The sequence below is a fragment of the Agromyces bracchium genome, assembly GCF_009709675.1.
GTDB lineage: Bacteria > Actinomycetota > Actinomycetes > Actinomycetales > Microbacteriaceae > Agromyces > Agromyces bracchium.
Window position 1 is genome coordinate 1 of sequence record NZ_WMLB01000023.1, and the last position, 55,446, is coordinate 55,446.

The 55,446-nt window shown below is 72.3% G+C and carries 56 protein-coding genes (1 of these 56 only partly in view); 23 read left to right on the top strand and 33 right to left on the bottom strand.

All coding sequences use genetic code 11. The features are described from left to right. Positions 1-152 precede the first annotated feature (152 nt). On the bottom strand, positions 153-680 hold the full coding sequence (locus GJ743_RS09510; protein ID WP_155051714.1) for a dihydrofolate reductase: 528 nt from the start codon (positions 678-680) through the stop codon (positions 153-155). Beyond that, positions 677-1,525 carry a thymidylate synthase gene (locus GJ743_RS09515; RefSeq protein WP_155051715.1) on the bottom strand — a complete coding sequence of 283 codons (849 nt, stop codon included), beginning with the start codon at positions 1,523-1,525 and terminating at the stop codon, positions 677-679. The genes GJ743_RS09510 and GJ743_RS09515 overlap by 4 nt, the downstream gene beginning before the upstream one ends. 94 nt (positions 1,526-1,619) lie before the next feature. Between GJ743_RS09515 and GJ743_RS09520 the strand changes: the two genes are divergently transcribed. The 4 genes from GJ743_RS09520 (at position 1,620) to GJ743_RS09535 (ending at position 4,012) form a co-directional block, all read left to right on the top strand. Continuing rightward, on the top strand, positions 1,620-2,123 hold the full coding sequence (locus GJ743_RS09520; RefSeq protein WP_155051716.1) for a thioredoxin family protein: 504 nt from the start codon (positions 1,620-1,622) through the stop codon (positions 2,121-2,123). After that, positions 2,113-2,589, top strand: coding sequence for a DUF4395 domain-containing protein (locus GJ743_RS09525; RefSeq protein ID WP_376861929.1), 477 nt, complete (start codon positions 2,113-2,115; stop codon positions 2,587-2,589). Before GJ743_RS09520 ends, GJ743_RS09525 begins: the two co-directional genes overlap by 11 nt. Before the next feature lie 89 nt (positions 2,590-2,678). Continuing rightward, positions 2,679-3,104 (top strand): OsmC family peroxiredoxin, encoded by a 426-nt coding sequence (locus GJ743_RS09530; protein ID WP_155051717.1) that lies wholly within the window; start codon positions 2,679-2,681, stop codon positions 3,102-3,104. Between the two features lie 2 nt (positions 3,105-3,106). After that, the gene (locus tag GJ743_RS09535) at positions 3,107-4,012 is read left to right on the top strand and encodes a TIGR01777 family oxidoreductase (RefSeq protein ID WP_328289015.1); all 906 of its coding nucleotides are present in this window, start codon (positions 3,107-3,109) and stop codon (positions 4,010-4,012) included. Here the strand turns inward: GJ743_RS09535 and GJ743_RS09540 are convergent. Beyond that, on the bottom strand, positions 3,984-4,427 hold the full coding sequence (locus GJ743_RS09540; RefSeq protein WP_155051719.1) for a tetratricopeptide repeat protein: 444 nt from the start codon (positions 4,425-4,427) through the stop codon (positions 3,984-3,986). The genes GJ743_RS09535 and GJ743_RS09540 overlap by 29 nt on opposite strands. Then, a complete protein-coding gene (gene dapB, locus GJ743_RS09545) occupies positions 4,424-5,173 on the bottom strand; it encodes a 4-hydroxy-tetrahydrodipicolinate reductase (RefSeq protein ID WP_328289016.1) in 750 nt (249 codons plus the stop codon). Before dapB ends, GJ743_RS09540 begins: the two co-directional genes overlap by 4 nt. Positions 5,174-5,272: 99 nt before the next feature. Between dapB and GJ743_RS09550 the strand changes: the two genes are divergently transcribed. Beyond that, a complete protein-coding gene (locus GJ743_RS09550; RefSeq protein WP_155051720.1) occupies positions 5,273-5,761 on the top strand; it encodes a GNAT family N-acetyltransferase in 489 nt (162 codons plus the stop codon). 34 nt (positions 5,762-5,795) lie between these two features. Here the strand turns inward: GJ743_RS09550 and GJ743_RS09555 are convergent, their stop codons facing one another. Genes GJ743_RS09555 through GJ743_RS09565 form a run of 3 tightly spaced genes read right to left on the bottom strand, consistent with a single transcriptional unit; the run spans position 5,796 to position 8,980 of the window. Next, entirely contained in the window at positions 5,796-6,401 is a 606-nt protein-coding gene (locus GJ743_RS09555; RefSeq protein ID WP_328289017.1) for a histidine phosphatase family protein, read from the bottom strand. Positions 6,402-6,425: 24 nt separating this feature from the next. Continuing rightward, a complete protein-coding gene (locus GJ743_RS09560; RefSeq protein WP_328289018.1) occupies positions 6,426-7,811 on the bottom strand; it encodes a M16 family metallopeptidase in 1,386 nt (461 codons plus the stop codon). A gap of 59 nt (positions 7,812-7,870) precedes the next feature. Then, positions 7,871-8,980 carry an aldo/keto reductase gene (locus GJ743_RS09565; protein ID WP_328289019.1) on the bottom strand — a complete coding sequence of 370 codons (1,110 nt, stop codon included), beginning with the start codon at positions 8,978-8,980 and terminating at the stop codon, positions 7,871-7,873. Between the two features lie 183 nt (positions 8,981-9,163). Here GJ743_RS09565 and GJ743_RS09570 point away from each other — a divergent pair, with 183 nt between their 5' ends. The 3 genes from GJ743_RS09570 to GJ743_RS09580 are packed head-to-tail and all read left to right on the top strand — an operon-like array spanning position 9,164 to position 11,726. Beyond that, on the top strand, positions 9,164-9,916 hold the full coding sequence (locus tag GJ743_RS09570; RefSeq protein ID WP_196216969.1) for a TetR family transcriptional regulator: 753 nt from the start codon (positions 9,164-9,166) through the stop codon (positions 9,914-9,916). A gap of 41 nt (positions 9,917-9,957) precedes the next feature. Beyond that, entirely contained in the window at positions 9,958-10,932 is a 975-nt protein-coding gene (locus GJ743_RS09575; protein ID WP_155051722.1) for an ABC transporter ATP-binding protein, read from the top strand. Beyond that, entirely contained in the window at positions 10,929-11,726 is a 798-nt protein-coding gene (locus GJ743_RS09580) for an ABC transporter permease subunit (RefSeq protein WP_155051723.1), read from the top strand. The genes GJ743_RS09575 and GJ743_RS09580 overlap by 4 nt, the downstream gene beginning before the upstream one ends. A 91-nt stretch (positions 11,727-11,817) precedes the next feature. Here the strand turns inward: GJ743_RS09580 and GJ743_RS19555 are convergent, their stop codons facing one another. The 9 genes from GJ743_RS19555 to GJ743_RS09625 form a co-directional block, all read right to left on the bottom strand. Then, positions 11,818-12,852 carry a cytochrome b/b6 domain-containing protein gene (locus GJ743_RS19555; RefSeq protein ID WP_328289020.1) on the bottom strand — a complete coding sequence of 345 codons (1,035 nt, stop codon included), beginning with the start codon at positions 12,850-12,852 and terminating at the stop codon, positions 11,818-11,820. A 684-nt stretch (positions 12,853-13,536) separates the two neighbouring features. Continuing rightward, complete coding sequence (locus tag GJ743_RS09590) at positions 13,537-14,523, bottom strand: electron transfer flavoprotein subunit alpha/FixB family protein (RefSeq protein WP_155051724.1); 987 nt, start codon at positions 14,521-14,523, stop codon at positions 13,537-13,539. Between the two features lie 10 nt (positions 14,524-14,533). Beyond that, complete coding sequence (locus GJ743_RS09595; RefSeq protein WP_155051725.1) at positions 14,534-15,310, bottom strand: electron transfer flavoprotein subunit beta/FixA family protein; 777 nt, start codon at positions 15,308-15,310, stop codon at positions 14,534-14,536. Continuing rightward, positions 15,307-16,161: an HpcH/HpaI aldolase/citrate lyase family protein gene (locus GJ743_RS09600; RefSeq protein ID WP_155051726.1), complete on the bottom strand. Its 855-nt coding sequence runs from the start codon at positions 16,159-16,161 to the stop codon at positions 15,307-15,309. Before GJ743_RS09600 ends, GJ743_RS09595 begins: the two co-directional genes overlap by 4 nt. Further along, on the bottom strand, positions 16,158-16,679 hold the full coding sequence (locus GJ743_RS09605) for a MaoC family dehydratase (protein ID WP_230386696.1): 522 nt from the start codon (positions 16,677-16,679) through the stop codon (positions 16,158-16,160). The genes GJ743_RS09600 and GJ743_RS09605 overlap by 4 nt, the downstream gene beginning before the upstream one ends. Before the next feature lie 34 nt (positions 16,680-16,713). Continuing rightward, positions 16,714-17,877, bottom strand: coding sequence for an acyl-CoA dehydrogenase family protein (locus GJ743_RS09610; RefSeq protein WP_155051727.1), 1,164 nt, complete (start codon positions 17,875-17,877; stop codon positions 16,714-16,716). An 8-nt stretch (positions 17,878-17,885) separates the two neighbouring features. After that, positions 17,886-19,931 (bottom strand): acetyl/propionyl/methylcrotonyl-CoA carboxylase subunit alpha, encoded by a 2,046-nt coding sequence (locus tag GJ743_RS09615; protein WP_155051728.1) that lies wholly within the window; start codon positions 19,929-19,931, stop codon positions 17,886-17,888. Further along, a complete protein-coding gene (locus GJ743_RS09620) occupies positions 19,931-21,538 on the bottom strand; it encodes a carboxyl transferase domain-containing protein (RefSeq protein WP_155051729.1) in 1,608 nt (535 codons plus the stop codon). Before GJ743_RS09620 ends, GJ743_RS09615 begins: the two co-directional genes overlap by 1 nt. A gap of 109 nt (positions 21,539-21,647) precedes the next feature. Beyond that, on the bottom strand, positions 21,648-22,214 hold the full coding sequence (locus GJ743_RS09625; RefSeq protein WP_155051730.1) for a TetR/AcrR family transcriptional regulator: 567 nt from the start codon (positions 22,212-22,214) through the stop codon (positions 21,648-21,650). A gap of 57 nt (positions 22,215-22,271) precedes the next feature. Here GJ743_RS09625 and GJ743_RS09630 point away from each other — a divergent pair, with 57 nt between their 5' ends. From GJ743_RS09630 to GJ743_RS09640, 3 genes are all read left to right on the top strand, one after another. Beyond that, positions 22,272-23,003 (top strand): MBL fold metallo-hydrolase, encoded by a 732-nt coding sequence (locus GJ743_RS09630; RefSeq protein WP_155051731.1) that lies wholly within the window; start codon positions 22,272-22,274, stop codon positions 23,001-23,003. A gap of 80 nt (positions 23,004-23,083) precedes the next feature. Beyond that, positions 23,084-23,680, top strand: coding sequence for an SACE_7040 family transcriptional regulator (locus GJ743_RS09635; protein ID WP_155051732.1), 597 nt, complete (start codon positions 23,084-23,086; stop codon positions 23,678-23,680). After that, complete coding sequence (locus GJ743_RS09640; protein ID WP_155051733.1) at positions 23,659-24,144, top strand: GNAT family N-acetyltransferase; 486 nt, start codon at positions 23,659-23,661, stop codon at positions 24,142-24,144. The genes GJ743_RS09635 and GJ743_RS09640 overlap by 22 nt, the downstream gene beginning before the upstream one ends. A 27-nt stretch (positions 24,145-24,171) precedes the next feature. Here the strand turns inward: GJ743_RS09640 and GJ743_RS09645 are convergent, their stop codons facing one another. From GJ743_RS09645 to pdhA, 5 genes are all read right to left on the bottom strand, one after another. Continuing rightward, positions 24,172-24,498, bottom strand: coding sequence for a histone-like nucleoid-structuring protein Lsr2 (locus tag GJ743_RS09645; protein WP_155051734.1), 327 nt, complete (start codon positions 24,496-24,498; stop codon positions 24,172-24,174). A gap of 239 nt (positions 24,499-24,737) precedes the next feature. Beyond that, positions 24,738-25,046: a 4a-hydroxytetrahydrobiopterin dehydratase gene (locus tag GJ743_RS09650; RefSeq protein ID WP_155051735.1), complete on the bottom strand. Its 309-nt coding sequence runs from the start codon at positions 25,044-25,046 to the stop codon at positions 24,738-24,740. Between the two features lie 180 nt (positions 25,047-25,226). After that, entirely contained in the window at positions 25,227-26,666 is a 1,440-nt protein-coding gene (locus GJ743_RS09655; protein WP_328289021.1) for a dihydrolipoamide acetyltransferase family protein, read from the bottom strand. Then, positions 26,663-27,673: an alpha-ketoacid dehydrogenase subunit beta gene (locus GJ743_RS09660; protein ID WP_155051736.1), complete on the bottom strand. Its 1,011-nt coding sequence runs from the start codon at positions 27,671-27,673 to the stop codon at positions 26,663-26,665. The genes GJ743_RS09655 and GJ743_RS09660 overlap by 4 nt, the downstream gene beginning before the upstream one ends. Then, positions 27,670-28,791 (bottom strand): pyruvate dehydrogenase (acetyl-transferring) E1 component subunit alpha, encoded by a 1,122-nt coding sequence (gene pdhA, locus GJ743_RS09665; RefSeq protein WP_155051737.1) that lies wholly within the window; start codon positions 28,789-28,791, stop codon positions 27,670-27,672. Before pdhA ends, GJ743_RS09660 begins: the two co-directional genes overlap by 4 nt. Before the next feature lie 166 nt (positions 28,792-28,957). Here pdhA and GJ743_RS09670 point away from each other — a divergent pair, with 166 nt between their 5' ends. The 5 genes from GJ743_RS09670 (at position 28,958) to GJ743_RS09690 (ending at position 32,235) form a co-directional block, all read left to right on the top strand. Next, the gene (locus GJ743_RS09670) at positions 28,958-29,422 is read left to right on the top strand and encodes an Lrp/AsnC family transcriptional regulator (protein ID WP_155051738.1); all 465 of its coding nucleotides are present in this window, start codon (positions 28,958-28,960) and stop codon (positions 29,420-29,422) included. A gap of 2 nt (positions 29,423-29,424) precedes the next feature. Then, on the top strand, positions 29,425-30,303 hold the full coding sequence (locus tag GJ743_RS09675; RefSeq protein WP_155051739.1) for an ATP-grasp domain-containing protein: 879 nt from the start codon (positions 29,425-29,427) through the stop codon (positions 30,301-30,303). A gap of 76 nt (positions 30,304-30,379) precedes the next feature. Further along, a complete protein-coding gene (locus GJ743_RS09680; protein WP_155051740.1) occupies positions 30,380-31,072 on the top strand; it encodes an ArsR/SmtB family transcription factor in 693 nt (230 codons plus the stop codon). Beyond that, positions 31,069-31,281: a hypothetical protein gene (locus GJ743_RS09685; RefSeq protein WP_155051741.1), complete on the top strand. Its 213-nt coding sequence runs from the start codon at positions 31,069-31,071 to the stop codon at positions 31,279-31,281. Before GJ743_RS09680 ends, GJ743_RS09685 begins: the two co-directional genes overlap by 4 nt. 105 nt (positions 31,282-31,386) lie before the next feature. Continuing rightward, entirely contained in the window at positions 31,387-32,235 is an 849-nt protein-coding gene (locus tag GJ743_RS09690) for an SDR family NAD(P)-dependent oxidoreductase (RefSeq protein ID WP_155051742.1), read from the top strand. Positions 32,236-32,313: 78 nt separating this feature from the next. On the opposite strand, the gene GJ743_RS09695 is transcribed toward GJ743_RS09690, so the two are convergent. Together GJ743_RS09695 and GJ743_RS09700 are read right to left on the bottom strand one after the other, a co-directional pair. Beyond that, entirely contained in the window at positions 32,314-34,596 is a 2,283-nt protein-coding gene (locus GJ743_RS09695) for a polyribonucleotide nucleotidyltransferase (RefSeq protein WP_155051743.1), read from the bottom strand. 322 nt (positions 34,597-34,918) lie between these two features. Continuing rightward, on the bottom strand, positions 34,919-37,018 hold the full coding sequence (locus tag GJ743_RS09700; protein WP_328289022.1) for a glycosyltransferase: 2,100 nt from the start codon (positions 37,016-37,018) through the stop codon (positions 34,919-34,921). 195 nt (positions 37,019-37,213) lie between these two features. Between GJ743_RS09700 and GJ743_RS09705 the strand changes: the two genes are divergently transcribed. Then, complete coding sequence (locus GJ743_RS09705) at positions 37,214-37,420, top strand: dodecin family protein (RefSeq protein ID WP_155051744.1); 207 nt, start codon at positions 37,214-37,216, stop codon at positions 37,418-37,420. Between the two features lie 72 nt (positions 37,421-37,492). On the opposite strand, the gene GJ743_RS09710 is transcribed toward GJ743_RS09705, so the two are convergent. Beyond that, positions 37,493-37,981, bottom strand: coding sequence for a hypothetical protein (locus GJ743_RS09710; protein ID WP_155051745.1), 489 nt, complete (start codon positions 37,979-37,981; stop codon positions 37,493-37,495). Positions 37,982-38,310: 329 nt separating this feature from the next. Here GJ743_RS09710 and GJ743_RS19560 point away from each other — a divergent pair, with 329 nt between their 5' ends. Beyond that, positions 38,311-39,522 carry an oxygenase MpaB family protein gene (locus GJ743_RS19560; protein WP_328289023.1) on the top strand — a complete coding sequence of 404 codons (1,212 nt, stop codon included), beginning with the start codon at positions 38,311-38,313 and terminating at the stop codon, positions 39,520-39,522. Positions 39,523-39,632: 110 nt separating this feature from the next. Here GJ743_RS19560 and GJ743_RS09720 read toward each other — a convergent pair whose 3' ends face one another. The 6 genes from GJ743_RS09720 to GJ743_RS09745 form a co-directional block, all read right to left on the bottom strand. Further along, the gene (locus tag GJ743_RS09720; protein ID WP_155051747.1) at positions 39,633-40,259 is read right to left on the bottom strand and encodes an FMN reductase; all 627 of its coding nucleotides are present in this window, start codon (positions 40,257-40,259) and stop codon (positions 39,633-39,635) included. Next, positions 40,256-41,485, bottom strand: coding sequence for an LLM class flavin-dependent oxidoreductase (locus GJ743_RS09725; RefSeq protein ID WP_155051748.1), 1,230 nt, complete (start codon positions 41,483-41,485; stop codon positions 40,256-40,258). Before GJ743_RS09725 ends, GJ743_RS09720 begins: the two co-directional genes overlap by 4 nt. A 180-nt stretch (positions 41,486-41,665) precedes the next feature. After that, positions 41,666-43,321 carry a M28 family metallopeptidase gene (locus GJ743_RS09730; RefSeq protein WP_155051749.1) on the bottom strand — a complete coding sequence of 552 codons (1,656 nt, stop codon included), beginning with the start codon at positions 43,319-43,321 and terminating at the stop codon, positions 41,666-41,668. A 121-nt stretch (positions 43,322-43,442) separates the two neighbouring features. After that, complete coding sequence (locus tag GJ743_RS09735; protein ID WP_155051750.1) at positions 43,443-44,078, bottom strand: hypothetical protein; 636 nt, start codon at positions 44,076-44,078, stop codon at positions 43,443-43,445. Positions 44,079-44,171: 93 nt separating this feature from the next. Further along, the gene (locus GJ743_RS09740; protein ID WP_155051751.1) at positions 44,172-45,062 is read right to left on the bottom strand and encodes an LLM class flavin-dependent oxidoreductase; all 891 of its coding nucleotides are present in this window, start codon (positions 45,060-45,062) and stop codon (positions 44,172-44,174) included. 9 nt (positions 45,063-45,071) lie between these two features. Then, positions 45,072-46,031: an EamA family transporter gene (locus tag GJ743_RS09745; protein WP_328289024.1), complete on the bottom strand. Its 960-nt coding sequence runs from the start codon at positions 46,029-46,031 to the stop codon at positions 45,072-45,074. 93 nt (positions 46,032-46,124) lie between these two features. On the opposite strand from GJ743_RS09745, the gene GJ743_RS09750 reads away from it, so the two are divergent. Next, positions 46,125-46,673 (top strand): CGNR zinc finger domain-containing protein, encoded by a 549-nt coding sequence (locus tag GJ743_RS09750; RefSeq protein WP_155051753.1) that lies wholly within the window; start codon positions 46,125-46,127, stop codon positions 46,671-46,673. A gap of 27 nt (positions 46,674-46,700) precedes the next feature. Here the strand turns inward: GJ743_RS09750 and GJ743_RS09755 are convergent, their stop codons facing one another. Then, a complete protein-coding gene (locus tag GJ743_RS09755; protein WP_155051754.1) occupies positions 46,701-47,825 on the bottom strand; it encodes an aminopeptidase P family protein in 1,125 nt (374 codons plus the stop codon). Positions 47,826-48,132: 307 nt separating this feature from the next. Then, positions 48,133-48,402, bottom strand: coding sequence for a 30S ribosomal protein S15 (gene rpsO / locus GJ743_RS09760; RefSeq protein ID WP_127793104.1), 270 nt, complete (start codon positions 48,400-48,402; stop codon positions 48,133-48,135). A 237-nt stretch (positions 48,403-48,639) separates the two neighbouring features. Here rpsO and GJ743_RS09765 point away from each other — a divergent pair, with 237 nt between their 5' ends. The 3 genes from GJ743_RS09765 (at position 48,640) to GJ743_RS09775 (ending at position 51,148) form a co-directional block, all read left to right on the top strand. Further along, positions 48,640-49,509 carry a hypothetical protein gene (locus GJ743_RS09765; RefSeq protein WP_155051755.1) on the top strand — a complete coding sequence of 290 codons (870 nt, stop codon included), beginning with the start codon at positions 48,640-48,642 and terminating at the stop codon, positions 49,507-49,509. 89 nt (positions 49,510-49,598) lie between these two features. Next, positions 49,599-50,696, top strand: coding sequence for an NAD(P)-binding domain-containing protein (locus tag GJ743_RS09770; RefSeq protein WP_328289025.1), 1,098 nt, complete (start codon positions 49,599-49,601; stop codon positions 50,694-50,696). Between the two features lie 83 nt (positions 50,697-50,779). Next, complete coding sequence (locus GJ743_RS09775; protein ID WP_155051757.1) at positions 50,780-51,148, top strand: DUF488 domain-containing protein; 369 nt, start codon at positions 50,780-50,782, stop codon at positions 51,146-51,148. 17 nt (positions 51,149-51,165) lie between these two features. Here GJ743_RS09775 and GJ743_RS20170 read toward each other — a convergent pair whose 3' ends face one another. Then, positions 51,166-54,597 (bottom strand): DEAD/DEAH box helicase family protein, encoded by a 3,432-nt coding sequence (locus tag GJ743_RS20170; RefSeq protein ID WP_328289026.1) that lies wholly within the window; start codon positions 54,595-54,597, stop codon positions 51,166-51,168. A 230-nt stretch (positions 54,598-54,827) separates the two neighbouring features. On the opposite strand from GJ743_RS20170, the gene GJ743_RS09785 reads away from it, so the two are divergent. Continuing rightward, positions 54,828-55,446, top strand: the 5' portion of a protein-coding gene (locus GJ743_RS09785; RefSeq protein WP_155051758.1) for an HNH endonuclease signature motif containing protein. It continues 764 nt past the right edge of the window; 619 of the gene's 1,383 nt are visible here — the first part of the coding sequence; the start codon lies at positions 54,828-54,830; the stop codon falls past the right edge of the window.

Genomic DNA, 55,446 nt, shown 5'->3' on the forward strand with positions numbered 1-55,446 from the left:
GGGCGTGCGGGCAGCGCGACCACACCGCAGCCAACTCAGGCGCCCTTCGATTCAGGAGCATCGGAAGACGCACAGTAGGCCCGAGCGGCACGACCACACCGCAGCCGCGCAGGCGCCCCTCGATTCAGGAGTCGCGCACAGTGGACCTCGGGTCAGCGGGCGAGGGTGAGGAAGCGGTGGCGGATGCCGGAGCGCGAGTCGTGCCATCCGTCGGCGGGATCGGCGGCGACGACGTGCCATGCCGATCGATCGGGCGCGAAGGTGTCACCGTCGACGTCGAGGTCGAGTTCGGTGACGACCAGGCGGTCGGCGAGGTCGATCGTCCGGGCGAAGAGCTCGGCGCCGCCGATCACCCAGATGCGATCGTCGGCGTCGGATGCCGCGAGCGCGAGCGCCTCGTCGACGGAGGCCGCGCGCACCGCGCCGTCGCCGTGCCAGTCGGCCTGCCGGGTGACGACGATGTTCGCCCGCCCCGGCAACGGGCGGAACCGCGGCGGCAACGAGTCCCAGGTCCGCCGGCCCATGACGACGGGCGCACCGTGGGTCGTGCGCTTGAAGTGCGCCAGGTCTTCGGGGACGTGCCACGGCATGCCGCCCGCGGCCCCGATCACTCCCCCGCGCGCCTCCGCCCAGATGAGGCCGATCCGCGGGACGTCATCGTCGTCGAACGCGTCGCTCATACGGCGACGGCCGCGCGGATCGCAGGGTGGTGCTCGTACCCGACGACCTCGAAGTCCTCGAAGCGGTAGTCGTCGATCGATGCGGGGCGGCGACCGATGCGGAGCGTCGGGTAGGCGAACGGCTCGCGCGTGAGCTGCTCGGTCACCTGCTCGACGTGGTTGTCGTAGATGTGGCAGTCGCCGCCGGTCCACACGAAGTCGCCGACCTCGAGGCCCGCCTGCTGCGCGATCATGTGGGTGAGCAGCGCGTACGAGGCGATGTTGAACGGCACCCCGAGGAAGAGGTCGGCGCTGCGCTGGTAGAGCTGGCACGACAGCCGACCGTCGGCCACATGGAACTGGAACAGCGCGTGGCACGGCGCGAGCGCCATGTCGGGGATGTCGGCCGGGTTCCACGCCGACACGATGAGCCGGCGCGAGTCGGGGTTCGTGCGGATCTGCTCGATCACCTGCGCGATCTGGTCGACCTGCTCCCCCGACGGCGTCGGCCAGCTGCGCCACTGCACGCCGTAGACGGGGCCGAGCTCGCCCGAGGCATCCGCCCATTCGTCCCAGATGGTGACGCCGTGCTCCTGCAGCCAGCGCACGTTCGACTCGCCGCGGAGGAACCAGAGCAGCTCGTAGGCGATCGACTTGAAGTGCACGCGCTTGGTCGTGACGAGCGGGAAGCCCTGCGAGAGGTCGAACCGGATCTGCCGGCCGAAGACGCTGCGCGTTCCGGTGCCGGTGCGGTCGGCCTTCGCGGTGCCGTGCTCGAGCACGTCGCGGAGGAGGTCTTCGTACGGGGTGGGGATCGCGCTGGCCACGGCGTCAAGGCTACGCCGACCCGGCGACAGCGCCGGCATGACAGGCGGGGCCGATGCCTGGAGGGCTCCGGAGCGCGTCACCCGACGTCACACGGCGTGACCGCACCGGCACGCCCGACGTAGCCTGCGGGACATGGACCTCGCGCCCGCCCTCGTCGTCGGCCTCGGGCTGCCCGCGGTCGCGCTCGTGGTCGGCCTCCTCTGGCGGGCCCGCGACGGGCGCGTGCGGCGTGTCGACCGGCGGGTCGGCGTCCCCGCGGCGGCGGCCTCGGCGATCCATCCCGGCGGGGCGGTACCCGCGACCGACGCCGCGCGGCTCGGGCTGGACGCCGCCGCACTCGGAACCGGGGCGACCATCGTGCAGTTCTCCACCGAGTTCTGCAGCCGCTGCCCCGGCACCGCGCGAGCGCTCGCCGAACTCGCCTCGGAGTACGACGACGTCCGCCACGTCGACGTCGACCTCACGCACCGACGCGACCTCGCCCAGGCGTTCCACGTCACGCAGACGCCGACCGTCCTCGTCCTCGGCGCCGACGGTCGCGCGACCGCCCGGGCGGCCGGCGTGCCCCGCCTCGACGACCTCCGCGCCGAACTCGACACCACCACCGGGAGGCCCCGTGTCCGCCATCACGCCTGAGTCCGGCGCCGCCCCGACGCAGCGCGCCGGCATCGACCCGCGCGGGCCACGCTTCTCGGCGGCGATCACCTCCGTGCTGCTGCTCGCCGTGGTCGTGCTCGCGGTCGGCGGGCTCGGCGTGGCGGCGCTCGTGCTCCTCGCGCTCCTCGCGGCCCTCTTCGCCTGGGGCGCGATCGCCGGGGTCGCGCGACACCCGTTCGGGCTGCTGTGCCGCGCCCTCGTCCGCCCGCGACTTGCGCCGCCCGCCGAGCTCGAGGATCCGCGCCCACCGACGTTCGCCCAGCTGGTCGGCCTCGTCGTGACCGGGATCGGCGTCGTGCTCGGCCTCGTGGGCATCGGCGTCGCAGTGCCGATCGCCGCCGCTGCGGCGTTCTTCGCCGCGTTCCTCAACGCCGCGTTCGGCTACTGCCTCGGATGCCAGTTGTACCTGCTGCTCGTCCGCGCCCGGGTCATCCGGACCGCGTGAGCAGTTCCGGGTGACGCGCCCGCGGCCGCGACTGCCGCACGCGGCATCCGCTCGGTAGGCTGGGAGCCCGGCTCGAGGAGGAGGACCCATTGGCACTGACGAGCGAAGCGACCACGGTCTGGACGGGAAGCCTCCTGGAGGGTTCCGGCACCACTCGGCTGGACTCGTCGAAGCTGGCCGAGTTCGCGATCGACTGGAAGGCCCGCGCCGAAGGCGAGGCGGGGGTGACCAACCCCGAGGAGCTGCTCGGCGCAGCGCACTCGGCGTGCTTCTCGATGGCCCTCTCGAACATCCTCGGCAAGGCGGGGCACACGCCCGAGAGCATCCAGACCACCGCCGCCGTCACGTTCCAGCCCGGTGAGGGCGTGACCGGGAGCCACCTGCTCGTGAGCGCGCGCGTGCCGGGGGTCACCGAGGCGGAGTTCGAGGCGTTCGCCGATGAGGCGAAGGCGAACTGCCCGATCTCGGTGGCACTCGGGGGCATCCCGATCACGATCGAGGCGGAGCTCGCGTAGCGGTGCGCATCCTCGTCGCCGGCGCTTCAGGTTTCATCGGCACGGCCGTGCGCGACCGGCTCGTGGCCGACGGCCACGAGGTGGTGCGGCTCGTCCGCCGGCGCGCCCAGTCGGCCGACGAGGTGAGCTGGTCCCCGTCGTCGGGCATCATCGACTTCACGGTCATGGACCGGGTCGACGCCGTCCTGAACCTCTCGGGCGCCTCGCTCGCCCGGCTTCCGTGGACCCGGCGATACCGCGACGAGATCCTGGAATCCCGCATCGCCGCGACGCGGACCCTCGCCGACGCGATGCGCAAGGCGCGAACCCCGCCGGCCACCTTCCTCAGCGCGTCGGCGGTCGGGTACTACGGCGATCGGCCGGGCGAGCTCCTCACCGAGCACTCCGCCGCAGGCACCGGGTTCCTCGCCGAGGTCGTCGCCCGTTGGGAGGCCGCCGCGCAGCTCGCCCCCTCGGAGACGCGGACCGTGGTCTTCCGCACGGGCATCGTCGTCGGCCGCGGCGGCGCGATGCAGCGGATCCGGGCGCTCACGACCCTCGGCGTCTCCGGTCGCCTCGGCACCGGCGGCCAGCACTGGCCGTGGATCGCGCTCGATGACGAGGTCGCCGCGATCGTGCACCTGCTCGACTCGCATCTCTCGGGCGCGGTGAACCTCGTCGGGCCGACGCCCGCGACCGCCGATCGCGTGATGGCGGCCCTCGCGGAGCGGATGCACCGCCCGTACGTGATCCCGGTGCCCGAGAAGCTGCTCGAGGCCGCGCTCGGCAAGGCCGCCGACGACCTGCTGCTCTCGAGCCAGAAGGTGCGACCGCAGCGCCTCATCGACGACGGCTACCGGTTCCGGCACCCGAGCATCGAGTCGGCCATCGACGCGATGCTCAGTCCCGAGCCCGCTCCAGTTCGATAGCCCGGCGCACCGCCCGGCGCGCGCGCCGCCGGTCCCCCGCCGCGTCGTACGCGAGCCCGAGTCGGAGCCAGGCGCGCCACGAGTCGGGCTCGGCCTCGACGGCGGCGCGGAACTCGGGGAACGCGGCATCCGCCTCGCCGCGCTCGGGGCGACCGCTCGGGCGCACGGGGATGCCCAGGTCGAGCGCGCCCTCGGAATCGAGTCGCTCGACGAGTCGCTGGGAGCGGACCCCGAAGGCGAGCTCGCGCCAGATCGCCCAGACCGCGACGATCGGCAGCACGATGAGCGCGACGCCCATGGCGATCGCGACGGGTTCGCCGGTGAGCACGAACTGCACCGCGCGCCATCCGACCAGCGCGACGTAGAGGACGAGCAGCACCGCCATGACGACGGCGCCGAGCTTGGCGCCGCTCATCGGCCGTCGGGCAGTTCGAGCCCGAGCAGGGCGTCGAGTCCGACGGTGACGCCCTCGGCCGTGGCGGCCCGGCGCAGCGCGAGCAGGATGCCGGCCTCGTACGCCGTCGGAGCGATCGTGGAGTGCGTGATCTGCAGGCTCTCCCCCGGCCCGCCGAGCACGACGCGCTGGTCGGCGAGGATGCCGTCCATGCGGAGGCTGTGGATCGGGACGCCCGAGACGAGCTGGCCCCGGGCGCGCTGGTCGGCGTGCGGCGCCGACACCGGCCCGAGTTCGCCGCGCGAGGCGGCGATGAGCTCCGCGGTGCGGACGGCGGTGCCCGACGGTGAGTCGACCTTGCCCGCGTGATGCGCCTCGACGATCTCGATCGAGTCGAAGTGACGTGCGGCGAAGGCGGCGAACGCCGAGCCGAGGACGCTGCCGATCGAGAAGTTCGGGACGAAGATCACGCCGGCGGTGGCATCGGCCTCGCGGAGGCGCGTCTCGACCTCGGCGATGCGCTCTCGCGACCAGCCGGAGGTGCCGACGACGACCGCGGCGCCCGCCTCGATCGCGGCCTCGACGATCGCCGCGCTGGCCGCGGGGTGCGTGACGTCGAGCACGACATCGGCCCCGGCGAGCTCGTCGAGGCTGGAGGTCGAGTCGAGCCCCGCGTGCAGGGCGAGGTCGTCGGCCTCGTCGATCAACCGGGTCGCGAGGCGCCCCATCTTCCCCGTCGCGCCAGCGACCGCCACCGTGATCGTCACGACGTTCACCCTAGCAAGCGGGTGCGGCCGGGCCGGGCGGGTGCCTCCCGGCGACGGCCGGGCGACGGATGCCGCGCACGCGCGCCCTAGGCTTGGCGCATGCTCCGCTTCCGCGACGCCGCCGTGACCGACCCCGACGCGAACCGGCTGATCGGCGACTACTTCGCCGAGCGCGCCGCGGGCTTCCCGCCCGAGCAGGGCGAGTACCGTCCGACCTGGCCGGATGCCGCGCAGTTCACTCCTCCTGCGGGCGTCTTCGTCATCGTCGAGGACGAGACCGGCGGAGCGGTCGGATGCGGCGGGGTGCGCCGCATCCGGTCGTCGGAGGACGGTCTCGTCCGCTACGAGGTGAAGCACCTGTGGCTCGCGCCCGCGGCCCGCGGTCGCGGCGGCGGCCGTGCCCTCCTGCAGGAGCTCGAGCGTCGCGCGGTCGCGTTCGGCGCCGAGGAGCTCGTGCTCGACACGAACGCGAGCCTCGCTGCAGCCGGCGGCCTCTACGCCGCGAGCGGGTACGTCGCCATCGAGCCGTACAACGAGAACCCCAACGCGACGAACTGGTACGGCAAGCGCGTCGCGCGCGCCGGCTGAGACGGGTTCGACGCGCGGATCGGCTCGGGCGCGCTCAGAGCGCGAACGGCTCGGGCAGGCCGGTCCGCATCTCGGGCGGCAGGTGCGCGAGGTCGTTGTGCACCACGAGGTTCCACGGCCGGCCGGGCGCACGCTGCGTGAGGACGGTGAGCCCGCAGTTGGCCTGGTTGATCGTCGCCCAGCGCCACTCGGGTGCGCCGAGCACCTCGCGCACGAACCAGCCGATCACGAAGTTGTGCGTGATGAGCAGGTCGTGGCGGTCCTCGCGGTGCGAGCGGAGGAACTCGGCGTTCGCATCGGCCATCTGCGCGCGCCCGGCCTCGAAGTCGAGCTCGGTGAACGAACCGAAGAACGGTGCGTAGGCGGCCGGCGTCTCGGGCGCCGGACCGGACGGCACGCAGTCGAACAGCAGCGGCGAGGGTTCGGGCTGCAGCGACGGCAGCTTCGAGGCGATGATGTCGGCCGTCTCGGTCGCCCGCTGGAGGGGCGAGTGGTAGGCCGCATCGAAGGGGATGCCGCCGACGCGTTCGGCGAGCAGTTCGGCCTGGCGCCGTCCGCGTGGGGACAGCGGGCCGTCGGGAAGGCCGTGCTCGGCGTCGAGCTGCTCGCCGTGGCGGACGAGGTAGAGGTGGTGGGGCACGTCGGGTCCTGTGGTCGGACGCCGCTAGGCGACGTCGGGTCGGGTGTCGGGCTGGTCGACGATCGAGCGGAACGCGTGCTCGTCGACGGGGCCGACCGCGACGAGTGAGAACGGCCGGTCGGCCAGCTCCCCGGCGAGCGCCCGGACGTCGTCGGCGGTGACGCGTCCGACGCGGCGCAGCGCCTCGTCGAGGTCGGCGAATTCCCCCAGCGCGAGCTCGGCGCGGCCGAGTCGCGACATCCGCGTGTCGGAGTCCTCGAGCGCGAGCGCCGAGGCGCCGCCGAGGTAGCCGATCGCGCGGCTGAGCTCGTCATCGGTCACGCCGTGGTGGGCGAGCCGCTCGAGCTCGGTGCGCATGAGCGCGGCGACGGTCGCGGCGTTCTTCGGCGCGCATCCGGCGTACATGCCGAACACCCCCGCGTCCGAGTACCCCGGTGCGAACGAGTACACGGCGTAGGCGAGCCCTCGCCGTTCCCGCACCTGCTGGAACAGGCGCGACGACATGCCGCCGCCGAAGACGGTGTTGAGCACGCTCAGCACCGCACGGCGCTCGTCCGTCGCGACGAGGCCGGGCACGCCGAGGACGAGGTTGACCTGCTCGCCCGGTCGTTCCACGACCGTGAGCGCTGAACGGCCGTCGACGAGGGCGAGCTCGGCGGGACGCCGATCGACCGGTGCCGCCGTCTCCGAGAGCTCCCAACCGGCCGTCTCGAGTGCGGCGGACAGGCCGGCCACGAGGGCGTCGTGGTCGACGGCACCGGCGGCCGTGACCACGAGGTCGCGCGGGCGGTAGCTCGCGCGGTAGTGCTCGAGGACCGCGTCGCGGGTCGCGACGCCGATCGTCTCGGGGTCGCCGCCGATCGGGCGGGCGAGGGGGTGGGTGCCGAGCACGGCCTCGAAGAAGCGCTCGTTCGCGACGTCCGCCGGGTCGTCACCCGCCATCGCGAGCTCCTCCAGGATGACCCGGCGCTCGCTCTCGAAGTCGTCGGGATCGAGGACGGACGAGGTGAACATGTCGGCGAGCACCTCGATCGCCATGGGCAGGTCGCGGTCCTGCACCTTGGCGTAGTAACAGGTGTACTCCTTCGCCGTGACGGCGTTGTGCTCGCCGCCGACGGCGTCGAAGGAGACCGCGATGTCGAGCGCGCTCCGGGTCTCGGTGCCCTTGAACAGCAGGTGCTCGAGGAAGTGCGTGGACCCGAAGGTCGCGGGGTTGCCGCTCTCCGCCGGATGCTCGTCTCGCGAGCCGACGGCGACCCAGAACCCGATCGTCGCGCTCCGGCTTCCGGGCACCTGCTCGCTGAGGACGCGGATGCCGGACGGGAGCACGGATCGACGAACGTGCGTGTCGCCTGCGGCGCGGAAGGCCAGTTCGGGCTCACCAAGCGGGAGTTCGACGGCGCCGTTCACGCCTCCCAGCCTATGCCACCGCCCGCGCTCGGCGAGCCCGTCCGCGCCCGCGCGGCGCCCTACGCCGAGGCTCGGTCGAGCTCGACGAGCTCGGACCGATGCAGCTCGAGCGAGGCCGCACCGAGCAGCGCATCGACCTGCTCGGGCCGGCTCACCCCGGTGACGGGGGCGACGACCGTGGGTCGCGCGAGCAGCCACGCGATCGCGACGGCAGCGGGAACCGTCCCGTGCGCGGCCGCGACCTCGTCGAGCGCGCGGAGGATCCGCAGTCCCCGCCGACCGAGGTGGCGCGCCTGGCGCTCCCCGCGCGCGTCGCGCCGGACGTCGGCCCGACGTCGGATCGCGCCGCCGAGGAATCCGTCGGCGAGCGCGAAGTCGGGCAGCACCGGCAGGCCCTGCGCGTGCGCGACGAGCTCCGTGGCCCCCTCGAACGCCCGGCGCTCCATGAGGTTGTACCTGGTGGTCAGGACCTGGAACCTGGGCAGGCCGTTCGCGGCGAGCACCCGCGCCTCGATGAGGCGCTCCGGCGAGAGGTCGGAGGCGCCCACTGCGAGCACCTTTCCGGCGGCGATGAGCGCGTCGATGGCGCCGAGGCTCTCCTCGAGGGGGACCTCGGGGTCGTCGCCGTGGAAGCAGAGCAGGTCGATCCGGTCGGTGCCGAGTCGTTCCAGCGACGCGTCGACGGCGCGGGTGATCGAGGCGGGAGCGAGTCCCGAGTGATCGGGGTGGCGACCGACCCTCGTCACGATCCGCACCCGGTCGCGCGTCGCGCGCGACGCCAGCCACCCGCCGATGATCGTCTCGCTCCGACCGGCGGCGTAGCTGTCGGCGGTGTCGATGAGGCTGCCGCCGAGAGCGACGAATCGGTCGAGGATGTCGCCGCTCGCCTCCGCGTCGAGGGTCCAGCCGAACGTGCTCGCCCCGAGCGCGAGCGGATGCACCTCGAACCCGGTCTCGCCGATGTGCACGCGCCGGGGCACGGTGATCGGCCCGGAATCGGCGTTCGTCTCGACCTGCTCCGTCGGTGGTGCGATGGCCCCCGTCATCCGCCCGTCGTGCTCGCGTCCGACCGCGGCGGCGCGCTCCGGAACCGACTCGTCGTGCTCGCCGATGGCGATCGACGGGCCTCCTGCGCGCCTGCCTCCTTGCAGTGCGTGTCGTCGTGCCACGCGATCCTCCTCCCCAGGATTGGAGACGAGCGTATGTCAGGAATGAACCGGGTGGTTGAACATGACAACGAAGCGTTACGAAACCGTTGGTGAACGGCGGGTGACGAGGAGTCGACGGCCGATCGATCGTCGGTCGCCTCGGAGGCCTTGCGGCGCATTGAACAAGTGTTTAGTATGCTGAACATGCGTTCAGTGCGTCCCGAGGATGCCACGACCGCCGCCCGCATCCGCGACGCCGCGATCGCCCGCTTCGGCGCGCACGGATACGCCGGCACGAGCCTGCGCGAGGTCGCCGCCGACGCCGGCGTGAGCGCGGCGCTCGTGATCCACCACTTCGGCTCGAAGGAGGGCCTGCGCCGCGCCTGCGACGACTGGCTCGTGCACGAGCTCATGGGCGAGAAGGACCGGCTGGGCGACACCTCCGTCGCCGCGACGATCCGCGAATGGCTCGACGACCCGGCCCGGTTCCGCACCTCGATCGCCTACTTCGCGGCGATGCTCTCCGACGAGTCCCCGGGCGCCGACCGCCTCTTCGACCTGCTGCTCGCCGAGACCAGCGCCATGCTCGAGCGCGGCGTCGCCGACGGCAGCATGAACGACTCGAGCGATCCCGACCTGCGCGCCGTGCTCATCACCGCCTACGGGCTCGCGCCCCTCCTCCTCCGCGGGCAGCTCGCGCGCGTGCTCGGCGCCCCGCTCGACTCCCCCGCCGTCGTGCGGCGGATGACGCTGCCGACCCTCGAGTTCTACACGCAGGGGCTCTACGCCGACACGCAGCTGCTCGACGCGGCGCGCGCGGCGATCGAGTCCGCGTCCGGCGCCCACGCGCCCGGAGCGCGCCGTGAGGACCCGGTGCCCCGGGTGCGCTCCGACAAGGGACCGGGCAACCCCGTCCAGGATCCGGACCCACCGGTCGGGGATACCGCGCGCGCCTGACGCGCCGCGGCATCCCACCCATCGACCACGAAAGGATCCACATGACCACCGACACCGGGGCCGCCGTCAGCACGCGCGGCCTGACCAAGCGCTACGGCGCGACCACGGCCCTCCACGGCCTCGACCTCGACATCCCTCGCGGCAGCGTGTTCGGGATGATCGGGCCGAACGGTGCAGGCAAGACGACCACGATGCGGCTGCTCCTCGACATCATCCGGCCCACGGCCGGCGAGCTCTCCGTGCTCGGGCGAACGCCGCGCGACGGCGGCGCCGAACTGCGGCGACGCATCGGCTACCTGCCCGGCGAACTGCACCTCGGCACGCGCGTGAAGGGCCGCGAGTTCCTCGCGCACTACGCGGAGATCTCCGGCCCCGTCCGGAAGGGCGCGGTCGACGACCTGGCCGACCGGCTCGGCGTCGACCTCGGCCGGCCCGTCCGCAGCCTGTCCAAGGGCAACAAGCAGAAGGTCGGCCTCATCCAGGCGTTCATGCACGAACCCGAGCTCCTCGTGCTCGACGAGCCGACGAGCGGCCTCGACCCGCTGGTGCAACAGGAGTTCCACGCCATGCTGCACGAGGCGAAGGCGAAGGGGCAGACCGTGTTCCTCAGCTCGCACGTGCTGAGCGAGGTGCAGCAGACCGCGCACGAGATCGCCATCCTCAAGGAGGGGCGCATCGTCGAGCGGTCGACCGTCGCGGACCTCCGCGAGAATGCCGTGCGGCACGTCAAGCTCGTGGTCGCCGAGGCGGATGCCGCGTCGGCGCGTTCGACGCTCGACGCGCTCCCCGGCGTCGCCGGCACGGCGTCCGTCGCCAACGGGCCGGGCACGGTCGCGCTCACCGCGACGCTCGACGCGCACGTCGACGCGTTCGTGAAGGCCGTCGCCCGCCTCGACGTCGTCGACCTGACGATGGAGGAACCCGACCTCGAGGAGATGGTGCTCGCCTACTACGGCACCGACCTCTCGTCGACCGCGGAACCCGTCGACACCGACCGGAAGGCGGCGAAGCGATGAACCGCTCCCTCCCGCTCTTCCGCCGTTCGATCCTCGACGGCTGGCGCGGCCTCGTCGGCTGGACGATCGGCATCCTCGTGGCGCTGTTCCTCTACCTGCCGCTGTACCCGTCGTTCGGCGGCAACGGCCAGATGCAGCAGATCGTCGACACGCTTCCACCCGAGCTGGTCAAGTCGCTGAACTACGACCAGATCGGTTCGGGACCGGGCTACGCGCAGGCGACGTTCTACGGCCTCATCGGCTTCGTGCTCCTGACGATCGCCGCCGTGGGATGGGGCACGGAAGCGATCGCGGAGGACGAGGAGAACGGCCAGCTCGAACTGACGCTCGCGCACGGCGTGCTCCGCGGCCAGATCCTCGCCGAGCGCACGGCCGCGGTGCTCGTCAAGCTCGCGTGGTTGGCGATCGTGAGCGTGGCGGTCGTGATGATCCTGAACGAGCCCGCCGAACTCGGCATCGAGTTCGGCAACCTCGTCGCGACCGCCGTCGCGTTCCTCGGGCTGGTGTCGCTGGCCGCGACGGCGGCGATCGGCGTCGGCGCCGCCACGGGACGCCGGACCTGGGCGGTCAGTGCCGGCTCGGGTGTCGCGGTGTTCGCCTACGCGCTGAACGCCCTCGGCAACCAGAGCGACGACCTGGCCTGGCTGCACGACTGGTCGCCGTACAGCTGGGCGTACGGCGACTCGCCGATCCTGAACGGCTGGAACGGCACGATCTGGCTGAACTACGCCGTCATCGCCGCACTGCTCGCGGTCGGCTGGTTCGTGTTCCGTCGCCGCGACATCGCGGTCTGAACGAGCGGATGCCACGGCGCGCGCCCGTCGTGGGGCGCCGCGCCGCGGCATCCGCCCGTCGTCATCGTCGTCGACCTCGCGCGGCGCACGGCTATCGACCGACCTTGCCGAACACCCCCGCGATCGGCGCGAGCACCGTCGGGCGGGCGGCGACCCACGCCGCCGCGATGACGACCAGCGAGGCGACGAAGATCCAGAAGCCCAGCCAGCCGTCGGCGTCCTGCGCGGCGTACATGTGGTTGAGGTTGCGCAGCGCCCCGGTCAGGAACACCAGCGCGACGTGCACCACGATGAACCCGACGAAGTACAGCATGACCGGGAAGTGTACGGCGCGGGCCCACTCGACCGGGTAGATCCGGTTGAGGGTCGCGGCGTTCTTCGGCCACAGCCCCGACATGCGGACGCCGGTGATCGCGGCGAGCGGCGCGGCGATGAAGATCGTCGCGAAGTAGGCGAGCACCTGGAGGCTGTTGTAGTTGACCCAGCCGTTCTCGAGCGGCCAGTCGAGCGACAGGTACTGCAGCAGTGCCGACACCGCGTTCGGGATGACCTCCCAGCTGGTCGGCACGACGCGCATCCACTGGCCCGTCGCGAACAGGAGCACCACGAAGACGAGGCCGTTCACGAACCACAGGATGTCGAGCGACTGGTGGAACCACAGCGTCAGGCTGATCCTCCCCTGCCCGCCCTTCGACCAGCGCGGCGTCCAGGACGCCGGTGGGCGCCGCTCGGTGCGCACCTGCAGTCCCGAGCGGATGATCAGCACGATGAGGAAGACGTTGAAGAAGTGCTGCCAGCCGAGCCAGGCCGGGAGCCCGACCGGCGCGCCCTCGGGCAGGTGCGTCTCGCCGGGGTAGGTCGCCATGAAGTCCTGCATGGACTCCAGCCCGATGAACCACCTCGTGAGCTGGACGACGATGGTCGCCGCACCGATGATCGCGAGGACGCCGACGACGGATGCCCCGACCCACTGCCGCACGGTGAAGGGGCCGTACCGCGTCGGGCCCGACTGCGCGGGGGCGCTCGGTGCGGGGGCGGGTGCGACGGAAGCCGCGGGCTCGGCGGGCGCTGCGGGCTCGGCGGGTCGCGCGGGCACGGGGGCGACGGATGCCGCGGCAGCCGTCACCGCTGGCGATGGAGGAGGCGGACTGGCGTGGACGGCCGCAGTGGGCACCGCCTCATCGGCCTCCACGGACGGTGCGGGTGCCGCCGCCGCTGATGCGGCTGAGGCGGAAACTGCGGAGACCGCCCTCTCCGCAGCCGGCGCGGCGGACTCGGCGACGGGTGCGACCGCGGGGACCGATACCGGCGGCCACGGATCCCCGCCGGCGACCCTCGGAAGCCCTCGGCGAAGCCCGGTTCCGGCCGCCGCCGATGGCGCGGAGGCCCCTGCGGATCGCGCCGCGGGTGCGGGTGCCGGCGCCGTGACCGGTTCGGCAGCGGGCTCGACGGTGGCGGCGGGCGGCGGCGCGGCCGCGGCATCCGTCGCCCCGACGTTCGCAACGCCGGCCGCCTCGGGCTCCGGCCACGGCCGACCGCCGCGCACGCGCGGAAGGCCGCTCCGGAGCCGACGAGCCGGCGCTGCAGCCGTCGGTGCGCCGACGGCGGTCACCGGGGTGGCGGCGGTCGGTTCCGCCGGCGCAGACGCAGTCGGTGCCGGGGCGATCGTCGCCACGGGCGCCGCCGCATCCGCCGGCGCCTCGACCGACTCGGCGACGGCGACGCCGGCCGCACTGCCGGCGGGAGGCCAGGGCTCACCGCCGCGGCGGCGAGGGAGCCCCCTGCGCAGGTTGCCTGCAGCGGCCACGGGTCACCGCTTCCGCTCGGCGAGGGCGCTGATCAACTGCGGGACAACCGCGAAGACGTCGCCGACCACGCCGAAGTCGGCGACCTCGAAGATCGGCGCGTCGGGGTCCTTGTTGACGGCGACGATGTTCTTGGCCGTCTGCATTCCCGCCTTGTGCTGGATGGCGCCCGAGATGCCGAGGGCGACGTACAGCTGCGGCGAGACCGACACGCCGGTCTGCCCGACCTGGTGGTTCGCCTGGATGTAGCCGGCGTCGACGGCCGCACGCGACGCGCCGACCGCGGCGCCGAGGGCGTCGGCGAGCTCCTCGACGAGCGCGAACTTCTCGGCCGAGCCGAGGCCGCGACCGCCGGAGACGACCCGCTTCGCCCCGCGCAGCTCGGGTCGGCTCGAGGTCTCGGTCACGGGCTCGACGGACTCGATCGTGGCCGATGCGGCGCCCGAAGCGGGAACCTCGAGCGACTCGGTCGCGACGGGACGCGCCTCGGCGCGCGCGTCGATGGCCCCCTGCCGCACGGTGACGACGAGCGGTCCGAAGGTCGCCGCGGACACGACGTTGTAGGCGCCGCCGTGGACCGAGTGGTGGGCGAGCACGCCCTCGTCGTCGCGCGAGACGCCGACCGCGTCCACCGCGATGGGAGCGCCCGTGCGGGCGGCGAACCGGCCCGCGATGTCGCGGCCGTCGATCGAGTTCGAGACGAGCACCGCCTCGGGCGCGATGAGCTTCGCCGCCGCGGCGAGCGCGTCGACGTGCGGAACCGTGAGCTCGGACTGCGCCGAGGTCGTCTCGGCGGCGAGCACCCGCTCGGCGCCGAGCGCGGCCGCCTGCTCGGCGAGCGACTGCGCCCGGCCGGGAGCGGCGACGACGAGCGCCACGGGCGCGCCGATCCCGGACGCGGCCGCGACGAGGCCCGCTGCGCTCGTCGCGAGCTCGCCGTCGGGCGTGGCCTCGAGCAGGACGAGGATGGGGGCTGCAGGGTGGTCGGTCATGTTCGTCCTCTCAGACCAGCCGGTTCTCGATCAGGAACTCCGCGATCCTCGTGCCGCCGTCGCCCTCGTCCGTGATCTTGGTCCCCGCGGTGCGCGGGGGCTTCTCGGCGATCGCGGTCATGATCGACCAGGCGGCCGAGAGATCCTCGGGCTCGATGCCCAGGTCGGCGGCGCTCACGGTCTCGAACGGCTTCTTCTTCGCGGCCATGATGCCCTTGAAGTTCGGGAACCGCGCGTCGGGCAGCGCCTCGGTGATCGACACCACCGCGGGCAGGGGCGCGCTCACGCGCATCGTGCCGCCGTCGACGTCGCGGGTCCCGGACACCGAACCGTCGGTGATCTCGACGGAGGTGAGGGCAGTCGCGTTCGGCACCTCGAGCAGCTCCGCGAGCATGGCGGGGATCACGCCACCGCTGCCGTCCGTCGAGAGGTTGCCCGTGATGACGAGGTCGAACCCGGTGCGTCGGATCGCCGCGGCGAGCGTGCGCGCGGTGAGGCCGAGGTCGGCGGCCGCGAGGCCCGGGTCGGCGATGTGCACGGCCGATCCGGCGCCCATCGCGAGGCCCTTCCGGATCGTCGTCGCCGCGCTCTCTGGTGCCATCGACATGACGACCACCTCGGTGTCGGCGTGCGCGTCGGCGTGGGCGAGCGCCACCTCGAGCGCCCGCTCGCCGATCTCGTCGAGCACGGGCTCGCTCGCCGCGCGGTCGGCGAGCCCGGTCTCGAGGTCGAGCTTCCGCTCCCCGTAGGTGTCGGGGACCTCCTTCACGAGGACGATGATCTTCATCGGGCGCCGTTCCTTCCGTCGTCTCCACCGTGCGAACTCGCGCGCCGCACGACCGCCTCGGCCTGGTGCAGGAGCGGCGCGTCGACCATCTGGCCCCGGAAGGCGAACACGCCGTCGCGCTCGCGCACGGCGGCCTCCGCGATGAGCGCCTGCGCCCACTCGAGACGCTCCGCGCTCGGCGCGTAGGCGGCCCTGACGACCTCCACCTGGGCCGGATGCACGCACGCCGTGGCGGCGAAGCCGAGCGCGGTCGCATCCTCGGCCTCCGCGCGGAGGCCGTCCGCGTCGGCGAGGTCGAGGTGCACCGCGTCGATCGCCGCCACGCCGTGCGCACCGGCCGCGAGCAGCACCTGGGACCTGGCGTGCCGCGCGACGTCACGGTACCGCCCGTCGGCGTGGCGGCTGGAGGCGCCGCCGAGCGAGGCGACGAGGTCCTCCGCGCCCCACATGAGCGCCGAGACGATGGGCACCGAGGCGATCTCGGGTGCGGCCAGCACGCCCCGCGCGGTCTCGCACAGCGCGATCACGTCGAAGTCCTCGAGGGCCACGAGGTCGGCCGTGCCCTCGCACTTGGCGAGCATGAGCGTGCGGTAGGCGGTGCGCCGCAGTGCGGCGAGGTCGTCGGCGAGGTGCGGTGTGGACGCCGGGTTCACCCGCACGATGACGCGTGCGGGATCGATCGGGTTCGCCACGAGCGACTCGCGTGCCGCCGACTTCGCGACCTCCGCCACCGCGTCCTCGAGGTCGAGGATCACCGCGTCGGCACGCTCCGCCGCCTTGGCGTAGCGGTCGGGCCGGTCGGCCGGGCAGAACAGCAGGGCGGGGCCGAAGGGGAACGCCGGATGCGTCATCCGCTCGCCTCTCCGTTCCCGATCGCGTGCCGTTCGCCCGCCTCGCGGGTCCAGACGAGCATCGTGCGCGATGCCGTGGCGACCACGGCACCGTCCTGGTTGCGCGCCGTGTGGCCGAGCACCACGATGCCCTCGCCGGGCCGGGACGAGGACAACCGCTTCGACTCCACGACGCTCTCGCCGTAGAGGGTGTCGCCCACGAACACCGGGTTCGGGAACGCGACCGCCCCGAACCCGAGGTTCGCGACGAGCGTGCCCTGCGTGAGCTGCCCCACCGACTGGCCGACGAGGGTCGACAGCGTGAAGAGCGAGTTCACGAGGATGCGGCCGAACGGCTGGCGCGCCGACCACGCGGCGTCGAGGTGCAACGGCTGCGGGTTCATCGTGAGCGTCGTGAACAGGACGTTGTCGGCCTCGGTCACCGTTCGACCGGGACGATGCAGGTAGCGCACGCCCTCCTCGAACTCCTCGAACCAGAGCCCGCGCTGCACGACCTCGCGCATCTCGGCATCCGCCATGACGCTCCCTCTCCTCCCCGACGGCCGGACCGCCCTACGCCGCCAGCCCGAGCTCGCGCGCGATGACCATGAGCTGCACCTCGTTCGTGCCCTCGCCGATCTCGAGGATCTTCGAGTCACGGTAGTGCCTGGCCACGGTCGTCTCGTTCATGAAGCCCATTCCGCCGAAGATCTGGGTCGCGTCACGGGCGTTCAGCATGGCGGCGTCGCTCGAGACGAGCTTCGCGATCGCGGCCTCCTTCTTGAACGGGAGCCCCGCGTCGGCCCGGCGCGCCGCGTCGTGCCAGGCGAGCCGCGCGGTGTGCACGCGGGCCTGCATGCCGGCGATGGTGAACGCGATGTACTGGTGGCTCGCGATGGGCACGCCGAACACGTTGCGGGTCTTCGCGTAGGCCATGGCCTCGTCGAGGCATCCCTGCGCCGCACCCGTCGCGAGGGCGGCGATCGCGATGCGGCCCTCGTCGAGCGCGCGGAGGAAGTTGGCGAAGCCGCGGCCGCGCTCGCCGAGCAGGTTGCCGGCCGGCACCCGGACGTCGTCGAAGGTCAGCGGGTGCGTGTCGGAGGCGCGCCATCCGGACTTGTCGTAGCCCGGCCCCACGGTGAACCCGGGGGTGCCGTTCGGCACGATGATCGTGGACAGCTCCTTCGAGACGGTGCCGTCGGGGCGCGTGCGCTCCCCCGTCACCGCGGTGACGGTGACGAACCGGGTGATCGGCGTGCCCGAGTTGGTGATGAACTGCTTGGAGCCGTTGACGACCCACTCGTCGCCGTCGAGCACGGCCGTCGTGCGGGTGGCGCCGGCGTCGGAGCCGGCCTCGGGCTCGGTGAGGCCGAAGCCGCCGAGCGCTCGCCCCGCGACGAGGTCGGGCAGGAACTCCGCCTTCTGCTCGTCGGTGCCGTGACGGTAGATCGGCATGGCGCCGAGGCCGACACCGGCCTCGAGGGTGATCGCGATCGACTGGTCGACGCGCGCGAGCGCCTCGATCGCGAGGCACAGCGCCATGTAGTCGCCGCCCTGGCCGCCGACCTCCTCGGGGAAGGGCAGGCCGAAGAGCCCGAGCTCGCCCATCTGGGCCACGACGTCCATCGAGAGCTCGTGCGTGCGGTCGGCCTCGTAGGCCTGCGGGGCGACGACGGTGTCGGCGAACTCGCAGACCATGTCGTAGAGCTGCTGTTCCTCGTCGGTCAGGTCGTGCATGGTGCTCCTCATTCCTGGTGGGATGCGTTCACGACGGCGCCCTCGTGCGGGCCGTCGACAGGTTGGGTTCCGGATGCCGCGGGGCTCGCCGCGTCGGCCTCCGTGACGTGGTCGATGAGCGCGACGACCTGGTCGCGCGACACCTGCTCGCCGACGGCGACCCGGAGGCGCGCGACACCGGCGACGGTCGCGGTCACGCGGTGCTCCATCTTCATGGCCTCGATCGCGAGCACGGCCTGCCCGACCTCGACGCGGTCGCCGTCGGCGACGAGCAGCGTCGTGACGCTGCCCGGCATGGGCGCGCGGAGGTCGGGGTCGGCGCTGCCGCCGCGCTCGAGCTGCGCGAGGCGCGCGTCGAGCGCGGCGCGGCGGTCGGGGCGCGCGAAGGCGGCGGTGCGGCCGTCGAGGTGCACCCACACGGTGCCGTCGGCGGCGGTCGCGACGTTCGCGTGGTCGAGGTCGGCGGTCCCGGCAGATGCCGCGGCGACGTCGCCCGCCCCGATGCGCCAGCCACGGGCGCTCCGCCAGGCGCGGTCGCCGTGAGCCGCGGCGAGGGCGTCGCGTTCGCGCGCGGCGCGGGCGACCACCTCGAGCGGGTCGGTCGAGGAGACCGCCGCGCTCGGGTCGGCGTCGGCCGGGACATCCGCCGCCGCGCCGGCCTCACCGACCGAGCCCGCCGCACCGACCGAGCCCGCCGAACCGGCCTCGGGCAACCGGTCGATGAGCCCGGTGTCGAGGTGACCGGCACGCACGTCGGGGTGGGCCAGAAGCGTGCGCAGGAAGGCGATGTTCGTCTCGACGCCGAGCAGCACCGTGTCGGCGAGCGCGGCGTCGAGCCGGTCGAGCGCTTCGGTGCGGTCGGCGCCGTGCGCGATGACCTTCGCGATCATCGGGTCGTAGTCCGCCGTGACCTGCTGGCCGGTGCGGACGCCGGCGTCGACGCGCACGCCCTCCCCCGTCGCGGGTCGCCATGCGAGCACGTCGCCCGTCGACGGCAGGAACCCACGCTCGGGGCTCTCGGCGTAGACGCGCGCCTCGATGGCGTGTCCGGCCATACGCACGTCGTCCTGCGCGATCGCGAGCGGCTCGCCCGCCGCGATGCGCAGCTGCTGCTCGACGAGGTCGATGCCCGTGACGAGCTCGGTGACGGGGTGCTCGACCTGGAGCCGGGTGTTCATCTCGATGAAGAAGAACTCGTCGGGCGCGGCATCCGACACCAGGAACTCGACGGTGCCGGCACCGAGGTACTCGACGCTGCGGGCCGCGTCGCAGGCCGCCGCGCCGATGCGCTCGCGGGTCGCGGCGTCGAGGAGCGGCGAGGGCGCCTCCTCGACGACCTTCTGGTGCCGGCGCTGCAGCGAGCACTCGCGTTCGCCCAGGTGGATGACGTTGCCGTGCGCGTCGGCGAGCACCTGCACCTCGATGTGGCGCGGCCGCTCGACGAAGCGCTCGAGCAGGAGCGTGTCGTCGCCGAACGCGGCGCGGGCGACCCGACGTGCCGCGGGCAGCGCGTGCTCGAGCTCGGACTGGTCGCGGGCGACCTGCATGCCCTTGCCGCCGCCGCCGGCCGACGGCTTCACGAGGATCGGGAAGCCGACGAGGGGTGCCGCGTCGAGCAGTTCGTCGTCGGTCGCATCGGGCTCGCTGACGCCGGGCACGACGGGCACGCCGGATGCCTCGACGTGCCGCTTCGCGCGGATCTTGTCGCCCATGACCTCGAGCGCGAGCTCGCCGGGGCCGACGAACACGATGCCGGCCTCGCCGCAGGCGCGACCGAAGGCCGCGTTCTCCGACAGGAACCCGTAGCCCGGGTGGATCGCCTGCGCGCCGGTCTCGAGCGCGGCGCGCACGATGCGGGCGGGGTCGAGGTAGCTCTCGGCGGCGGCGGCCGGGCCGATGCGCACGGCCTCGTCGGCGAGCGCGACGTGCGGCGCACCGGCGTCGGCGTCGGAGTACACGGCGATCGCGCGGATGCCGAGCCGCTTCAGGGTCCGGATGACCCGGACGGCGATCTCGCCGCGGTTGGCGACGAGGACACGTTCGAACATTCCCATCACATCCTGAAGAGGCCGAAGCGGGGCTCGGGCAGCGGGGTGCGGCTCGCGAGCTCGAGGGCGAGGGCGAGCACCGTGCGGGTGTCGCCGGGGGCGATGACCCCGTCGTCCCACAGGCGCGAGGTCGAGTGGTAGGGGCTGCCCTGGGCCTCGTACTGGTCGCGCACGGGCGACTTGAACGCCTCCTCGGCCTCGGCCGACCACTCCTCGCCGCGGACGGCCAGCTGGTCGCGCTTGACGGTCGAGAGCACGGATGCCGCCTGCTCGCCGCCCATGACGGAGATACGCGCGTTCGGCCACATCCACAGGAACCGCGGCGAGTAGGCGCGGCCGCACATCGAGTAGTTGCCCGCGCCGAACGATCCGCCGATGACGACCGTGAACTTCGGTACCCGGGTCGTCGCGACCGCGGTGACCATCTTCGCGCCGTGCTTGGCGATGCCCCCGGCCTCGGCGTCGCGCCCGACCATGAAGCCCGAGATGTTCTGGAGGAACACGAGCGGGATGCCGCGCTGGTCGCAGAGCTCGATGAAGTGGGCGCCCTTCATGGCCGACTCGCTGAAGAGCACGCCGTTGTTCGCGACGATGCCGACGGGGTGGCCGTCGATCCAGGCGAAGCCCGTGACGAGCGTGTCGCCGTACTCCTTCTTGAACTCGTGGAACTCGCTGCCGTCGACGAGCCTCGCGATGACCTCGCGCACGTCGTACGGCTGCTGCACGTCGACCGGCACCGCCGCGGTGAGGGTCGCCGGATCGACCGCGGGCTCGCGCGGCTCGCGCACCGCCCAGGCCCGCCCGGGCAGCCGCGGCAGGGTGGTCAGGATGTCGCGGACGAGCTCGAGCGCGTGCTCGTCGTCCTCCGCGAGGTGGTCGGTGACGCCCGACGTGCGGGCGTGCAACTCGCCGCCGCCGAGCTCTTCCGGGGTCACGACCTCGCCGATCGCGGCCTTCACGAGGGGCGGGCCGCCGAGGAAGATCGTGCCCTGGTCGCGCACGATCACGGTCTCGTCGCTCATGGCCGGGACGTAGGCGCCGCCCGCGGTGCAGGAGCCCATGACCGCGGCGATCTGCGGGATGCGCCGTGCCGAGAGGTTCGCCTGGTTGTAGAAGATGCGACCGAAGTGGTCGCGGTCGGGGAACACCTCGTCCTGCTTCGGCAGGAACGCGCCGCCCGAGTCGACGAGGTACACGCACGGAAGGCGGTTCTCGAGGGCGACCTCCTGCGCTCGGAGGTGCTTCTTCACCGTCATCGGGTAGTACGTGCCGCCCTTGACGGTCGCGTCATTGCAGACGACCATGACGGGCCGGCCGTGCACGAGCCCGACCCCGGCGATGACACCCGCCGCGGGCGTGTCGTCGTCGTAGAGGTCGCCCGCGGCGAGCGGGGCGAGTTCGAGGAACGGGCTGCCCTCGTCGAGGAGTCGCTCGACCCGGTCGCGCGGCAGCAGCTTGCCGCGCGCGACGTGGCGGTCGCGGGATGCCTCGGGCCCGCCGAGCGCGGCGACGCGCAACTTCTCGCGCAGTTCGTCGGCCAGGGCGGCGTGGGCGTCGGCGTTCGCGCGTGCGGCGTCGGACGCCGCGTCGACCGCGCTCGTGATGGTGTGCATCCGCTCCCGTTCCGCCTCTCCGTCGTGGCGTGCGTGCGAGCGGTTCGGTGAACGCTCGCTAACCGGGATTCATGTTAGCGACCATTCACCGAGTTTCGCAACCGCAGCCTCAGTCAGGCGCGGCGAGGCCCCGGACGAGGTGGTCGAGCCCGTACTCCCAGGCCTCGTCGACCGACCCGCCGAGGCGGAACGCCCCCGCGATCTCCATGCTGACGAACCCGTGCATCCACGCCGTGATCGTGCGCGCCGTCTCGAGCGCGCGCCCCTCGCCCGAGAGCCGCCGCGCGGCCTCGAGGATCGCGACGCTCGCGCGCTCCATGGCCGACCCGCGGGCCCGCGCCGGCTCGGGCAGCGGTCCGAAGATCAGGCCGTAGCCGTGCGGGTGCTCGTGCGCGTAGCGGCGAGCGGATGCCGCAATCGCGCGCACCGCGTCGGACGCATCCGTCTCGGCGGCGAGCACCCGGTCCATCCGCTCGCCGAGCTCGGCGGCGACGCTCTCCGCAACGAGACGCACGAGCGCGTCGCGATCGCGCAGGTGCTTGTACAGCGAGGGCGCCCGCACGCCGAGTTCGGCCGCGACGGCCTGCATGGTGAGCCCGGGTTGCCCCGCCCGCTCGAGGATCGCGCGCGCCGCGGCTCGCAGCGCATCGGGGGTGACTTTCGCGGGTGCCGGCATGACCGCCTCCTCCATGGCTATTGACACTAGCCATCATAGCTATGTATCATAGCCTTCATGCAACTCACACCAGGACTCCGGCGCGTCGGCAACGAGATCGTCGCGTCCTACCTCTTCATCGACGACCGCGGCGTCACCATCGTCGACGCCGGCCTCGCCGGCCACTACGGCGACCTGCTCGCCGAACTCGCGGATGCCGGCCTCACGATCGACGACGTGCGCGCGGTCATCCTCACGCACGGCGACACCGACCACCTCGGCTTCGCCGAGCGCCTGCGGCGCGACCACGGCGTGCCGGTCTACGTCCACGCGGCCGACCTCGACCGGGCGAAGGGCGGCGACAAGCCCGCGACCTCGTTCGGCCGCGGCGTGCGCCCGTGGCCCGTCGTGCGGTTCTTCGCCTATGCACTCGGCAAGGGCGGCGCGAAGACCGAGTACCTCACCGACGCCCGCACGCTCGAGGGCGGTGAGCACCTCGCCGACCTCCCGGGATCGCCCGAGATCATCGCGATGCCCGGCCACTCGCCCGGCAGCGTCGCCGTCCACTCCCCCGCGCTCGACGCGATCGCGGTCGGCGACGCGCTCACCACGCGCCACGTGCTCACGGGGCGGCGCGGTCCGCAGCCCGCGCCGTTCACGGACGCGCCCGATACCGCGCTCGACTCGCTCGCCCGGCTTGCGGCGACGGATGCCACGTGGGTGCTGCCAGGCCACGGCACGCCCTGGAACCACGGGGCCGCCGAGGCGGTCCGGCTCGTCCGCGAGGCCGCCGCGGCATCCGTGCACTGAGGCCCGCCCGACCTCGCCTGCTTGCCACCCGCGAGCCGTTCGGTTAGTGTGCATTCACCGAATGCCCAGGGAGGTGCCCCCTGACCGAGACGCTCACCGAGCGCGGTCGCGCCAAGGCCGACCGTCGCGCCGCGCTGCTCGCCGCGGCCGCGCGGCTCTTCGCCGATCGCGGGTACCCCGGCGTGACGCTCGAGGAGCTCGGCCAGGCCGCCGGCGTCTCGGGGCCCGCGGTCTACCGGCACTTCCCCGGCAAGGCCGCGGTCCTCGCGGCCATCCTCGTCGACGCGAGCCAGGGCCTCCTCGACGGCGGCCACCGCACGGTCGAGGAGGCCGCAGCACCCGACGAGGCGCTCCGCGCGCTCATCCGCTTCCACGTCGACTTCGCGCTCGCGAACGCCGACGTGATCCGCGTGCAGGACCGCGACCTCGACAGCCTCGGCGACGCCGACGCGCACGAGGTCCGGCGCCTGCAGCGCTCCTACGTCGAACTGTGGGTGGGCGTGCTCGCCCGCCTGAGGCCCGACCGGGCCGAATCCGAGTTGCGCATCCGGGCACACGCCGCCTTCGGACTGATCAACTCGACCCCCCACAGCGCCCGCATCCATGGGCGCCGACCCGCGGACAGAGTCGTCCGCAGCATCCTGGAGGACATGGCATGGTCGAGCCTCACGTCGTGACCCTGCGCGCGACCCGCGCCGGCGACCGCGACGAGCTGTTCCGCATCCAACTCGATCCCGAGGCGAACCGCATGGCTGCGTTCACCGCGGTGGATCCTTCGGACCGCGCCGCGTACGACGCGCATGTCGCGAAGTTCGCGGACCGGGTCGACTACGACGCGAGGACCGTCCGCTGCGACGGCCGGATCGTCGGCAGCGTGGCCCGCTGGATCGACGCTGAAACGGGGATGCCCGAGATCACGTACTGGATCGATCGTGAGCACTGGGGCCGCGGGATCGCCACTCGCGCCCTGCGGCTGTTCCTCGACACGCAGCCGCGACCCGTGCGTGCGCGCGCCGCGGCCGACAACGCGGCATCCGTCGCCGTGCTCGCCAAGCTCGGATTCGTCGAAGTCGGCCGCGATCGCGACTACGCCAACGCCCGCGGTGAGGAGATCGAGGAGATCGAGTTCGTCCTCCGATAAGGAGATACCGCGGGCGCGGCGCCGTACTCAGCGGTTGCGGTAGAGCTCCATGAGCGGCGCGGGGATCCGGCCGCGGTCGGACACCTGGTGCCCGTTGGCGCGAAGCCACTCGCGCGCGTCCTTCGTGTCGCCGCCGCCCGCGGCAGCGCCGCCGCGGCGACGGGTCGCACCGCCTCGCCCGGCCGTCTTGCGCCCCGCCCCGATGTACGGCGCCAGCGCCGCCTCGAACTTGTCGATGTTCGCCGACGAGAGGTCGATCGAGTACTGGTCGCCGTCGAACGCGAACGACAGGGTCCGGTCGGCGTCGCTGCCGTCGAGGTCGTCGATGAGCGTCTCGACCACGCGCTTTGCCATCGTGCACTTCCGTTTCTGCGGTCGGTACCGCGTAATTCTGGGGAACGGGCTATTCAGAGCATAAAGTCGAATGCCGTGGAATTCCGCACATTCCCGTCGGATGTGGAGAATTCATCGGCGCCGCGGCCTTTCGCGCGCAATTCGAGCAAACCGACGCGCACCGCGAATTCAGGTCACCGGCGCGGACACTTCCGTCGAGTGCGTGGACGCCGTCGGCCTCCTGCGGCCCGACCTCGCGATCACCCGGCCGTCGCGCCCTGCCGGACCGCGATCTCGCCGATCCGCCGAGCGAGCGCGACATCCCTCGCCGTGACGCCGCCGACATCGTGCGAGAGCAGGTCGAATTCGATGCGACCCCATCCGAGTCGCACGTCCGGATGATGATTCATCGCATCCGCCTCGACGGCGACGGCATCGAGCAGGCGAACCGCTCCGGCGAAATCCGGAGTCCGGAATTCCGCGACAAGCCGCTCGCCGTCGTGCCGGAATCCCGTTCCGTCGAGTTCGGCCGCGACATCCGCTCGGGAAAGCAGGGTGTGCTCGTCCATGAGGCCATGGTGCTCGCCCGCCGGAGCAGCCGCCACCCCCGGGAACGGAAACGGAAACGGAAACGGAAACGGAAACGGGAACGGGAACGGGAACGGGAACGGGAACGGGAGGAACCTCCTCGGCCCGGCGTGTCGCGCCGCGACACGCCGGGCCGGTCCCGGCAGTCCCGCCCGTTCGGTTCAGGCCATCGTGAGCGCGAGACCCGGGTCGCGGAGGATCCGACCGACGTCGGCGAGGAACCGCGAGCCCTGCTCGCCGTCGACCAGGCGGTGGTCGAACGAGAGCGAGAGCGTCATGACGTCGCGGAGCGCGATCTCGCCGCGATGCCCCCACGGGGTGCGGCGCACGGCGCCCATCGCGAGGATCGCCGCCTCCCCCGGGTTGAGGATCGGCGTGCCGGCGTCGATCCCGAAGACGCCGATGTTCGTGATCGAGATCGTGCCGCCCGAGAGGTCGGCCGGCGCGGTCCGCCCGGCGCGCGCGGTCTCCGCGAGCGCGGCGATCGCGTCGGCGAGCTCGATGAGCGTCATCCGCTCGGCGCCCTTGACGTTCGGCACGACGAGCCCGCGCTCGGTCGCCGCGGCGATGCCGAGGTTCACATGCCCGAAGCGCACGATCTCCTGCGCCTCCTCGTCCCACCGCGAGTTCACCTCGGGCGTACGGGCCGCGGCGATGCAGAGCGCCTTGGCGACGACCGTGAGCGGCGTCACCTTGTGGCCCGCGTACGCGCGGTCGCCGCGGATGCCGGCGAGCAGTTCCATCGTCGCGGTCACGTCGACCGTGAGGAACTCCGTGACGTGCGGCGCGGTGAAGGCGCTCCGGACCATTGCGGCCGCGGTGTGCTTGCGCACGCCCTTGATGGGGATGCGGGTCTCGGTGGGTGCGGCCTCGCGGGCGCCCGGCGTGGGCTGCGACACGGGTTCTGCCGCCGTGCTCGTGGTCGCGGATGCCGCGGCCTCGACGTCGGACCGCGTGATGAGCCCGCGTTCGCCCGTGCCGACGACCTGTTCGAGGTCGACCCCGAGGTCGCGTGCGAGCTTGCGCACGGGCGGCGTCGATCGCGGCCGCTCGCCGCGGCCCGTGCCGTCGCCGCGCGGGTGGGTCGCCGTGTCGGGTTCGATGCGATCGTGCTCGGGCGGTGCCGGGACGAGGTCCTCGCTGAGCGCGGCGGCGCCGAGCCGGCGCGGCCGGCGCTTCGGTCCGCGCTCGGCGCCCGCCCCGTAGCCGACGAGCGTGGGTTCGCGGGTCTCGACGGGCTCGGCGGAGGCGGAAGCGGGTGCCTGCGCCTCCGCCGCGCCGGTCGCCGCCGACGTCGACGCCGTGGCCGCGGCATCCGTCTCGACCGAGGGGGCCGCCGCGGGCGCATCGCCCGGCCCGCCGGTGTCGCACGAGAACAGCCTCTCGCCGACGTTCACGGTCTCGCCCTCGGCCGCGTGCAGTGCGGTCACCGTGCCCTCGAACGGCGACGGCAGCTCGACGACGGCCTTGGCGGTCTCGACATCGGCGATGATCTGGTTGAGCTCGACGTGATCGCCGACCTGGACGCGCCAGGCCACGATCTCCGACTCGGTCAATCCTTCGCCGAGGTCGGGCAGTGCGAAGTCGCGGATGGTGCTCACGCGTCCACCTCCGAGAGCGAGTTCGGCCGACCCAGGGCGCGGTCGACGCCGTCGAGGATGCGGTCGAGGTCGGGCAGGTGGTACTGCTCGAGCTTCGCCGGCGGGTACGGGATGTCGTGCCCGGTCACGCGGACGGGCGCGGCCTCGAGGAAGTCGAAGCAGCGTTCGGTGATCGACGCGGCGATCTCGGCGCCGACGCCGCCCTGCTCGCCGGCCTCGTGCGCGACGACGAGCCGGCCCGTGCGGCGCACGGACGCCTCGATCGTCGCGTAGTCGACGGGCGCGAGCGAACGCAGGTCGATCACCTCGATCGACACGTCGTCCTCGGCGGCGGCGGTCGCGGCGTCCTTCGCGGTCTGCACGAGGGCGCCGTAGGTGACGAGCGTGACGTCGTCGCCCGCGGCGACCGTGGTCGCGACCCCCATGGGGCGTGCGTCGGCCAGGTTCGCCTCGAGGTCGACCTCGCCCTTGACGTGGTAGCGGCGCTTGGGTTCGAGGAAGACCACGGGGTCGTCGCTCGCGATGGCCTGCCGGATCATGACGTAGGCGTCGGCGGGGTTCGAGCAGGCGATGACGCGCAGGCCCGCGGTGTGCGTGAAGTACGCCTCCGGCGACTCGGAGTGGTGCTCGGCCGCGCCGATGCCGCCGCCGAACGGGATGCGGATGACCATGGGCATGCGCACCGTCCCGCGTGAGCGGTAGTGGAGCTTGGCGACCTGCGCGACGATCTGGTCGAACGCCGGGTAGACGAACCCGTCGAACTGGATCTCGACGACGGGGCGGAACCCGCGATAGGCGAGCCCGACGGCGGTGCCGACGATGCCCGCCTCGGAGAGCGGCGTGTCGACCACGCGGTGCTCGCCGAACTCGGCCTTCAGGCCGTCGGTGATGCGGAACACGCCGCCGAGGGTGCCGATGTCCTCGCCCATGAGCACGACCTTGTCGTCGTCGGCGAGCGCACGGCGGAGCCCCTCGTTGATGGCCTTGCCGAAGGTGATGGTGGTCATCGGGCGCCCTCCTCGTCGAACATCGCCAGGTACCGCGCGTAGCGGTCGCGCTGGCGCTCGAGGTGGCTGTTCGGCTCGGCGTAGACGTGGTCGAACACGCTCATCGGCTCCGGGTCGGGGATCGCGGTGATCCCGGCGCGCAGCTCGGCGGCGGCGCGGTCGGCGGCGGCCTTCGCGTCGGCGTCGACCGCCTCCATGTCGGCACCGGATGCGGCGAGGAACGCGTGCAACCGCGTGACCGGGTCGCGCTCGCGCCACTCGGCGAGGTCGTCGTCGGTGCGGTAGCGCTTGGGGTCGTCGGCCGTGGTGTGCGGACCCATGCGGTAGGTGACGGCCTCGATGAACGCGGGGCCCTCGCCGCGGCGGGCGCGGTCGAGCGCCCAGCGGGTGACCGCGAGCACGGCGAGCACGTCGTTGCCGTCGACCCGGATGCCGGGCATGCCGAAGCCGTCGGCGCGGCGCGCCAGCGGCTGCTTCGACTGCAGGCCGACGGGCTCGGAGATCGCCCACCCGTTGTTCTGGCAGAAGAACACGACGGGCGCATCGAAGCTCGACGCGAACACGAGCGCCTCGTTGACGTCGCCCTCGCTCGTCGCACCGTCGCCGAAGTACGCGATCGAGGCGGCGCTCGAGGCCTCCCACTTCGCGCCCATCGCCCAGCCGACGGCGTGCAGCGACTGCGCGCCGATGATGATGTTGGGGATCGCCATCCGCTTCTCGTACGGGTTCCACCCGGACGCCGCCGCACCGCGCCACACGCTCAGCAGTTCGTCGGGACGGACGCCGCGCAGCCACGCGATGGCGTGCTCGCGGTAGCTGGAGAACACGAAGTCGTCCTCGTGCAGGGCGCGCGCCGAGCCGATCTGCGCGGCCTCCTGTCCGGCGAGCGGGGGCCAGAGGGCGAGCTCGCCCTGGCGCTGCAGGGCGGTGGCCTCCGCATCGAGCCGGCGGACCACGACCATCTCGCGGTGCAGCTCGACCAGGGCATCGACGTCGACGTCGGCGACCCACGGGTCGAACTCGGGGTTCGCGTGGCGACGGCCGGTCGCGTCGAGGAGTCGGACGAGGTCGTCGGGGCGGGTCAGCAGCCCGGTCGCCTCTCGGTCGGAAGGGGTCATCGTCGAACCTCCGTGTCGGCTCGGCCGCCTTGTGGGCAGCCTCGCACCGGCGCCGATGCCGGGTACTCGCAGCGTACGACGATCTGGCATTCGGCTCAAGCAACGACGATCGCATTGAGCATGTTGCATGGCGGCAGGCCCGATCTCGGTGCTAACGTGTGGCGGTATGACCGGCTACGACCCCGTCGACCGCGCTCTGCTCACGGCCCTCGCGGCCGATCCGAGGGCGACGGTCGTCGCGCTCGCCGAGCGGCTGAGGATGAGCCGGAACACCGTGCAGGCGCGGATGGCGCGGCTCGAGTCCTCCGGCGCCTTCCTCTCGTTCGAGCGGAGCATCGATCCGAGCCCGCTCGGCTATCCGCTCGAGGCGTTCGTCGCGGTGCATGCACGGCAGAAGGTGCTCTCGGAGGTGGTCGCGGCGCTCGCCGAGATCCCCGAGGTCATCCAGGCGCACGGTCTCTCGGGGCAGATCGACCTGCTCGTGCGCGTCGTGTGCCGCGACGCGCACGACCTCTTCCGCATCGACGAGGAGATCCTCGCGATCGAGGGTGTGGAGCGCACGGAGACCTCGCTCGCGATGGGCGAGCTCATCCCCTACCGGCTCGGCCCCCTGCTCGAGCGAACAGGCTGATCGTGCGCGTCGCGGTGCTGCGGTGCGAGCGGCTCCCGAGCTTCGTCACGTGGGAGATCCCGGACGTCGACGCGCTCTTCGACGACGACCGGCTGCTCGTGGAGGCGCTCCGCGCACGGGGTGTCGATGCGGTCCCGCTGGCGTGGTCCGCCGACGCCGACTGGACCGCGTTCGACCTCGCGGTGCTCCGCAGCACCTGGGACTACGTGGATCGCCTGCCCGAGTTCCTCGCCGCGCTCGAGCGCATCGAGACGAGCGGATGTCGCGTGCGCAACCCGCTCGACGCGGTCCGGTGGAACAGCGACAAGCGGTATCTCGAGGACCTCGATCGGCGGGGTGTGCCGGTGGTCCCCCTGATCCGCGCCGACCCCGGGGATCCGGGTCCGGCGGTCGAGGCGGTCGCCGACCGGGGTTGGACCGAGTTGGTCGTGAAGCCCGAGGTGGGCGTGGGCGGGGCCGGCGTCGCGCGCCTCCGGGCGGCGGACCTGCCCGGCCGTCTCGCCTCGGCGGACGGGCCGCTGTTCGTCCAGCCGCTCGCACGGGCGGTGCTCGACGAGGGCGAGTACTCGCACGTCCTGATCGGCGGCGAGGCGAGTCACGTGCTGCGCAAGCGGCCCGCGACCGGCGACTTCCGCGCGCACGGCATCTACGGCGGGACGGTCGAGGCGCACGCGGCCGACGCCGGCGACCTCGCCGAGATCCGGGCGCTCGCCGCTCGACTCCCGTTCGAGCTCGACTACGCCCGGATCGACGTGGTGCGCTACGAGGGCCGGCTCAGCGTCCTCGAACTCGAGGTGATCGAGCCGATCCTGTACCTCGCGCTCGCGCCGGGAGCCGCCGGGCGACTGGCGGCCGCCGTGCTTCGCGGAACCGGAGCGTGACGACCGGGCGGAGTTCCAAAGGAACAGTTGCAAACATTTGCTTGCAAAGTGTTCTTTGCAGCGATACCTTTGCACCATGGACGCGCAGACGAACGACGGCGAGCAGACGAACGACGGCGAGCAGACGGACGACCTCGAATCCTGGCCGAGCAGCACCCGCCATCCGGGCATCGACCACGTGCTCTCCTCCGAGAGCCTGAAGAGCCTGGCGCATCCGCTCCGGGTGCAGATCTACGACGAGCTCTCGACCTACGGTCCGTTCACCGCGAGCGGGCTCGCCGAGCGGCTCGGCGAATCGAGCGGCGCGACCAGCTATCACCTGCGCCAGCTCGCAAAGGCCGGTCTCGTGCAGGAGGTCGAGGGCCGCGGCAAGGGGCGCGAACGCTGGTGGGAACGCCGACCCGGCTCGATCGCGATCCCCGACGCGCGGAGCTTGCCGCCGGGCAGCGCCGACCGGCTCGCGGTGAAGCTCGTCGAGGACGAGTGGTTCCGCTCGCGCGAGCAGAACTTCCGCGAGTTCCTGACCACGGGCGAGGAGGTGTTCGGCAGCGACTGGCTCGACATCGCCACGTCCGACACCATCAACCTCAAGCTCACCCCCGACCAGCTGCACGGGCTCGTGACCGACATCGACGTCCTGCTGAAGAAGTACATCGACGCGTACAAGAAGACGCCGTCGCCCGGGTCTCGTCCCGTGCAGATCCACATCAACGCCTTCCCGCTCGTGCGCGGGCAGGCTCCCGACACCGACGGAACGGAACGGCCATGAACACGCTCACCGTCTCCCCCGCGTCGGGCCGGCGCTCCGACCTGGCCGTCCGCGCGGGCCTCGCGCTCGCGAGATGGGGTCGACGCCGCACCATCCGGCGCACCGATCGCGAGCGGATGCTGCGCGCCATCGCCGAGCGATCGGCCGCGCGCGACGCGCACGCGGAGAACGCCCGCGTCCACTCGGCGGCACGCCTGACGCTCATGTGACCCGCGCCCGAGCGGTGCGCGCGAATCGCGCGCACCGCTCGGGTTTGGTTCGGCGCGCCTCCCGTGTCAGGGTGTACTGCCCGAACACCCCCGCGAAGGAGCACCATGGCACGCCGACGTCCCCTGCAGCTCGACGGCCGGCTCGCCGTCGTCACCGGAGCCGGGAGCGGGATGGGCCGGGCGTCGGCCGAGCTGCTTGCGGCACGCGGGTGCGCACTGGCGCTCGTCGACCGCGACGCGGCGGCGCTCGAGGGGCTCGCGAGCGTGCTGCGCGCCCGAGGCGCGTCCGTCAGCACGCACGTGATCGACCTCGCCGACCTCACGGCCGTCGCCGCCCTCCCCGACGCGGTCGCCGCCGCCCACGATCGCGGTCCGAGCGTCCTCCTCAACTGCGCGGGCGTCTCGATGCTCGGCAGCTTCGAGCAGGCGACGCTCGAGGAGTTCCGCTGGGTCGTCGACATCAACCTGTGGGGCACCGTCGCGATGACGAAGGCGTTCCTCCCCGCGCTCATCGCGGCCGGCGACGCGCATATCGCCAACGTGTCGAGCCTCTACGGCCTGGCCGCGCCCGCGGGACGCGTCCCGTACGTCACCTCGAAGTTCGCCGTGCGCGGGTTCACCGACGCGCTCCGCCACGAGCTCGAGGCGACGGATGTCTCGGTCTCGGCGATCTACCCCGGGGGCGTGCAGACCGGCATCATCCACCACGCCCGCGTCGCCGCCGCGGTCGCGCCGGGCGCCGCGGCGCGAGCCGCCGACGCGCAGGCCGCCCTCTACCGCACGACGCCGGCCCAGGCGGCCGAGCGCATCGTCGACGGCATCGTGCGGCGGCGCCCGCGCGTCTTCATCGGCCGCGACTCGCGCCTCAGCGACCTCGTCACGCGCGTCGCACCCGTCGGCTACTGGAACGTCATGCGCGGCATCGTCGCGGCCGCGGCCGACACCCGCGCGTAGTCGCCGGCAACGGCCGGCAAGACGACGGATGCCCGCCCCGACGAATCGGGACGGACATCCGGAGCAGGCCGCGTGCGCCTACGCGTCGACGCCCTCGGCGGGAGCGTCGGCGTGCTCGCCGGTCGCGGCGCGGCCGTTGGTGTCGGCCTCCTCCGCGACGACGGGCGCGAGCGAGAGCTTGCCGCGGTCGTCGACCTTGGTGATCTCGACGAGGATCTTCTGGCCGACGCCGAGCACGTCCTCGACGTTCTCGACGCGCTTGCCGCCGGCGAGCTTGCGCACCTCGGAGATGTGCAGCAGGCCGTCCTTTCCGGGCAGCAGCGAGACGAAGGCGCCGAAGGCGGCGATCTTCACGACGGTGCCGAGGAACTGCTCGCCGACCTCGGGGTTGGTCGGGTTGGCGATCGCGTTCACCGCGGCACGGGCGGCCTCGGCCGAGGGGCCGTCGGTCGCGCCGATGTAGACGGTGCCGTCCTCCTCGATCGAGATCTCGGCGCCGGTGTCGTCCTGGATGCCGTTGATCGTCTTGCCCTTGGGCCCGATGAGCTCGCCGATCTTGTCGACCGGGATCTGCACGCTGATGACGCGCGGCGCCGTGGGCGCCATCTCGTCGGGGCCGTCGATGGCGGCGTTCAGCACCTGCAGGATCGTGGTGCGCGCCTCCTTCGCCTGGGTCAGCGCGCCCGCGAGCACCGAGGCGGGGATGCCGTCGAGCTTCGTGTCGAGCTGGATCGCGGTGACGAACTCGGAGGTGCCGGCGACCTTGAAGTCCATGTCGCCGAGCGCGTCCTCGGCACCGAGGATGTCGGTGAGCGCCGCGTAGCGGGTCTCACCGTCGACGGTGTCGGAGATGAGGCCCATCGCGATGCCCGCGACCGGCGCGCGCAGCGGCACGCCGGCGTTCAGGAGCGACAGCGTCGAGGCGCAGACCGAGCCCATCGAGGTCGAGCCGTTCGAGCCGAGCGCCTCGGAGACCTGGCGGATGGCGTAGGGGAACTCCTCGCGCGTCGGCAGCACCGGCACGAGCGCACGCTCGGCGAGGGCGCCGTGGCCGATCTCGCGGCGCTTGGGCGAACCCACACGACCCGTCTCACCCGTCGAGTACGGCGGGAAGTTGTAGTTGTGCATGTAGCGCTTCTTGGTGACCGGGCTCAGCGAGTCGATCTGCTGCTCGAGCTTCAGCATGTTCAGCGTGGTGACGCCCAGGATCTGGGTCTCACCGCGCTGGAAGATGGCGGAGCCGTGCACGCGCGGGATGACCTGGACCTCGGCGTCGAGCGGACGGATGTCGGCCAGGCCGCGGCCGTCGATGCGGACGCCCTCGGACAGCACGCGCGAGCGGACCACGAGCTTCGTGACCGACTTGTACGCGGCCGAGACCTCGCCGTTGGCCGACTCGGGCAGCTCGCCCGCCTCGACCTTGGCGGCGACGGCCTCCTTGACGCGCGCCTTGAGCGCGTCGTCGGCGTCCTGGCGCTCGACCTTGCCGGCGATCTGGTAGATGCCCTTGAGCTCGTCGTAGGCGAGCCCGGCGACGGCGTCGTAGGTCTCGCTCTGGTAGGGCGGGAACGTCGGGTAGTCGGCGGTGGGCTTCGCGGCGGTCGACGCGACCGACTGCTGCGCCTCGACGAGCTGCTTGATGAACGGCTTCGATGCCTCGATGCCCTGAGCGATCACGGTCTCGTCGGGCTTCACGGCACCGGCCTTGATGAGGTTCCACGCGTTGTCGGTGGCCTCGGCCTCGATCATCATGATCGCGACGTCCTGCGAGCCGTCGGCCTCGGTCACGACACGACCGGCGACGACCATGCTGAAGACCGCGTCCTCGAGCTGCGAGTGCTTCGGGAACGCCACCCACTGGCCGTCGATGAGGGCCACGCGCACGCCGCCGACCGGGCCCGAGAAGGGCAGGCCGGACAGCTGCGTCGAGAGGGAGGCCGCGTTGATGGCGAGCACGTCGTAGAGCTCGTCGGGCTCGATCGCCAGGACGGTCACGACGACCTGGACCTCGTTGCGGAGGCCCTCGACGAACGAGGGGCGCAGCGGACGGTCGATGAGGCGGCAGGTGAGGATGGCCTCGGTCGAGGGGCGGCCCTCGCGGCGGAAGAACGAGCCGGGGATGCGCCCCGCGGCGTACATGCGCTCCTCGACGTCGATCGTGAGCGGGAAGAAGTCGAAGTGCTCCTTCGGCTGCTTCGACACCGAGGTCGCCGAGAGCAGCATGGTCTCGTCGTCGATGTACGCGGCGGCCGAGCCCTGCGCCTGCTGCGCGAGGCGACCGGTCTCGAACCGGATGATGCGGGTGCCGAAGCGACCGTTGTCGATGGTCGTCTCGGCGAACGTGATTTCAGGACCTTCCAAGAGGTCTCTCTCCTTTGTTTCGGCTCGCACGCCCGTGTGGCGCGCGAGGTGAACAAGGAGCAGGGAACAGGCAGATCTCAGCGCGTCGATGACCCGCCAGCGCTGGCCACCAGTAGAAGTCCACCAAGCTCTCGCTTGGTAAGCCACCACAGGGGACCAGCTTCCTGCCGGCCTGCTCCGGAGCGCCCGAGAACGGGCGCGAGCTCATGTTGATTTGAGCGGATGCCGCGTGGGCATCCTCGCCGAGCCTACCAGTACGGCGTGTCGCGACCTAGCGGGCGAAATGGTGACCGGGTCGAGCGGATGCCGCGGCACGGCCCGGTCACGTGCGGATTCCGCGCTGCGCGTGCTCGTCGTTCCGGCCCGGGAGGTGCACGAGCGCGTCGTGCTTGGCGACGCGCCCGTCGCCCGCCGTGCGGCCGAGGAGGCGTCGGCCGGCCCAGGGCATCGCGTGCCGCAGCAGCCATTCGGCGTTCGGCAGCGGCGGAGCGTCGGGCTCGTCGGGCGCGTCGGCGTCGCCGTGGAGCACGGCGTCGAGCCCCGCGAGGGCCGCGGCATCCGGCACCCCCAGCACGTCGGCCGCCGCATAGGCGAGCGCCCGGTGGCCCGAGGAGTTGAGGTGCACGCGGTCCTCGGCCCACATGCCGCGGGCGGTGAGCCCGCCGTGGGTCGAGGCGTCGAGGACCATCGCCCCGGCGTCGTCGGCCCGCGCGACGAGCCGCTCGGCGAACCGCTCGAACGCGACGCGGACCGAGCCCAGTCGCGCGTGCGCGGGCAGGAACGGCGTCACGACGAGCACGTCGCACCCGGACGCCGCCCGGAGCCCGTCGACGGCGTCACCCACGCGGTCGGCGAGGGCTTCGGCCCGGGCGCCGACGCGCACGAGGTCGTTGCCGCCGATGAGCACCGTGACGAGGTCGGCCTCGAGCGCGACGGCGCGAGGCAACTGGACGTCGATCGCGTCGCCGATGCGCCGGCTGCGGACGGCGAGGTTCGCGTACCCGATGCCGTCGCCCGACTGGGCGAGGAGCATCGCGAGGCGGTCCGCCCACCCGCGGTACTCCCCCGCGGCCATCCTCGACGAGTCGCAGAGCCCCTCGGTGACGGAGTCGCCGACGGCCACGAACCTCCGCCACGTCGGACGGGACCGCGACGCGTCCGGCTCGCCTCGCGGCATCCGCTCGGCGCCGTCGACGCCTGCCGCGGGCGCACCGCCACCGGAGCCGATCGCGGAGGTCGCCGCCGGGGCGGGGCGGACCCGCTCCGTCACCGACAGTGAGGCACCGACCGACGGGCCCGCGTGCCCGGCGCCGCGCAGCAGTGCGCGCGCGTGCTCGTAGTGGCCGAGGAGTTCGTCGCCGAGTGCCGACCAGCTGCGTCCGGCGACGCCGTCGCGCGCGGCGCGACCGAACGCCCGGCGCTTCGCGTCATCGCCCGCCAGGTCGCGCACGCGAGCTGCGAGCTCGTCGAGGTCGCCCGGGCGGTAGAGCCATCCGTCGCGGCTCGAGGTCACGAGGTCGAGCGGGCCGCCGCGGCCCGTCGCCACGACCGGGACGCCGCTCGCGAGCGCCTCCTGCACGGTCTGGCAGAACGTCTCGCTCTCTCCCGGGTGGACGAACACGTCGAGGCTCGCCATGGCCTCGGCGAGCGCGTCGCCGCCGAGGAAGCCCGTGAACGCGGCATCCGGCAGCACGGCCTCGAGGGCCGGCCGGGCCGGGCCGTCGCCGATCACGACGAGGCGCACGCCGTCGACCGCGGACAGCGCGCGGAGGTCCTCGACCTGCTTCTCGGGCGCGAGACGGCCGACGTACCCGACGAGCACCTCGCCGTCGGCGGCGAAGCGGCGGCGCCACTCGGACGACCGCCGCCCGGGCCGGAACCGGTCGGTGTCGACCCCGCGGGCCCAGCGCCGCAGGCGCTCGACCCCGTATCCCTCGAGCTGCGCGATCGCCGCCGAGGACGGCGCGAGGGTGAGCGTCGCCCGCCGGTGCAGGCGGCCGACGTGGTTGGCGATCGCAGGGGCGGCGCCCGGCACCCGGTAGCGCTCGGCGTAGGCCGGGACATCCGTCTGGTAGACCGCGACGCTCGGCACGCCGACGCGCTCGGCGGCGAGGACGCCCTGCCAGCCCAGCACGAAGGGCGACGCGAGGTGCACGACGTCGGGCGAGAAGTCGGCGAGCGTCGCGGCGAGGCGACGGGCGCCGGCGAAGGTCACGCGGACTTCCGGGTAGCCGGGCATCGGCACCGAGCGGAGGAACTCGGCGCGCGCGCCGTGCAGGCCGTGGTCGACCGGGCCGGAGCGAGGGGCGAGGACGAGCGCCTCGTGACCCTGCCGCTCGAGGTGGCCGAGCACCTGCAGCAGGGAGTGGGTGACCCCGTTCATGTGCGGGAGGAACGACTCGGCGAGCAGTGCGACTCTCACGCGGCCAGCATGGGGGCGCCGGCGCATGCGACACGAGCCGAGACGCCGTCGTGCGCCGAGGGTTCACCGAGGCGACGGATGCCGTTCGCGCGCCGGTCGCGAACGGGTCAACCCCTCGCGGCGCCCGCCGGGCAGGCGCATGATGGGAGCCGGGCGCATGCTCCGGTGCGCCCGGATCGTTCGAGGGGGAACGCCATGTCATCGGTCGCACGAGTCACCACCATCACCGCCTTCTCCGAGACGAGCTTCGAGGACGCGGTCGCGGTCGGCATCGCCCGCTCCGTCGAGACGCTCCGCGGCGTCAAGGGCGCATGGGTGAAGGAGCAGAAGGTCAAGGTCGAGGGCGGCAGCGTGGTCGAGTGGTCGGTCACGCTCGAGGTCACGTTCGTGCTCGACGACTGACCGGGCGCGGCAGGCCGCGACGGGTCGGGGCGGACGGCTGGCGCCATCCGCCCCGCGCCGTGCGCGTGCCGGTCAGGGCGCGCTGAAGGTGCCCTTCAGTGCGATGAACGCACCGCTGTCGAGGTCCTCGACGGTCACGTTCGACCAGACGACGGAGAACAGCGTCGCCGTCTGTCCGGGCGGGCAGTCGAGTGCCACGTCGGCGGGCGTCGGCTCGAGCGTCAGCGAACCGACGATGTTGCCGTTCTTCGTGGCGGTGAACTCGCCGCTCTCGGAGACCCGTGAATCGATGGTCGTCTTCTTCGGATCGGACGGCACGTTGTTGCCGCCGTTGACGCACGAGTAGGTGGCGCTGAGGTCCGCGCTCGCGACGACGGTCTCGACCGCGCCGGAGGGCAGGCCGGCCTCCTTGAAGTCGACGACGAGGTTCACGCCGTCGAGGTGCGCGGAGGTGGCGTTCTTGATGAAGTGCGGGTTGCCCGCCATGGCGGGTCCGGCCGCGCCGACCAGCACGAGCGCGGCGGCCGCGCCGAGCGCGGCGAGTGCACGACGGATGGACATGATGGTTCTTCTCTCGGGTTGATTTCCTTGGCAGCGGATGCGACCGCGGCTCGCGCGCGTCGGTTGACCCGGTAGGGCGAGAGAAGAGGCGTGTGCGGCCGAAGCCGCGCTCCCGGGTCGACGCTACTCCCGGAACCGCTCGACGGGTATCCCCTGAATGAGGGATCCTCATGTTTATTCTCGGGCACGCGCGGGGGTTGTGCCCCCTTCAGGGGAAGGATTATGTTAACGCCCGATCACATGTTCGCAGGATGGGCTGCGGATGCTGGGGCGGACTCGAGGACGAGGTCGCGGCGGGGTCCATCCTCCTCTCGGAAGAAGGTGGCCACGTGCCCGACATCACCAGACGTACCGTCCTGACCCTCGGCGCCGCACTCGGGTTCGCGGGGGTCGCGAGCCCGACCGCGGCCTGGTCGTGGCCGTCGACCGGATCCGTGCTCGGGTCCGGCTCCGGCACCGACCCGCAGTGGGTGTGGGACGACGACATCGACCGGATCATGGCCGACATCATCGACGGCGGCCAGGTGCCGGCCGTGAACCACGCGATGCGGAACTGGGTCTACAACAGCCAGTCCGTGCCGAGCGGGCTGCCCTCCGAGCTGCGCACCTTCCTGCAGGGCGCGAACCGGCTCCCGAGCTGGGCGGACATCTGGAAGCTGCGCCGCGCCGCCGACTTCAACCGCCGCAAGGACACCTACCTGTTCCTGATCTACGGCATCGGCGGCGGCATCATGTCGACCGTCATCCCCCGCGAGGCCCGGTCGGTGTACTGGTCGAAGGGCGGCGCCGACATGCAGGACCGCGCGGCGAAGACCTTCAGCTTCGGCTACGACCTGAGCGACATCGACGCGTTCGAGTGGACGGGCGAGTTCCTCGTCACCTCGAACCGGACCCGCATGGTGCACGCGGCGGTGCGGCACATGCTGCCGCAGTCGCCGCACTGGCAGGCGAGCGGACACGACGAGCAGATCCCCATCTCGAACCACGACATCCTCGTCACGTTCCACAGCACGGGCACGTTCGCGCACAAGAAGCTGAAGGAGTGGGGCGTGCCCATGTCGAACGCCGACCAGGACGCGTTCCTGCACTCGTGGCAGGTCGCGCTCCACATGCTCGGCGTGCGCGACGAGTACATCCCGGCGACGTGGGCCGACGCGCACGCGCAGGCCGACCAGATCCTCACGCCGAAGCTCGCGTGGACGCCCGAGGGCCAGGAGCTCGCCGAGGTGCTCCTCGGGCTCACCGCGCAGGTCGACCTCGGCGTCACGCGCGGCTTCCTCAACGAGTTCGTGCGCTACCAGCTCGGCGACGAGGTCGGCGACTGGCTCGGCCTCGAGCGCGACCCGGCCTCCGAGGTGATCATCCGCGAGGGCTGGCCGCTCTACATCGCCTTCCGCGAATCGCTCATCCCGATCATGCCGGCGAACTTCTACCTGTTCGACCAGTTCGTCCGGGCGCTCGCCATGGCGTTCCTCAACAAGGGCACGTCGCCGACCACGACCATGATCACCATCCCCGACATGAACCGCCCGACGGGCTGACGCGTTGGGCACCGTCACCTGATGTGAATCATTGTTCACGTCGGCGAACGACGGATGCCGCGTCCGGAACACGTCCGGCCGCGGCATCCGCTCGTCTGGAACCCGGCTGCCTACTCCCCCGCGAGGCCGCCCAGCAGGTGGCCCATCGGGCGGTCGAGGGCGAACGGGTCGCTCACCATCTCGCTGCGGTCGGTCCGCTCGACGAGGTCGGCGAACTCGGTCGCACCGCGGAAGATGCGGTCGGGCAGCGAGCGGACGCCGTCGCCGCCGCCCCAGTCGCTCGTCGCGGCGAAGACGCCCGTCGTGACCGGGATGGCGTGCAGGTAGGTGAAGAGCGGCCGGATCGCGTAGTCGATCGCGAGCGAGTGGCGCGGGGTGCCGCCCGTGGCGCCGATCAGCACCGGGAGGTCGGTCAGCGCCTGCGGATCGATCACGTCGATGAACGACTTGAACAGGCCGGCATAGCTCGTCGTGAAGATCGGCGTGACGACGATGAGGCCGTCGGCCGACGCGACCGCGTCGAGCACCTCCTCGAGCTTCGGCGGCGCGAAGCCCATGAGCAGGTGGTTGGTGATGTCGTGCGCGAGGTCGCGCAGCTCGAACACCTTCGCCTCGACCTCGACGCCGCGCTCCTGCAGGAGGTTCGCACTGTCGGCGAGGAGCCGATCGGCGAGCTGGCGGCTCGAGCTCGGCGTGGAGAGTCCCGCCGAGATGACGACGATCTTCCTGGTGGTCATCGCGCACCCGCCGTCCGGGTCGCGGCCGGGCCGAAGGCCGAGCCGGTCGAGGCGGCGCCGACCGGGGCGGTCGTGCCGTCCTGGTAGGGCGAGCCGAGCGTGAGGTTGTCGCCGCGGTTGGCGTTCGGGGTCGCCTGGCGGGGCGCGGCATCCCCGTACTTCGCCTGCACGAGACGGGCGTGCGTGGGCGCGTCGGGCACGTCGGCCGGGCGGTCCTTGGCGAATTCGCGACGGAGCACGGGCACGACCTCCTCGCCGAGCAGGTCGAGCTGCTCGAGCACGGTCTTCAGCGGCAGGCCGGCGTGGTCGATGAGCCACAGCTGACGCTGGTAGTCGCCCACGTAGTCGCGGAAGCCGAGCGTGCGGTCGATGACCTCCTGCGGGCTGCCGACGGTGAGCGGGGTCTGCTGCGTGAACTCCTCCATGCTCGGGCCGTGGCCGTAGACGGGCGCGTTGTCGAAGTACGGGCGGAACTCGTTCACGGCGTCCTGCGAGTTCTTCCGCATGAAGACCTGGCCGCCGAGGCCCACGATCGCCTGCGCGGCGGTGCCGTGGCCGTGGTGCTCGTAGCGCTGGCGGTACAGCGCGATCATGCGCTGGGTGTGGGATGCCGGCCAGAAGATGTGGTTGGCGAAGAACCCGTCGCCGTAGAAGGCGGCCTGCTCGGCGACCTCGGGCGTGCGGATCGAGCCGTGCCAGACGAACGGCGGCACGCCGTCGAGCGGGCGCGGCGTCGCGGTGAAGCCCTGGAGCGGCGTGCGGAACTTCCCCTCCCAGTCGACGACGTCCTCGCGCCAGAGGCGGTGCAGGAGCTCGTAGCTCTCGATCGCGATGGGCAGGCCCTGGCGGATGTCCTTGCCGAACCACGGGTAGACCGGGCCGGTGTTCCCGCGGCCGAGCATGAGGTCGGCGCGGCCGCCGGACACGTGCTGGAGCATCGCGTAGTCCTCGGCGAGCTTGACCGGGTCGTTGGTGGTGATGAGCGTGGTCGCCGTGGAGAGCTGCAGGGTGCTCGTCTGTCCGGCGATGTACGCGAGCGTCGTGGTGGGCGACGAGGACCAGAACGGCGGGTTGTGGTGCTCACCGAGCGCGAAGACGTCGAGGCCGACCTCCTCGGCGTGCTTGGCGATGGTCAGCGTCGACTGGATCCGCTCGGCCTCGCTCGGCGTGCGGCCGGTGGTGGGGTCCTGCGTGATGTCGCTGACGGTGAAGATTCCGAACTGCATGTCGCCCTCCTGGGCTCCTTCTCTCGTTCCATGCTTTTGCATGCAATTGACCAGAACGGATGACTCGGTCGAAGTATTCCCGACGTCATTCCGCCAGGTCCAGCACGGCCTGGAGGCCCCACGCACGAGCGCGGGGCCCGTCGCTGTCGCGACGGGCCCCGCTGGTCGGATCGGACGAGACTACTCGGTCTCGGTCGGCCCGTGCTCGTGGTCGTGACCGCCCACGAGGTCGGGGTCGAGGCCGCCGGCGTTGCCGCCGATGGTGCCCTCGGGTCCGGCCGGGGCGGGCAGCTTCAGGCCGCCGGGCACCTTCACGCCCGGCACGCCGTTCACGGACTCGGTCGAGTACGAGTAGGCGAAGACCGCGGTGGCGATCGCGTCGATGTTCACGTCGAGCGCGTGCTCGTTGACGTTGTCGATCGTGTCGCACGCCTGGTGGTAGCACGGATCGTACGACTCGCCCGCCGTGCCGCCCCAGATCGACTCCTGCTCCTCGGTCTTGACGACCTCGGCGCCCGTGAAGAGGCCACCGGCGGGGACGCCGACGCGGATGAACGCGTCGTAGTCGCTGCGACCGCTGAACTGCGCGTCGTCGTACGGCTCGCCGACCGAGGTGTAGTAGCTCTCGAAGAGCTTCTCGATCTGCTCCGACCCGTCGGGGATCGGCACGCCCGCCGGGGCGAGCCAGCCGGACTCGTCACCGTCGTACACCATGAAGATGTAGTTCGGCGATGCGACCATGTCGAAGTTCAGGTACAGCCCGATGCGGTCCTGCTCCTCCTGGCTGAGGCCGGCGACGTACTCCTCGGAACCGATCAGGCCCGACTCCTCGGCACCCCACCACGCCAGGCGGATGGTGTTCTGCGGCTCGTGCTTGCTGAGGTTCTGCGCGAGCTCGAGCAGCGACGCGGAGCCACTGCCGTTGTCGTTGATGCCCGGGCCCGCCTGGACCGAGTCCAGGTGCGCACCCGCCATCACGACGTTGTCGTCGTTCACGCCGGTCTTCTCGGCGATGACGTTCTTCTGGGGGCGCGACTCGGGCGCCGGCACGAAGACCTTCGCCGTGGAGCCGGGCTGGGCGAGGGCCTCACCCTGGGCGAAGCTCGCGCCGACGACCGGGATGCCGACGACGTTGTCGCCGCCGAGGGTGCCGACGATGAGCCCCTCACGGTCGGGGGTGTTGCCCTGGTTGAAGATCACGACGGCTTCCGCGCCGGCGGCCTCGGCGTTGAGCGCCTTCTCGGCGAACGAGCACCAGCCGCGCTGGATGAGCGCGATGTCGTTCGGTCCGGAGAGGTCGAGGCCTGCGAAGTCGTCCTCCGGCGCCTCAGTCGTGGCGTCGGTGCTGCAGCCGCTGTCGCTCGCACGCGGGGGCGTGAGGCTGAGGTCGACCGGGACCACGTTGCCCTCGACCTCGCCATAGCCGGTGCCCGTGTAGGGCCCCGTCTCGTAGACGGCGGCCACGGGCGTGAGTTGCTCGAGCGACGAAGGGCCGACGAAGAGGTACGGGAAATCTTCGACCGACACGTCCCATCCGGCAGCCTCGAGCGTGTCGACCACGTAGTCGACGCTGTCCTCGTAGCCCTCGGTGCCGGCTGCGCGGTTGCCGTCGTTGGCGTCCGCGATCGCCTGCAACGCCTCGAGGTGCTCCATTGCACCATCGGCGTCGACGCACGCGAGCAGACTCGAGATCGTCTTGGTGATGCGGTTCTCACACGCCTTGGCGGCCGGAGCCCCCAAGGCGGCGCCGGCCGGGACCAGCGCCAGCGCCGCGACCGCCGCAGTGCTGGTCGCGAGCACGGCGGCGCGGCGGGAAAGCCTCGTAGTTCGATACATCGTCTCTCCTATTCGGAGGGCGTCCTCATCGACGCCCCTCCCGCGAGAGACTACGTTGCCGGACGCGATCGGTAACAGTCTTGACTTCGGACGAGTGCCCGACTATGAGAACGACGATTCCTCAGGACCGATCATCGGCAGCCGCGTCGCCGTCGCCCGGGATCACCGCTCCGAGCCCGCTGAGGTCGAGGTCGACGCGATACGGCCGCGCGGCGCCGTCGATGACCGCGGGCACCCGCGCGTAGGCACCCCGATCGACCCGCAGCGCGTCGAGTACGTCTCGCCAGCGCGCGTCGGCCGCATCGCCGAGGAAGCCCGCGTGGCGCGGGCGGTCGCCGCCGACGAGCTGCACGCCGATGCGGTACTTCGGCGAGAGCCATCGGCGCGCCCGCGGCACCAGGAGCGCCGACTGCGCGGCACCGCCGTGCAGTCGGGCGAGGTCGATCGCGGGCTGGTGCCGGTGCACGTCGACGACGGGGACGACGCTGCGGACCTCGGCGTCGACAGGTGTCGCATCGACGACCCGGATGCCGTCGAGGCTCGTGAGGTCGCCCATCGGGTCCGGATTCCGCATGCGGCGTTCGCGGACGAACGCGACGACGCCCCAGGCGAGAGTCAGGATGATCGCCACGACCAGCGCGACGAGCCATCCGCCGCTGTCCGGACGGATCAGGCCGGTGAGGAGCAGGAGGGCCACCAGGACGAGGTACGGGAGCGGCTCCCAGCGGAGCGGAGAGACGAAGCGGGGCGCGGGCACCACGACAGGCTACCCGGAGGACCGGCGCGGCACCCGAGCCGGCACGGCACCCGATCCGGCACGGCGCCCGACCCGGCGCGGCACGCGCCCGGCTCAGCGGAGCGCCGGCAGTCGCGATCCGATCTCCTCGAGCACCGCCTCGCTCCCGGCGTAGAGGCCGTGCCCGCGGGGCGCGTGCGACACGACGTCGGTGAATCCGAGTTCGCGGGCCCGCCCGACGGCGTCCTCGAAGGCGGCGACGCTCGCCATGGAGTACCGGGTGTCGCCGTCGAGCGAGAGCACGCGGTCGAACTCGCCGGGCGCGCGCTCCTCGGCGGCGAGGGCGTCGTCGAGGCGGGCGACGAGGTCGGCGAGGTGGGTCCACCACGCGGCATCCGAGTCGAGGTCACCACCGCCGGTGGTCACCCAGCCCGAGCCGTAGCGCGCGGCGAGTCGCATCGCGCGCGGTCCGTTGGCGGCCATGAGGAACGGCATACGCGGTTCCTGGGCCGGATCGCCGACCATGCGCGCCGCAACCGCCGAGAAGTGGTCGCCCGAATAGGAGATGCCCTCGCCCGAACCCCGCTCGAAGCGCAGCAGCACGTCGAGCGCTTCGGTGAACTCGCGGAAGCGGTCGAACCGGTCGCGGGCCGAGAGCTCCGACTGCCCGAGCACGTAGGCGTCGAACCCGGTGCCGCCCGAGCCCAGCCCGAGGATCAGTCGGCCGCCGGAGAGCTGGTCGAGCGTCGCGACGTCCTTCGCGAACGGCACCGGATGCCGGTAGTTGGGGCTCGCGACGAACGTGCCGAGCCGGATCCGCTCGGTCACCATGGCCGCGGCCGTGAGCGTCGGGACCGTGGCGTGCCACCGCTCCCCCGCGAGGCCGCGCCACGAGAGGTGGTCGTAGGTCCAGGCGTGGTCGAAGCCGAGTTCCTCGGCCTGTCGCCAGCGGCGGGCCGCCTCCGGCCAGTCGTACTGCGGGAGGATGACGAGGCCGAATCGCATGGCTGGAGCCTACGCCGAGGTCGAGACGGGCAGTGGCTCCGGTACGGCCTCGGATGCCGCGTCGCGCGGCGCGCGCTCGAGCTTCACGAGCACGATCCCGCCGAGGATCAGGGCGCCGCCGAGGACCTGCAGCGGTCCGAGCGCCTCGCCGAGGAGGATCCAGCCGACGATCCCGGCGAAGATCACCTCGGAGAGCCCGAGGAACGAGGAGACGCGCGATCCGAGCATGCGGATGGCGGCGATGCCGGCCGAGTACGCGAACGCCGTGGACACCGCGCCCACCGTGAGGAGCGGGACCCACCAGGGCGCGGTCCCGCCGAGGAAGTCGACGTCGACGAGCGCCGCCTCCATGGGCATGAGGCCGAGCAGCCCGGCGACGCCGAGGGCGACCGCACCGACCACGAACCCGGCCGCGATGAGCGCGACGGGCGGCAGGTGCTCGGTCGCGCGCTCGCCGATCGCGTAGTAGACGCAGACGCCCACCATGGCGATCGCGGCGAACGCGAGGCCCAGCGGGTCGAGGTCGCCTCCCCCTGGCCCGATCACGAGCCAGAGGCCGACGAGCGCGAGCGCGGATCCGCCCAGCACGATGAGCTGCGGCATCCGCCTGGTGGTCAGCCAGGCGAAGAGGACGAGGGCGATCGGCGCCAGGTACTCGATGAGGAGCGTCATCGACACCGGGATGCGCTCGAGCGACGCGTAGAAGGCGAACTGCACGCCCGCGACCGCGACGACGCCGTAGAGCAGCACGGTCCACCGGGCGCGCCAGAGCGGCCTGAGGTCGAACCGCAGCGCGATGAGCGCCGGGACGACCAGGATCGCGGCGGCGATCGAGATGCGCGCGAGCACGGCGGCGCCCGGCGACCACCCCGCCTCGAGCAGGGGCTTCACGAACACGCCGCCCACGCCGAACGCGAGTCCGGCCGCGAGTCCGAGCGCGATGCCGACGATCCCCCGTGATGCACGCACGGCCGCCTCCTCCACAGTCCGCACGCCGTCGGCCCTGTGAGGACCGAACGTCGTTATGCTCGTGACAGTAGTCGAGCGGATGTCAGGAGTCAAATGATTTTCACCGATGACACGGTCGCGGCGCTCGGGTTCATGGCCGCGGTCGCCGACACCGTGCCCGGCGCGTCCGAATCCGGCGACGACGAGCTCGCCACGACCGGCCAGCTCGCGGGCCTCCTCGACGTGTGGGGCTTCTCCGGACGACGCGAGGGCGACCGGCGCGAACTCGACGAGGTGCGCGCCGTGCGCGACCGCCTGCGCGAGATCTGGACCCTCGAGCGCGACCCGATGGCGGGCGCCGTGAACGCGATCCTCGAGGAGGCCCACGCGATCCCCCGCCTCGTGCGCCACGACGCGCTCGACTGGCACATCCACGCCGTCTCGCAGGACCGGCCGCTCGCCGAGCGCATGCTCGTCGAGGCTGCGATGGCGCTCGTCGACGTGATCCGCGCCGACGGCATCGACCGGCTCGCGCGCTGCCAGGCCGACGACTGCACGGGCGTGTTCGTCGACCTCTCCAAGAACGCGTCGAAGCGCTACTGCAGCACCCGCTGCGGCAACCGCATGGCGACGCGGGCGTACCGGGCGCGAAGCGCCGACTGAGGTGCGGTGGCGGATGCCGCGGGGCGCTCAGTGCACGATGGCCATCTCGTGCGGCGTCGAGTTCAGCCGACGCCCGCCGTCGGCCGTGACCGTCACGATGTCCTCGATGCGGACGCCGAACCGGCCGGGCAGGTAGACGCCCGGCTCGATCGAGAAGCACATGCCGGGTTCGAGCGGCGTCTCCTCGCCCTCGACCATGTAGGGCGGCTCGTGCGTGGTGAGGCCGATGCCGTGGCCGACGCGGTGGATGAAGTACTCGCCGTAGCCGGCCTCGGTGATCACGGCTCGCGCGACGCGGTCGATCTCCTGGCACGGCACGCCCGGGCGCACCGCCTCGAAGCCCGCCTGCTGGGCGCGGACGACGAGCTCGTGCACCGCGCGCTCCTCGTCGGTCGGCTCGCCGACGTGGACCGTGCGGGTCGTGTCGGAACCGTAGCCGTGCTTCAGGCCGCCGAAGTCGAGTACGACCATGTCGCCCTCCTCGATCACGCGGTCTCCCTGCTCGTGGTGCGGGTTCGCGCCGTTCGGCCCCGAGCCGACGACCGTGAAGTCGACCTGGGAGTGCCCGTGCGCGACGAGGCCCGCGGCGAGGTCGGCGGCGACCTCGGCCTCGGTGCGACCGGCGAAGCGCACGCCGAGGATCTCGCCGTACGTGGCGTCGGCGGCCGCGCCCGCGGCGGCGAGGCGTTCGAGCTCGTCGGCGTCCTTCACGGCGCGGAGCATCGGCAGCGCCGTCGTCATCGACACGTACGAGGTGGTCGCGAGGCGGTCCTGCAGGCCGAGCAGGTGCATGGCCCAGGCGGAGTCGGACATCGCGTACCGCCCGGGTGGGAGCAGCGGCGCGGCGGCCGCGTACGGGTCCTCGCCGTCCATCCAGTCGACCAGCCGGAGTATCGGCGCGGCGACGGCGCGCTCGGCGTCGGGGCGCTCGATCTTCGGCACGACGAGCGAGGGGTCGCCCTCGGCAGGGATCACGAGCATCGTGAGGCGCTCGGTGATCGCGACGGGGAGATAGCCCGTCAGGTAGCGGAGGTCGGGCCCCGGCGTCACGACGAGCCCCGCGAGGCCCGCGTCGGCGGCGGAGCGGGCGGCGCGGCGCATGCGGGCCGCGAAGTCGTCGGCGGTGAAGGGAGCGGGCGTCGGTTCGGTCATCGCGGTCCTCCTCGGGCCGCCGCGGGCAGCCCTGCGCGCGGTCGGTCGAGGCTAGCGGGCCGGGCGGGCCGGCGGTCGGGCCTTCCGACCCTCGGCACGGTCGGCATGGCGTTCACGTCGTCGCCGTTCCGAGCGGATGCCGCGGCATCCGTCGTTCGAACGGATGCCGCGGCATCCGTCGCGTGCGATCTCGGCGCACGCACGACGAAGGCCCCCGGCCGGCTCGTGGAGAGCGGGGCGGGGGCCTTCGCAAGAAGTTCGCGGTGTCATCGAGAGCCGCGCGGCCGCCATGCGGCGGCGAGTGCGCTCAGCGACGCAGACCGAGACGCTCGATCAACGAGCGGTAGCGGTTGATGTCGACGTCGGCGAGGTAGCCGAGCAGACGACGGCGCTGACCCACGAGGAGCAGCAGGCCACGACGCGAGTGGTGGTCGTGCTTGTGCTCCTTCAGGTGCTCGGTGAGGTCCTTGATCCGCTTGGTGAGGATCGCGATCTGGACCTCGGGGGATCCAGTGTCACCGGGGTGAGTCGCGTACTCTTCGATGATCGCCTTCTTGATGTCTGCATCCAGTGCCATAGATGGGATCCCTTCTTCTCGTTGCGCGCTGCCCGGGGCCTGATGCCTGGGCTCTCTTGATGCGCGGCCGATTCACGGCAACCTCAAGAGTCTAGCAGAGCGGATGGCGCGGGCCGGACGGTGCGGGCGCCGTCCCGCTGCGTGGATGCCGCGGGCTCGCGTGCCCGGATCACCCCCGTCGGCGGGATACCTCCCCTCGAGCGAGGCGAGTATCGTGCTGCCCGGATCGGATCGGTCATGGCGTCGGAGGACGAACGGCGGAACCAGCTCCTGGCACGGGTGTACTCCCGCACCGGACAGGACGAGCCGCGCACCGAGCACGTGGATCCGGTGACGGGCGAGCCTCGCTGGGCGAGCGACAGCGAGTGGGAACTGCTCGAACTCGAGGGTTGCGGAGCAACCTCGGAGCACGGCCGTGACGACACATCCGCTCGAACGGGCTCGCGTACCGGCCCCGCCGCGCTCGCCGACCCGCCTGCCACCCCCGCCGCACCCGCCGCCCAGCTGCGCGATCGACGACGGCGCCGTCACCCCGCGGTCGTCGTGTCGATCGCCGCCGCCCTGGCCGTCGCCGCGACGTCGGCCGCATGGAGCTGGTGGTCGTCGCGCTCGGCGACGGTGCCTGCGGCCGCAATCGTCGAGCTCTCGATCGCTCCGAGCGCCCCCGTGTCGGCCCAGGCGGGTGCCCGCACGTCGGGCAACGAGCCCGCACGCGGGCAGGGCACGATGGCGGTGTTCCAGGATCCCGATCGGAGCCGCGGCTCGTTGCCCGGCTGGCTCGAGGCGACGTTCCCCTCGTCCCGCGTCGCGCAGGTGCTCGGACCGGACGGACCGGTCCCGGGCGTCGGCGTGTACGCCGTCACGACGACCGACCTCGTCGCGTGCCTGATCGTCCGGATCGAGGCGAGGCGAATGGTGTGGGACTGCACCGCGGTGCGCACGCTCGCCTCCGAGGGGCTCGTGATGCGGACCGCGATCCCGGCGGGCCTCGGCTCGGGCGAGGACCCGGACGGCGACGGGGTCTCCGGCGACGCGGCGGTCACCGACGTCCTGGTGGCCGAATGGCACGCCGACGGCACGTTCCGCGTCGCTCGCGAAGCCGGGTGAGCTCGGAGCGGCGCCGTCGACACCATCGCGTCGAGTGCGGGAATATCGCTCGGTCGACCGCGGTTCCGACCTGCGTGGATGCAGTGCCGGTGGACGCAGTGCGAGTCGACGTCGCCGTGATCGGCGCCGGGCAGGCCGGGCTCTCGGCCGCCCACCACCTACGCCGGCGCGGCTTCGTGCCCGTGGGGCTCGACCCCGCCGCGAGCGAGACCTTCGTCGTACTCGACGCGAACCCCGCTCCCGGGGGTGCCTGGCAGCACCGCTGGGCGTCGCTGCGCATGGGGACGGTCAACGGCATCCACGAGCTGCCCGGGTACCCCGTCCCGCCCGCGGACCCGACGTCGCCGAGCCGCGACGTGCTCCCGCCATACTTCGCCGAGTACGAGCGCCGGTTCGACCTCGACGTGCAGCGCTCGGTCCCGGTGCGCGCCGTGCGCCGTGCCGACGAGGACCCGCACGGCCGGCTCCTCGTCGAGACGGATCGCGGCACCTGGGCGGCGCGGTACGTGATCAACGCGACCGGGACGTGGACGCGCCCGTTCCGCCCGTACTACCCGGGCGTCGACCGGTTCCTGGGCCGGCAGCTGCACGTCGCCGACTACGTCTCGGCCGACGAGTTCGCCGGGAAGCGCGTGATCATCGTCGGCGCGGGCGTCTCCGCGGTGCAGCTGCTCGACGAGATCTCGCAGGTCGCCGAGACGACGTGGATGACCCGGCGCGAGCCGCACTGGATCGAGGAGGACTTCGACCTCGCCGCCCGGAGCGCCGCGATCGCCGGCGTCGAGGCGCGGGTCCGCGACGGGCTCCCTCCCGGCAGCGTGATCGCGGTGACGGGAATGCACTGGACGCCCTGGGCTCGCGCGGCCGAAGCGCGCGGCGTGCTGGTGCGCCATCCGATGTTCGCCGCGATCGAGGAGGACGGCGTGCGCATGCCCGACGGGTCGTTCCGGCCTGCCGACGTGATCCTCTGGGCCACCGGGTTCCGCCCGGCGCTCGACCACCTCGCGCCGCTCGGTCTTCGGACCCGCGCCGGCGGATTCCGCGTCGCCGACACCCGGTCGCTCGACGACCCGCGCCTCTTCCTCATCGGGTACGGACCGTCGCAGTCGACGATCGGCGCGAACCGCGCTGGGCGGGCGGCCGTGCAGCAGATCGTGCTGGAGCGGCGGGCGGCGGTCGCGGCGTAGGGGCGAGGGCCGTTGCCGTTGCCGTTGCCGTTGCCGTTGCCGTAGTCGTTGCCCGCCGGGCTCCGCGGGAGCACACTGGCCGCATGGCCATCGCGATCAAGCGCGTCTACGACGCCCCCGAGGCATCCGACGGCGTCAGGGTACTGGTCGACCGGCTCTGGCCGCGCGGCGTCTCGAAGGAGCGCGCCGAGCTCGACGAGTGGTTGAAGGATGCCGCACCCTCCCCCGAGCTGCGCACCGAGTGGCACCACGCCGACGCCGATCGGTTCGACGAGTTCGCCGCTCGGTACCGAGCCGAGCTCGACGGGAATCCGGCGGCGCAGGCGCTGCTGGCGCTCGCGGGCGAGCGTGAGCGCGTGACACTGCTGTACGGCGCGAGGGATGCCGTGCGGAATCACGCGGCGGTGCTGCGCGACTGGCTCGGCGAGCACGGCGCTGCGGTCGAGCGCTGAGGGCGGATGCCTCCGGCTCAGGCCGTGCGCGACTCACCCACCGGCTCCGCGGCGGCATCCACCGAACTCAGCACCGCCTCGAGTTCGACGATCTCCGCCTCGGTGAACAGCTCCTCCGGACCGCCGGGCGCCTTGTCCGAGAACGGCGGGTCGTAGAGCGCGGCGATCGGCACTGATCCGCTCTGCGCGAGCCGATTCACAATGAGGTCGACGAACGAGATCTGCCGCGACCCGAGTCGGTGCTCCGAGACGAAGTCGGCGAGCGCCTCCTGCGCCGCGGAGCGCTCGAGGCCGACGATCGATCGGATGAATCGACCGAGGCCGCGTGCCGCCTCGGCACCGGCGGCGAGCTCCGAGGTATCGAACTCGCCGCTCTCGGCGAGCATGCGCTCGAGCTCCGCAACGTCGGTCGCGGTCAGTTGGCGCCCGGTGCGGAGCTTCCGCAGCACGACATGGTCCTGGTGCGCCCGCAGGTAGGCGAAGAGCTTCGCACGGAATCGGTCGCGATCGACCCCCGGCGTGGTGATCGAGATCTCGCCCTCTCCCGAGCGGACCACGTCGTCGAAGTCGGTGTAGACAGGCGAGCGCGGCGTGACCTCGATGAGCTTGACGAGCTCGCGCAGCCGGATCCGCGCGAGCTCGAGGAGCGGCAGCGTGACGTCCTGCCACCACTCCTCCCCCGCGATCGCGTCGATCAGGTCGAGGTGCTTCGCCACGGCGGGGATGGCGCGGTGCTCGCCGAGCGCGGCCGCGATCGCGCGGATCCGGTCCCGGGCGTTGGTGAATCCGCCGTCGGCGGTGAGCACCGCGAGCTGCGCGCGCAGCACGAGCAGGTCGAATCGCTTCGCCCGCTCGTCGGTGTCGGCGACCAGCGCCGCCGAGGGCAGTTCGGCGAGCGCGGATGCCTCGGCCAGCGCGTCCGCGCTCGCACGCGGGTCCGCGCCGGCCTGCCATGCCTCCCCGCTCGCGAACCGTTCGACGAGCCGTCGATGCGGCCGCACCAGCACGTTGTGCTCGTTCATGCCGACGACGATGCCCTGCAGGCGTTCGGCGAGCGCGGCCCGCAGTTCGCGATCGGCATCGGTCGCGCCGATCCCGTGCGGCGCCGTCGCTCGGTCGATCTCGGTGATGAGTGCGAGCCGCGCATCGAAGAGACGGCTGTGGAGTGAGCGCCCCGACGAGGTCGCGACCTCGGGGACGTCGCCGTTGAAGTACTCGATGTTGCCGCCGACGTCGAAGACGACGAAGTCCTGCTTGTCGTCGCCCGGGCCGAAGAGATCGGGCCGTAGCCTCGTTCCGCGGCCGATCATCTGCCAGTACTTCGACTTCGAGAACACCGCCTTGAAGAAGACGAGGTTCACGACGTCGGGCACGTCGACGCCGGTGTCGAGCATGTCGACCGAGATCGCGATGTGCGGCGCCTTCTCCGGCTGCGAGAACTGCTCGATGAGGTGCTGGGCGCGGTCGTCGCTCGAGACGATGACCTGGGCGAAGTGGCCCGCGTACTCGGGGTAGCTGGCGTCGAAGCGCTGCTGGATGTAGCGCGCGTGGTCGATGTTCTTCGCGAACACGATGGTCTTGCCGAGCCGGTCGCCCGCGGCGACACGGCGGCCCTGCGTCATGAGGATGGCGAGCACGTCGTCGACGGTGTCCTCGTTGAAGAGCCAGCGGTTGACCGCATCGGCTTCGATCCGGTCGGGGATGACGCCGTCCTCGCTCCACTCGGTGAGGTCCCAGTCGTCCTTCTCGGCGTCGGTGAGATCGTCGTAGCGGATGCCGCTGCGCACGAACTTCGATTCGATGCGGTGCGCGACCGGCGGCACGAGGTAACCCTCGTCGATCGCCGTGCCGAGCTCGTAGGAGAAGGTCGGCACGCCGTCCTCGAGGTGGAACAGCCGGTAGGTGTTGTGGTCGACCTCGTCCTTCGGCGTCGCGGTGAGCCCGACGATGGGCGCGTCGAAGTAGTCGAAGATGGCGCCGTACTTCTGGTACACCGAGCGGTGGGCTTCGTCGATGATGATCAGGTCGAAGAACCCGGGGCCGAACCGGCGAGCGGCGTCGCCGGAGTCGAGGATGCCGAGCATCGTCGGGTAGGTGGAGACGTAGACGCGCCCGTCGACGTCGCGACGGTCGAGCAGGTTGACGGTGGGGCTTTCCGGCAGGTGGGCCTTGAACGCGTTCGCGGCCTGGGTGACGAGCGCCTTCCGGTCGGCGAGGAAGAGCACGGTCTTGACGTGGTTGGCCCGGGTGAGCAGGTCGACCAGTCCGATCACGGTGCGGGTCTTGCCGGCGCCGGTGGCCATGACGACGAGCGCTCGCCGCTCGTGGTGGTGCTCGAACGCCTCGGCGACGGCTCGGATCGCCTGCTGCTGATAGGCGCGGCCTGCGATCTGCTCGTCGATCGCGAGCGACGCGAGCGGCTTGCGCACCCCGGGCGAGCGGCGCTGCTGCAGTCGCGCGAGCTCAGCCCTGGTGTAGAAGCCCTGCACCTCCCGTGGCGGGTGCGCGAGGTCGTCCCAGATCCAGTGCTCGTACCCGTTCGAGGTGAAGATCACGGGGCGCTGCCCGTACTGCCGTTCGAGCGCGTCGGCGTAGAGCTTCGCCTGCCGCTGTCCGTTGCGCGCGTCGCGAGTCGTGCGCTTGGCCTCGACGAGGCCGAGCGGTCGCCCGTCGTCGCCCCAGAGCACGTAGTCGACGCGGCCGATGCCGTTCGGGGCGCCCTCGAGACCCTGCACCTCGACCTCGGTGACACCGTCGGCGGAGGGGTCCCATCCGGCCTCGCGCAGCAGTTGGTCGATGAAGAGGTCGCGGGTCTCGTCTTCGCGGTAGTCGTGCGTGTCGACCACGGTCGCGTTGGCGGTCTTCGCCGCCGCGATCTCAGCCTGCAGGGCTGCGATCTGCGCCCTCAGTTCGTCGCTCTCGGCCTCCTTGGCCGCGAGCGCTGCGTCCTTCGCCGCGTTCTCCTCGAGCGCCTTCGCAAGCTCGGCGCGCGTCTTGGCGACGAGCCCCGGCTGCGGCCTGGGGACGGATGCCGCGTCGAACGGGCGACCCGGCGCCGGGCGGCGGTCGGGAACCGTGGCGTACCGGGTCGCCAGCCAGGTAAGCGTGTGGAAGAGTTCGCGGAGGATGGGCAGGCTGTCGCGGTCGGCGAGCTTCGAGGTCCGGTGCACGGCGTCATTGCCCCGCTTGCGGATGAGGTTCATCTTCGTGAGCACCGCGTCGCCGACGAGCCGCTTGAAGGTCGGTTCGTGCAGGAGCGAGGAGAGGTCGTCCTTGTACGGCCGCCGCAGCGAGGCATCCGCTCGATAGAGCCAGGTGACGGTGAGTTCGACCGTGCGCCGCGCGTAGAACAGGCTCGACCGTGGGTCGCCGTACGCGTAGAACTCGGCGCGCGCCGCCTCGGCGGCGATCTCGGGCCAGTCAGCCGTGACGAAGTCGAAGTTGCCCACGTCGGCAGGGTCCTCTCTCGGCGGTGGTCCGGGTTCGGGTCGGCACTCGGTCCCGAGCGTAGCGAAGGGCGGGGCGCTGGATGCCGCGGCGCGGCGGATCTCCCCTGTTCACGCGTCGCCGACGCGGGTGCCCGCACTCCGCACAGTGTGCAGTGATTGCGCGTATGACCAGCGGTTTCGTGCCTCGCTTCGCCACCTCCAATGTCAGAGGGTCCTGATTGGATGGACCCATGCCAGCCATCCTCGACCTCCCCGCCGAACAGGCGCTCGAGTTCGAGTTGGCCGCGATCGTGAGCGCCGAGCAGCTGATCCGGCGGCTCCACGCCGACCGGTACCGGGCCGTCCAACGGGCGCGTGCACTCGCCACCGAGGTCGCGGGCATCACCGAGTCGAGCCGAGCGGGCGATCGCAACATGGCCACCCGGTCGTTCGTCGCCGAGCTCGCGACGACGCTCGGACAGCACGAGGCATCCGCCTCTCGGCTCGTCGCCGAGGCCGAGCGCCTGACCGGGCCGCGCATCGCGACGCTCGACGCGCTCGACGCCGGCGAGGTCGCGCCGACGCAGGTCCGTTCCGTGCTCGAGCTCACGCGCGGCGCGCCGGCCGAGGTCGCCGACGCCGTGGAACGGGTCGCGCTCGACGCGGCGGGCGCTGCCGTGGCCGACGGCGTCGTCTCGACGAACGCCGACGTGCGCCGCCGCATGCGGCGGGTCCGCGAGCGACTGATGCCCGAGCCACTCGTCGACCGGCGCGCCCGTGCCGCGGCCGACCGCCGTGTCTGCGTCGAGGCGGCCCCCGACGGCATGGCGTGGCTGAGCCTCTTCCTCGAGGCCGAGCGCGCGTTCGCGA

Bases quoted from the DNA above. Each gene is read 5' to 3' on its own strand.
- GJ743_RS09710 (WP_155051745.1), bottom strand. From the start codon at position 37,981: ATGTCCATCCGTCGTGCACTCGCCGCGCTCGGCGCGGCCGCCGCGCTC.
- GJ743_RS09610 (WP_155051727.1), bottom strand. From the start codon at position 17,877: ATGCACGACCTGACCGACGAGGAACAGCAGCTCTACGACATGGTCTGC.
- GJ743_RS09755 (WP_155051754.1), bottom strand. From the start codon at position 47,825: ATGACCGAACCGACGCCCGCTCCCTTCACCGCCGACGACTTCGCGGCC.
- GJ743_RS09590 (WP_155051724.1), bottom strand. From the start codon at position 14,523: ATGACCGACCACCCTGCAGCCCCCATCCTCGTCCTGCTCGAGGCCACG.
- GJ743_RS09690 (WP_155051742.1), top strand. From the start codon at position 31,387: ATGGCACGCCGACGTCCCCTGCAGCTCGACGGCCGGCTCGCCGTCGTC.
- GJ743_RS09740 (WP_155051751.1), bottom strand. From the start codon at position 45,062: ATGCGATTCGGCCTCGTCATCCTCCCGCAGTACGACTGGCCGGAGGCG.
- GJ743_RS09730 (WP_155051749.1), bottom strand. From the start codon at position 43,321: ATGTATCGAACTACGAGGCTTTCCCGCCGCGCCGCCGTGCTCGCGACC.
- GJ743_RS09605 (WP_230386696.1), bottom strand. From the start codon at position 16,679: ATGGCGGATGCCGAGATGCGCGAGGTCGTGCAGCGCGGGCTCTGGTTC.
- GJ743_RS09575 (WP_155051722.1), top strand. From the start codon at position 9,958: ATGACCACCGACACCGGGGCCGCCGTCAGCACGCGCGGCCTGACCAAG.
- GJ743_RS09620 (WP_155051729.1), bottom strand. From the start codon at position 21,538: ATGCACACCATCACGAGCGCGGTCGACGCGGCGTCCGACGCCGCACGC.
- GJ743_RS09580 (WP_155051723.1), top strand. From the start codon at position 10,929: ATGAACCGCTCCCTCCCGCTCTTCCGCCGTTCGATCCTCGACGGCTGG.
- GJ743_RS09570 (WP_196216969.1), top strand. From the start codon at position 9,164: ATGCGTTCAGTGCGTCCCGAGGATGCCACGACCGCCGCCCGCATCCGC.
- GJ743_RS09650 (WP_155051735.1), bottom strand. From the start codon at position 25,046: ATGGACGAGCACACCCTGCTTTCCCGAGCGGATGTCGCGGCCGAACTC.
- GJ743_RS09520 (WP_155051716.1), top strand. From the start codon at position 1,620: ATGGACCTCGCGCCCGCCCTCGTCGTCGGCCTCGGGCTGCCCGCGGTC.
- GJ743_RS09775 (WP_155051757.1), top strand. From the start codon at position 50,780: ATGGCCATCGCGATCAAGCGCGTCTACGACGCCCCCGAGGCATCCGAC.
- GJ743_RS09510 (WP_155051714.1), bottom strand. From the start codon at position 680: ATGAGCGACGCGTTCGACGACGATGACGTCCCGCGGATCGGCCTCATC.
- GJ743_RS09600 (WP_155051726.1), bottom strand. From the start codon at position 16,161: ATGACGCATCCGGCGTTCCCCTTCGGCCCCGCCCTGCTGTTCTGCCCG.
- GJ743_RS09750 (WP_155051753.1), top strand. From the start codon at position 46,125: ATGATTTTCACCGATGACACGGTCGCGGCGCTCGGGTTCATGGCCGCG.
- GJ743_RS09705 (WP_155051744.1), top strand. From the start codon at position 37,214: ATGTCATCGGTCGCACGAGTCACCACCATCACCGCCTTCTCCGAGACG.
- GJ743_RS09670 (WP_155051738.1), top strand. From the start codon at position 28,958: ATGACCGGCTACGACCCCGTCGACCGCGCTCTGCTCACGGCCCTCGCG.
- GJ743_RS09595 (WP_155051725.1), bottom strand. From the start codon at position 15,310: ATGAAGATCATCGTCCTCGTGAAGGAGGTCCCCGACACCTACGGGGAG.
- GJ743_RS09515 (WP_155051715.1), bottom strand. From the start codon at position 1,525: ATGCCGGCGCTGTCGCCGGGTCGGCGTAGCCTTGACGCCGTGGCCAGC.
- GJ743_RS09550 (WP_155051720.1), top strand. From the start codon at position 5,273: ATGCTCCGCTTCCGCGACGCCGCCGTGACCGACCCCGACGCGAACCGG.
- GJ743_RS09660 (WP_155051736.1), bottom strand. From the start codon at position 27,673: ATGACCACCATCACCTTCGGCAAGGCCATCAACGAGGGGCTCCGCCGT.
- GJ743_RS09680 (WP_155051740.1), top strand. From the start codon at position 30,380: ATGGACGCGCAGACGAACGACGGCGAGCAGACGAACGACGGCGAGCAG.
- GJ743_RS09540 (WP_155051719.1), bottom strand. From the start codon at position 4,427: ATGAGCGGCGCCAAGCTCGGCGCCGTCGTCATGGCGGTGCTGCTCGTC.
- GJ743_RS09625 (WP_155051730.1), bottom strand. From the start codon at position 22,214: ATGCCGGCACCCGCGAAAGTCACCCCCGATGCGCTGCGAGCCGCGGCG.
- rpsO (WP_127793104.1), bottom strand. From the start codon at position 48,402: ATGGCACTGGATGCAGACATCAAGAAGGCGATCATCGAAGAGTACGCG.
- GJ743_RS09720 (WP_155051747.1), bottom strand. From the start codon at position 40,259: ATGACCACCAGGAAGATCGTCGTCATCTCGGCGGGACTCTCCACGCCG.
- GJ743_RS09725 (WP_155051748.1), bottom strand. From the start codon at position 41,485: ATGCAGTTCGGAATCTTCACCGTCAGCGACATCACGCAGGACCCCACC.
- pdhA (WP_155051737.1), bottom strand. From the start codon at position 28,791: ATGACCCCTTCCGACCGAGAGGCGACCGGGCTGCTGACCCGCCCCGAC.
- GJ743_RS09765 (WP_155051755.1), top strand. From the start codon at position 48,640: ATGGCGTCGGAGGACGAACGGCGGAACCAGCTCCTGGCACGGGTGTAC.
- GJ743_RS09630 (WP_155051731.1), top strand. From the start codon at position 22,272: ATGCAACTCACACCAGGACTCCGGCGCGTCGGCAACGAGATCGTCGCG.
- GJ743_RS09640 (WP_155051733.1), top strand. From the start codon at position 23,659: ATGGTCGAGCCTCACGTCGTGACCCTGCGCGCGACCCGCGCCGGCGAC.
- GJ743_RS09645 (WP_155051734.1), bottom strand. From the start codon at position 24,498: ATGGCAAAGCGCGTGGTCGAGACGCTCATCGACGACCTCGACGGCAGC.
- GJ743_RS09685 (WP_155051741.1), top strand. From the start codon at position 31,069: ATGAACACGCTCACCGTCTCCCCCGCGTCGGGCCGGCGCTCCGACCTG.
- GJ743_RS09615 (WP_155051728.1), bottom strand. From the start codon at position 19,931: ATGGGAATGTTCGAACGTGTCCTCGTCGCCAACCGCGGCGAGATCGCC.